This window comes from Rouxiella badensis (genome assembly GCF_002093665.1).
GTDB classification, from domain to species: Bacteria; Pseudomonadota; Gammaproteobacteria; order Enterobacterales; family Enterobacteriaceae; genus Rouxiella; species Rouxiella badensis.
The window spans coordinates 1-56,924 of record NZ_MRWE01000026.1 but is presented as its reverse complement, the minus strand read 5'-3'; the positions used below and the strand labels follow the sequence as shown (position 1 = coordinate 56,924).

The following is a 56,924-nucleotide window of genomic DNA, read 5'->3' as shown; positions in this document are numbered from 1 at the left end:
CTAAACGGCACTAGCGCAGAACGGCTAATTTGAGGCATATCATTTTCCAAGTGTCATAAAACATACAGATCATATCATTTATCGCTCTTCGGGCAAAAAACTCGAGGCAGATAAAGCACAAGCTGTGAAAAAGCAGCCTCCGCAAACCCGCAGGGGATTTCATTCGGCAAGGCTTACAGTATAATAAGTGTCACTATGACAAAGAAAAAAGCACATAAACCCGGTTCCGCAACCATTGCAATGAACAAACGCGCTCGCCATGAATATTTCATCGAAGATGAAATTGAGGCAGGTATTTCTTTGCAAGGATGGGAAGTAAAATCACTGCGCGCTGGCAAAGCCAACATTGCTGATAGTTATGTGACCTTCAGAGACGGGGAAGCCTTCCTGTTTGGTGCGACCATTACACCACTGACCGTTGCTTCAAGTCACGTTGTTTGCGAGCCAATGCGTACCCGTAAACTCTTAATGAACAGGCGCGAGCTCGACAAGCTGTTCGGTAAGGTAAACCGCGATGGCTATACGGTAGTTGCTCTCTCAATGTATTGGAAAAATGCCTGGACCAAGGTCAAAATCGGCCTCGCGAAAGGTAAACAAGATCACGACAAGCGCGACACGGCTAAAAATCGCGAGTGGGCAGTTGATAAAGCACGTATTATGAAAAGCGCCAAACGTTAAGTCTCTGGCTTATCGGGGTAAAGTTCTGATATACTGCTGACAGTTCTTTGGGGCTGATTCTGGATTCGACGGGATTTGCGAAACCCAAGGTGCATGCCGAGGTGCGGAGGCCTCGTAAAAAACCGCAAAAAAAATAATTGCAAACGACTCGCAATTCGAATCTGCTGCTTTAGCAGCTTAATCAGTCTAATACACTGAAGGTTCCCTTTCTCCCTAGCCTCCGCTCTTAGGACGGGGATCAAGAAAGGTCAAACCCAAAAGAGCTCGCGTGGACATCCTGCCTGGGGTGAAAGCGTTAAAACCAATCAGGCTAGTTTGTTAGTGGCGTGTCCGTCCGCAGTTAACAGGCGAATGTAATGACAGGACTAAGCATGTAGTGCCAACGGCGTAGTAATTTCGGACGGGGGTTCAAATCCCCCCAGCTCCACCAAATAAGTTTTCGGCTATTACCAGATAAGGCCTTAAACGCAGAGAAAGCCCGCATCCCAAAAGGTTGCGGGCTTTTTCGTCTCTGGAATAATTCACTACTGTAGTCGTGTAAACAACGTCTAATGGTCGCCTACCTAACAGCGTATTCTTATCGGCTCAGAAAATTATTTATAGATCTCTGCTGAGCCTGATAAGTTATTTTCACCAACGGAAGTGATGATTCGGTATGAACGTGCGCCGTCTTGAGTTGCTTTAGCCGCTAATTTTGCGTTTAGCGCATCCACGTTACCACTGTCTACCGACGTACTAATCGTACCAGCGCTGTATTCACCCGCTGGAGCGGAGTTCACTTCGGTAGCGGCAAAGGTTGCAAACGAAGCGGTAGTCAGTGCAATAACGGAAAATACTTTAGTCAGGGTTTTCATAGTAGTTCCTTCAAATCTGGTTAATTTGTTATCACTAGTCCAGGCGTGGATTAGTTATCATTCGTTAATTAAATATTATACCCATCTGGAACTCGTGCAATTAAATTATGTAACGACCGTTAACTAAATGTACTGATCTTTGTCGGGAAGAGAGAGCGTAACCTGTGGGTCGAAAATAAATCCGCCACATTCAAGGTGTACACGAAAGGATGCGGGTTCAAAAAAGCATCAATATATAAGTTAGTTAGCTCTGTAAAAAAGAAATGACGATTCTCGTCCGTCGCGAACATCAATCGGTACTCAACTCGTCTATCTATTGTTTATTGGTATAATTTTTAGGCCCAGGCTGAGAGCTAGTCTGAAAACAAAGGCATTTATGGAAGGGTTTCTTGATACAGGGAATACACATCCGCTTACTTCTCTCGCGATAAGGTGTGACAGATGTGCAAGGAAGAGAAGACGGGCCATACTTCGATTAAACCCTCTCATCGAGTCGTGATGGCTCTGTGGGTAAAGCAACACCGTCAAAACTTATCATCACCACTAATACTTAAATTCAAACAGCTCTCGATGTCTCGAAAGGTAAGGCAGATTTTCTGGCTTTAAAGCAGAAATTTGTGAGTGCTTCGAGATACCTAGCTTATTGAGAACCTCATCGGTGATCGAGGTGCCTAGTAAAAGTTTTCCCTCATCGGTAAAACTAATTAGCCCCTTATCGAACAACTTATCCAGGTTAGGCGATAGCAGCAAACCGTTGTAAGGATCAATGCGTTCAAAGGATTCACATAGCGACCAAGGAACGATATGAGAGGCAACGAGGAGTTCTGAAACGTCAGCAACGGAATGGTCCTGCTCAGTGATCTGGCGGACAGATTCTTCCTTAAATTCAGGGATAAAACGTGGTGTGCTCATAGACTCCTCCTATGCTCAAAATATAGGCCAGATTTGTCTTTGGGCGCGGGGTCATTTCAGACACTCCTAACTCTCTGATGCTTTGCAATCCAGTGAGTGAACCTATGGAGGCAGAAGCGTTCAGAAAGTTTGACCGGTAGTGAGAAAAGCGGCGAAAAGGAATCAAAAATGACAATTTAGTCATTAAGCGGTCACCTTATTGGACTGGTTAACACGCTATTCTTAAAGGGTAAAAAGAGAAAAACCTTACCCCTATTCCGATCGAGAAAATGACATGCTAATCCTAATCCTTGCTTATCTTGGTGGCGTGCTGACTATCGCGAGCCCCTGTATCTTGCCGGTGCTGCCGTTCGTATTTGCACGCTCCGACCAATCCTTTGCCCGTACGGGGCTTCCTCTGCTGGCCGGTATGGCGCTGACCTTTACGCTGGTCGCTACCCTCGCGGCCGTTGGCGGAGGTTGGGTCGTTCAGGCGAATCAGTATGGCCGCTGGTTAGCCCTGATTTTAATGGCAATTTTTGGTATCACGCTGCTATTTCCTCGTATCGGTGAGCGTCTGATGCATCCGTTAGTCTCGGCGGGGAACCGCATGACGGATGCGCTAAGCGTGGGTAGAAAACCGAAGATCGGGACCTCCTTTTTACTCGGTATCGCCACCGGTCTCCTATGGGCACCCTGCGCAGGCCCGATTCTAGGACTGGTTCTCACCGGCGCCGCGCTGCAAGGTGCCAACGTAGGTTCGACGCTGCTGCTTTTAGCCTATGCGGCAGGCGCGGTGACCTCATTGACGCTAGCGCTCCTGATTGGCGGCAAGGTCTTCACGGCGATGAAAAAATCCCTCGGCGCAGGAGAATGGATCCGTCGCGGCATCGGTGCGGCAATGCTGCTTGGCGTAGTGGCTATCTCCCTTGGCCTGGATACCGGGATATTAGCCAGAATATCAACGGCATCAACTGGCGGCATCGAGCAAACGCTGCTTAAAAAGTTTGGCGTAAACGATCCTGCAAATCCTGAAACGACGGCCGCCGCAGACAACGGTGCCTTGCCTACTCTTGCCGATCTGGGGCCGATGCCCTCACTGGACGGAGCTGTGCAGTGGCTAAATTCCCCGCCGCTTACCGCAGCCTCACTGCGCGGCAAGGTTGTACTGGTCGATTTTTGGACTTACTCCTGCATCAACTGCCTGCGCGCGCTGCCTTACGTGAAGGCCTGGGCGGATAAATATCGCAGTCAGGGACTGGTAGTCATTGGGGTACATGCTCCTGAGTTCGCCTTTGAACGCGACATCGACAACGTCACTAAAGAGTCAAAAAAACTGGGCATCGATTATCCAATAGCCATCGATAACGACTATAAAATCTGGCGCGCCTTCAACAATCAGTATTGGCCCGCACATTATTTTATTGATGCAAAAGGTGAGATCCGCCACACCCACTTTGGTGAAGGGGAATACGCTCAGTCTGAGCGTGTCATTCAAGAATTGCTGCGCGAAGCAGGTGCTAAAAATGTCGATACATCAATAAGTCAGGTGCAGGGCAAGGGCGTGGAACAAGCACCGGGGCTTGAGGGCTCAATTTCTCCCGAGACTTATCTGGGCTATATGCGCACCGAGAATTTTGCCTCCGATAATGCCGCGTCTGACGTTGCCGTTAACTATAAAGCCCCTGCTACGCTGGACCTAAACGCTTGGGCGCTTGATGGCAACTGGACAATCAATGACGAGAAAATTCAGCTCAACAGCGCACCGGGACGAATCCTTTATCAGTTCCACGCTCGCGATCTGCATCTGGTGTTGGGCCCCGGCAAAGACGGCAAAGCGGTACGATTTAAAGTCTTGCTCGACGGTAAAGTCCCTGGCGCGATGCACGGCAGCGACACCAACGCAGACGGTGAAGGCGTTGTCACCGACCAACGTCTTTACCAACTGATTCGTCAGAAGGACAACAGCGGCAATCACACCTTCAGCATCGAGTTCCTCAACGGCGGCGTGAATGCTTACGCCTTTACCTTTGGATAATTAGCCGAACAATTCAGTATACCGGGGGAGCATTTGCTCCCCCTTTGTCTATCTACACAATAGTTTAACTTGACCATTTCTCACGCCCTCCCCCATCATCGGTTCAGTATTTAATCGTGATTTACTGACAGAGGCATTGATGGAAAAGTATCGGCTGCAAATGACGGATGTCATTGATGATGAAGCAAAAGCGATAATCGGCGACGGTCTCGACGATTTCAATACCGAAATGGCAGGCATCAAGGATAGACAACCGCTGGCGGTTTTGGTGAAAGATCCACAGACCGGTAAAGTGCTGGGCGGTATGCTCGGGCGTACCTCTCTCGGGCTGATGTTTATCGAGCTGTTCTATCTACCTCTCACGCTGCGCGGTTCGGGTCTCGGCTCGGAGATTCTGCGACAGTTTGAACAGGAAGGGGCGAGACGCGGATGCACTTCAGGCGTGCTCTACACCCTCAGTTTTCAGGCACCGAATTTCTACGCCAAATATGGCTGGCAGCGCTTTGGCGAGATCCCTTGCTCACCTGAGGGCTCGAGCCGAATATTTATGAGCAAAGCCTTAACGCCTCAGTAATCCTCATGTTTTCCTCATTCTTTTAAGACAATATCAGTTGAGTCAATTTAAAAAGGAAGCCACATGTCGGTTAAGTCTCTCCCTCTTGTCGTTTCTGCGCTGCTGGCAGGCCTGAGTTTTCCGCTACTCTCTTTTGCCGATGACGCCCCGGCGACGCAAAATCTCCAGCTACAGCAGGCAGTCATTTTAAGCCGTCACGGCGTTCGTGCGCCGACCAAACAGACAAAAAAAATGGAACAGGTTGCCGCGAAAGACTGGCCAGTGTGGCCGGTAAAATTCGGTTATCTGACCCCGCGAGGTGAACATCTTGTCACATTGATGGGCGGCTATTACGGTGAGTATTTTCGTAAAGAAGGGCTAATATCCGACAAGTCTTGCCCTGCCAACGGTGCGATATTTGGCTGGGGAGACGTGGACCAACGCACGCGACTGACCACCCAAGCTTTGTTAAATGGCATTGCGCCGGGTTGCCACCTCGATGCCCATTTCCAAAACGATCTCAAAAAAGCCGATCCTCTTTTCCATGCCTTGAAGGCAAAAGTATGCAAACTCGATGAGAAAACGGCGCAGCAGGCTATCGAGCAACAGGCAGGAGGCTCTCTTTCGGCACTCGACAAAACCTATGCGCCACAGCTGCAGCTGATGAGCAACGTGCTGGATTATCCGCATTCCGCCTATTGTCAGAAGATGCAGAAAAAAGGCCAGCAGTGCGAACTGGGCATCAATATGCCGTCATCGGTCAAGGTGAAGGTGAAGGTGAAGGAAAATGGTACCGACGCATCGCTTAAGGGCGCAATTGGCCTTTCTTCTACGCTGGCTGAAATCTTCCTGTTACAGGATGCACAGGGTATGACCGACCCCGCGTGGGGAAATATCAAAGACCAAAAAACCTGGCAAGGCTTGATGGCGCTGCACAATCTGCAATTTAGTCTGATGTCAGGAACGCCTTATTTGGCGAAGTCCAACGGCACGCCAATCCTGCAAGCGATTGATAGCGCACTGGGAGCACCAGAGAAACCGGCTTCCGGCTATACGCTCCCGACGGGCAATAAGCTGTTGATTCTCGGCGGACATGATACCAATATCGAAAACGTCGCGGGCGCGTTGGGCCTGAACTGGTCACTGGACGGGCAGCCGGACAACACGCCACCGGCTGGCGCATTAGTGTTTGAGCGCTGGCAGAGCCGCACCTCGCACCAGCAGTATATTTCGCTGAAAATGGTCTATCAGACACGGGATCAGATGCGATCACAGCAGGTTCTGACGCTAAACAACCCACCGAGCAGCATAGCAATCACCCTCCCCGGCTGTGAAAATATCGGCCCCAACAAGCTTTGTGCCATCAAGACCTTCCATCAGGTCATGACCAAGGCACAGCTGCCGCAGTGTAAGATTTAAGTCTCACTCGGCTGGGTAACGCATCCTAGGCGTTATCCAGCCAAATCATCTCGACGCAGTCGAGGTAGGTACCCGTCGAGTGAGAAAAATACTTGCCTTTGGCGACCACGCTAAACCCTTGTCGCAAATAAAACCCCACCGCGTTTGGCGTAGAAGAGAGCGTAAGCTGGCGAATGTTTAGGCTTCTGGCCTGCTGCTTGATTTGTTCAATGATGGCCGCCGCTAGCCCTTTACCTTGATACTCGGGCTGGGTGAAAACAGCCTCCACGTGACCCGTGACCAGATCGAGGTAACCGCAGGCAACAGGATTTTTTCCATCTGAAGAATCTATGATAAAAACCTGATTTTCGGCGATTGTCTTGTTCATGCCTTCCGGCATGATATCGGGCGTAAACGCCTTCAGGGTGGGTTCATCATAAACCTGGACGCATCCGTACCTAAGCGCCGCGTTGCGCAGCCGCCATAATCCTTGAGCATCCCCTTTATTCGCGACTCTGATCTTCATTTTTCCCCCTCTGCCGTCAGATAAACCCGCCCTGCATTTTGGTGTAAACCCTATATTTACCCAGTTCTATCACCTTGAGATGGTGCAATAAACTGTTTTTATTCCCTGTGTTCTGTTACCTGGGTTACTCAGGTATTCTCGTTAATAATTTATAAAGATGGTACGCATCTTGCTGTAACTTGCTGAGAAAGGCCGTCAATCTACCCTGAGGAAACTATGATGAAGAAAAGCGCGTTGTTCACCCTACTGGCTCTGGCCTCGTTTAGCTCTCTGGCGAATGCCGACTCAGTCCTGCGCTTCGGTGTAGATCCTACGTTTGCGCCTTTTGAAACTAAAGCGCCCAACGGCAGCCTGGTCGGTTTCGACGTTGACCTTGGTAACGCCATTTGCCAGCAACTGAAGGTGAAATGCCAGTGGGTCGAAACCGGCTTTGACAGCATTATTCCGGCCCTAAACGCCAAAAAATTCGATGCCGTTCTCTCTGCCATGTCGGTGACACCAAAGCGTCAGGCACAGGTTGATTTTTCCGACATGCTCTACCACATTCCGAGCGTGCTGGTAGCCAGGAAAGGCAGCGGACTAATGCCTACCCCGGAATCGCTAAAAGGTAAAAGTATCGGCGTCGCGCAGGGCACCATTCAGGAAGCCTATGCGCAGGCGCTGTGGCAGAGCAAAGGCGTGAACGTCGTGTCTTATCAAAATCAGGATTTGGTGAATCAGGATCTTGAATCCGGCCGTGTCGATGCCACGCTGACCAACGCCGCCGCGGCGCAGTCGGGCTTCCTCGATACTGCCGCCGGTAAAGATTTCGCCTTCAGCGGTGAGATGCTGAATGACCCACGTTATCTGGGGGCCGGTACGGCAATCGGCCTGCGTAAAGGCGATAAAGAACATCAGGAGATGATCAACAAGGCGCTGGCGGCTATCCATAAAGACGGCACCTTCGATAAGATCTCAAAAAAATACTTCAGCTTTGAAGTCTATAATAAACAGCCATAATCATCGCTGGCCGTCGTAATACGGCCGGTTCGCACAGTCTTAAACAAGGAGATAAGGATGCTGCAGGGTTACTCTCAATTGCCTGATTTTACGGTGCAGCGTGAGCGCTTCCTCGCCGCTGCCAGACAAGCAGGCGCTAAACTCACGCAGTATCCTCATCCCCTGAAAGGCCCCAAGGGAGAAGCGTTAGCTACCGACGTGGCGGTGCTTGGCAACCCACAGTCTTCGCGACTGTTCGTGGTGGTATCAGGCACGCACGGCGTGGAAGGTTACTACGGATCCGAATGTCAGATTGACTGGCTGGCCGTGAATCACGCTAATACGTTGCCCGCCGATACCGCCGTGGTCATGATCCACCTGCTCAATCCGTGGGGCACTGCGCACCTGAGGCGGGTCAATGAAGACAACATGGATCTTAACCGCAACTTTATCGACTTTAGTAAGCCGCTGCCGGTGAATGCCCGCTATGAAGATCTGCATGATATTTATCTGAGTAAAGACTTAAACGGCCCTGAGCGCGCCGCCGCCGACGACCTGATGGACAAGTACTCGCAGGAGTCAGGCTGGAGTGAGATCAAAAAAATCGTCGAGGCGGGTCAATACACCCATGCTGAAGGGATCTTTTTCGGCGGCCAGCAGCCGAGCTGGTCTAACCGCACGCTGCTTACCATCATTCAAACACATTTGGCACATGCCAAAGCGATAGTCAGTTTTGATCTGCATACCGGCGCGGGAGCCTATGGTCACCCGATGTTGATGGCGATTGCCGAAAAAGCTTATCCTTCGCTGCAACCGGCGCGTGAGGTGTTTGGCCCCTGGCTGTATGTGCTGATAACCGGCAAGAATATTGGCAGTAATACCGGCGTAACGGCGACGGCAACCGGCTACCTGTCTCAGTTTATGCTCGACAACTTACCCGATACTCAGCTGATTCAACTGGTGGTCGAGTGCGGCACCTATGACGGTGAAACCATGCATCATCTGGTCCGCGACGACCACTGGCTGCATCTGTATGGCGATCCGCAGAGTCCGCAGGGCAAGAAAATCAAGGGTGAGCTGTTTGAAGGATTTTATCCGCAGGATAAAGACTGGCAGCAGTTGGTACATCTGCGCACCCAGCAAATCTTTAATCGCGCCTTTAGCGCGTTGGCATCTCTTTAATACTTTGCGCATTGCCCAGACTGAGAGCAGCTTGGGCAATGCGTTTATACGCGTCCGTAGAAGGTCATACGCGCCGTTTCAGAAAGTGAAATATCGGGCTGTGAATTATAGGCCAGCACCGCCAGCATTCGGGTTACCTCGCCTTCGGTCGGCGTCACGCGGTGAATCGCATTACGCCCGCGAAACAGCACTAAATCTCCCGCTTCGATGCCCAGTTTTTTCGGCTCGATAGCTTTACCCAGCAGCTGTTCCACGGCGGAATAGTTCATATCGCCGCCGTCTGCATCGCGTAAATTCTCAACGTATTCAAACACTCCGCCCGCCTGCGGTTTCTGTACCAGCAGCGTAATAGCAAACGAGGAGTTATCAAAATGCCAGCCCAACTCCTGACCGGCGCTGGCATAGTGCAGATTAATGGATGAGAGCGTGTCGGCATACGGATACAGTCGTTCTTCGCCCAGCACGGCGCACAGAAAAGCACGGAATTCCGGCGCATCGTAAAGCGCACGCAGCGCCGATGCCTGAGGAATTTCCTCGTCAGTAATGCAGCCTTTAGATGAGACAATCTGGCGGTTCCTTGGATGCGTCGCCGGCAGGCTGTCGTCAGGTTTCAGCAGATAGACGTTATGATTGCTGCGGGTGTAATACGCCAAATGCCGATTTTCATCCCCTTCCTGTTTAATCGCGGCAAGTGCCGCAGGGGTGAGGAACTGGTTCAAAACCAGCGCCCCCTTTTCATCCAGCGTTTGCTTGCACTGCGCCAGAAAATTAGCGTCCAGAATGGGATTTGCAGCGAGGTTTACAATCTTGTCGAGTGGTTGCATTGGAGCCCTCAGGAATTAATCAGGAAAAAATCAGTTGCTTCCACTTTAACCAACCCGCTCGCGGTTAGGAAACGAAATAGCGTGATGATTAACCTTTTTGTTAATCGGTTGCGACAAATGAAAACTTCTGATTTTATGAGGGTTAGTTCACAATCCCTTCAGGCACTACGGAAAATAAGATGACAACATTAAATCATTTTGGACAACCGATCGGTGACGAGATCCCCGGCTGGCAAACGCGCCCTCTTCCAGAGCCTATTACGCTGCAAGGAAGCTATTGTCATCTTGAGCCACTGGACGTTGGCAAGCACAGCAAATCTCTGTTTAACGCCTGGCACAGCATTGATGATGACCGAGACTGGACCTATTTCTCGATCAATCGCCCTGCTAGCCAGAAAGAGTGCGACACCTACATTACCAAGATCTCCAGCCTGAAGGATCCGCTCTATTTCGCGGTGATTGATAACGCCACCGGCGACGCGATCGGCGGTGTGTCATTAATGCGTATTGATGCGGTAAACGGCGTGGCGGAAATTGGCTGGGTCAACTGGTCCCCGCTGATGAAACGCTCGCGTTTCGGCACCGAGGCTATCTACCTGCTGCTGAGCTATCTGTTTGATACGCTGGGGTATCGCCGCTGTGAGTGGAAATGCAACAGCCTGAACGATGCCTCTAACGCCTCGGCCAAACGTTTTGGCTTCACGTTCGAAGGGACGTTTCGTCAGGCGCTTATCACCAAAGGCAACAACCGCGATACCTGCTGGTATTCAATCATTGACGGCGAATGGCCGCCTATCGGTGCGGCGTTCAGGCAGTGGCTAAGCGCAGATAACTTCACGACTGAAGGCCTGCAAAAGCAAAAGCTTGAAGCCTTCATGCCTAAACCTAAAGCTGAGTAAATCTGAAAAATAACTGAGTCAATTTAGAACAATGCGCCTCGCTAACGAGTCTTGAGCCGCTCAGGCCGTTGCTCTTTCTCCAGCAGGCGTTTTTTTCGCTCTACGCCCCAGCGATATCCGGAAATATTGCCGTTGTTCTTCACGACCCGATGACAAGGAATGGCGACCGCTAAAAGATTGGCGGCACAGGCGCCGGCCACCGCTCGTACGGCACGAGGCGAACCGATTTTTTCCGCCACCTCGGAATAGCTGAGCGTTTCACCTACCGGGATAGCCCTCAGCGCATGCCACACCCGCTGTTGAAAAGCGGTACCGCGAATATCCAGCGGCAGCGCCAGTTCGCTTTGCGGACTGTCAACAAACCCCACCACGGTTGCGATACGTTTTTCGAAATCCTCATCATTGCCGAGCAACGTGGCGTGTGGAAAATTATCCTGTAGGCTTTCTACCAGCCTTTGCGGGTTATCGCCAAGCAGGATTGCGCAGATCCCGCGCGGACTTTCGGCAACCAGGATGTCGCCCAGCGAGCAACGCCCGACGGCAAACCAGACCGCAGTGCCTTTACCCCCGGCGCGATAAGCGCTTGGCGTCATGCCCAGACTTGCGCCCGAGCTAGCGTAGAAGTTACCGTTCGAGGCATATCCGGCCTCAAGAATAGCCGAGGTGACCGACTGAGTTTCAACCAATTTTTCCCGTACCCGCTGCTGCCTTTTCGCCACTGCATAGGCGCGCGGCGTCAGGCCGGTGTGGGACTTAAACACGCGATGAAAATGGTAGGCGCTCAGCCCAACCTCTCGGGCCAGAGCCTCGAGAGTGGGCGTTTTTTCACTGGACTCAAGCAGGCGGCAGGCCTGCTCAACCTGCTGAATATGCTGTTGGCGCAGGGAAATACGCCCCTGACGGCAACGCTTGCAGGGGCGATAACCGGCGGCCTCCGCCTGCTTGGCCGCGGCAAAAAACTCGACATTTTCACGATTAGGCTGGCGCGACGGACAGGACGGCGCACAGTAAATTCCCGTAGTCCTGACGGCATAAACAAACTGCCCATCGGCCGCAGCGTCACGGCCGACAATCGCCTGCCAGCAGGCGTCAGCATCGGCTAAGCGAATATTTTTATCATCACGTTTCATGGTCAGTCTCACTCATCGGATAGAATAACCCAACCTTACCCCCCTTAACGACGCTGAACACTCTGCGGCTTGCTTTTTCATTCCGCCAGCGGATGCGCCGGTGTCGCCAGAATAAGCTGGTAGAAGGCTAAATCCAACCAGTTATCGAACTTGTAGGCCGCCTGTCTGATGATGCCTGCCTCGACGAATCCGGCCTTGGTATGCAGGGCAATACTGGCCTGATTGGTGGCATCAATCCCACCAATTAGCGTGTGCACCTCACGGCGTTTCGCCTCGCCGATAATGGCATTGAGCAATATTTTGCCCAGCCCTTGCCCGCGATGTTCTGGGTGAATATAAATAGAGTGCTCGACGGAATATTTGTAGGCCGGCCATGCGCGGAAGGTCCCATAGCTGGCAAAACCGAGCAGCTTGCCGTCAGTGTCCTCCAGGCCGATGACCGGAAAATTACCGTTGCGCTTCGCGGCGAACCACGGCCACATGCTTTCCAGCGCCCGGGGTTTGTAGTCGTATAGCGCGGTTGAGTTAAGGATTGCCTCATTGAAAATCTCTAGTATTGCGACGGCGTGCTGCTGTTCGGTGCATTCGATCAAATTCATGATTGTCCCCTTGTGGCTTTCAATTCCAATATAGTAGAATTAATTCTACAAAAGTAAACACAGAGAAACATAAAATGTCAATCGATGAAATAATTGCCGGCCGTCTGCAGGCGTTACGCAAAGGAAAAGGCCTGAGTCTCGAACAGCTGGCCGCGCTTTCTGAGGTCAGCAAGGCGATGATTTCCAAGATTGAGCGTCAGGAAAGTAGTCCGAGTGCGACGGTTCTCGGCAGGCTGGCGGCCGGTCTGGGAATTTCCGTCACCCAACTGCTGTCAGAGGAAAACGCCGAAGCTAAAAATCTGCGTCGCCTCAAGCAGCAGGAAATCTGGCGCGACCCGGACATCGGCTATCTTCGCCGCCAGGTTTTGCCGCCCGAACCGTCGAGCGGGCTTGAGTTGATTGAAATCACGCTGCCCGCCGGGGCCAGAGTCAGTTATCCAAGCTGGGGAAACCGCGCCTATCGGCAGCGGCTGTGGCTGATTGAGGGGCAGTTGGCCATTGACTACGGCGAGAGTCGCTATGAATTAGCGACCGGAGACGTGCTGACGTTTGGCGTTGATTTAGCCGTCACTTTTGATAACGTGGGGTCTGAAGCCTGCCGCTATTTATTGGTGATTAATCAAGGATAAGGAAATGCCAGTATCCATTATCAGTCTTACTACGGTGCTTGATGCCCGTTTTATCGCCTTGGTCAGCCAGCTTGATGCCTATCAGAGCGTGCTTTATCCGGCGGAAAGCGACTACAGTATGCCACTCGATCAGATGGCCGCCTTTGAGCACTATCCGTTTATCGCCGAAATTGACGGTGTCGCCGTCGGCTGTGCCTGTTTGTTTATTTGTGCCAACGGTCTGGCGGAAGTGAAACGCGTCTACGTCAATCCTGACTATCGCGGGCAACGCATCGCTGAGCGACTGATGGATGCCGTTGAATCTCAGGCCCGACAGCTTGAACTGCCAAGCCTGTATCTTGAAACCGGCGTCGATCACCATGCCGCCATCGGCCTTTATCAGAAATGCGGCTTCACCCTGACCGAATGTTTCGGTGACTATCAGTACGATCCGCTGAGCGTTTACATGGTCAAGGTGCTGGCCTATCGGCAGGTCGTCTGAGTCATGGGTCTATTTCAGCCAGCGCCTGGTGGACCTTTCGCAGCAGCCACATCGCACGGTCACGCTGGCGACGATACTGAGTCATCATCATGAGTCCGCTTTCAGGCGTAGTTTGCGATAAATCCGCCGCCAGTTCCTGGAAGCCGGGAAATGCGCCGCCGCGATAGCTGAGATCATAGTGAAAATCATCGGTCGAGCTGTAGCGCAGACGATGTAAATCACCCACGACGCGGCTCAGCAACGGCTGCCAGCGCGTCGGTTCTTCGCTTGCCCGCTGCGTAAGTCTTGCGACAGGTTCGCTCAGCGCCAGCAAACTCTTTTCGATTTCCCCCAAGGCAAAGCGAGCATCCACCCGCTGGCTAAGCGCATTGAGCGCCAACGCCATTTTGGCGAGATAGTCGGTCACGTCTAGAGGCAATATCGCCTCATGAAGTAATACCTCCAGCCAACGCACGTGGATCAGGCAGTCGCGCCAAAGAAGGGTTAAATCGACCTTATCATAGCCGTCGTGCTCGGTGTGCCACCACCAGCCGCCGCCGCTGCCGGGTGAATGGCTGGTTTTTTCGAGTGGCACTTCGCGCAGCGCGAAATGCAGCGGTACACCGCTGCCCCAGAATGACTGGTCACCGCCTTTGCCCAATGGCGCAATCCATCGCGCAGGCCTGTCGGTAACCGCCTCGACCGCCTGATTTAGAAAGGCTTGCGACTCCGCGCCGCTGGCATTGATGACCACCTGAACCGCGTCTTTACAGCCCGGTGAATCTACGTTGATGTGTGCCACGCAGTGCTGGCCGAGCTGTTGTCGATAGTTATCGGCATACCAGGTTGAGCCGCCGTAGCGGGCGTTAGAATGCCCCGGCCACCACGCGATGCGCAGGCCGCGCCGCAGCATTGCCGCTTGCGGTTTAAAATGCAGCGCCATCGCCAAACAGAGCGCATTACCGGTGGCATTGTCGGTGACCCCCTCATGCCACGAGTCATAATGTGAAGAGAGCAGCACAAATTCCGGACTCTGCCCGGCAATCTCGACCAGCGGCAGACTGCATGTTTTCACCTGCCGTTGTACCTCGGTGCTTAAAACGGCGTGAACCGGTGTGGTCACCAGATTGCATAGGCCGAGCAGGTTCTGACCGTCGTGATAATTAATCGAAATCACCGGCAGGCGCGGATAGCGCTGCTGGTCATCCGGGGTCGGTGTGCCCCAGATAGGCCCCACCGTCTCTTCGTGCAACGCGTTTTCGGTCGATCCCCAGATATGCACCAACCCAACGGCCTGCGCCGCATCCAGGCGCTGAACGTAATCCTCAAACCCCTGATCGGCAATGACAATCTTGCCCCTGACCTGTTCGGCCCACCGCTGCCACTCCCTGTCGGAACGCGCACGGGTTGAGTCGGCATCGTAAAATAGCGCCGCACTCACTCCCTGCGGGCAGTGTGCGGAAAAAGAACGCGTCTTGGCCCGGCAATGCCATTCCGGGAATTCGGGCAGCGCCAGCCGACCGGACAGCGGATCGCTCAGCAACAGTGGAATGTGTTCAATACGCGCATTCAGGCCGTGCGACTGAAGTTGATCCACCAACAGCGTGGCAGAACGCTCAGCATCTTCGCTGCCGGACAGACGATGCAGCTGCGAAAAAGCCAGCAGCAGGTCATCCATCACCGGCATCAGTTGGTCATATTCCGGGGGCGTAAAGGCCATTATTTCGCGCCTGATGCCTGATGCACCGCAATATCCAGGTCACCAAAGTACTTCACGCGGATCTTGTCCCAGGTGCCGTCGGCAACGATCTTCGCCAGCCCCTGATCGAGCAGCGCTTTCGTTTTGTCATCGCCTTTGCGGACGCCGAAGGACGATCCTACGCTAAACAACTTATCGTCCCGCACCTCAGGCCCGGTCAGGGTAAAATCTTTACCCTGCGGCTTATTGAGGAAACCGTAGGTAACCGCCACCGCCGGGCTCAGCGCCGCGTCGAGACGACCCGCCGTCAGATCCTGATAGATAGTATCCTGATCCGCATAGGGCACCACGTCGACGCCCTTCGGCAGCCAGTAGGCGTTGGCATACATTTCCTGAATCGAACCTTGCTGCACCGCCACGCGTTTACCTTTAAGCGACTCGGCGGTCGGCAACAGCGGACTGCCTTTCTGTACCACGAGCTTGGTGGGAATGTGATAAACAAAATCGCTGAAATCAATAACTTTACGGCGTTTATCCGTCGCCCCCTGCGGCGAAATGAAATCGACTTTTTTGGCGATCAGCGAAGGAATTTCGGCGTCAAAACTGGTCACCACATAGTCGCATTTCACCTGCATCTCTTTGCAAATGGCGTTGGTGACATCAATTTCGTAGCCGCTCGGCGTCCCTTTTGCATCGCGGAACTGGAAAGGCGGATAGCTCAGGTCGGCCGCAACGCGCAGCGTCTCCTCGGCGTGGGCAGCACCGGCGGAAAGCGTCAGCCCCATCAGGGCCAGCGTCAGCATGCTTTTCGTCATCTTGTTCATTGATTCACTTCCTGTCTATTGTGATGTCTTGTTGTTATTTGTTTATTCAGGCATTGGGTGATGCAAAAGCGTCTAGATTCAGTTCTGCGCCTTCCAGCTCAGGAACTCCTCCCTGACCGCGCGCAGCATTTCTGGGCTCTCGATCAGGTCAACTGCCGTCATCGCCAGCGCCTTGGCTGCGTTGAGCATCGCCGCCAGACCCGCCTCGGAACCGGCGGCCTCGGCAAACTCCGGCGTATGCGGCATGACGTCACCGATGCGCAGATAAGGGTGGATAGCCGCCGTTATCTGGCTCACGTTGCCGATATCCGACGAGCCTATACCGCCGCTGCGCGGAGGCGGAACCACCTCAATGCCCAGCGCGTCAAGGTTCTGCCTGAAAAACTCGGCCAACGTGAGGTTGTTGTTACGTTCGGCATAGGTCAGCCCCTCTTCGATTTCGAGGCGCGCACCGCTCATATCGGCCGCGCCCTGCGCCGCCGCAAAGACTTTGTCACGTACAGTGCTTAGGCCTTTTACCGTATTGGCGCGCAGCAGGAATTTGGCTTCGGCATAGGCGGGAACGATATTGGTGGCGCTGCCGCCGTGGGTAATAATGCCGTGCACGCGCACGTCGTCGGTAAACAGCTGGCGCAGGGCGTTAATGCCGACAAAGGTGTGGATCACCGCATCAAGCGCACTAATGCCGTTTTGTGGCGCTGACGCCGCGTGCGCCGCCTTGCCGTAAAATTTGAACACCGCATCGACGCAGGCCAGTCCTCCACGTACTACCATGGTCTTGTCGCGTGGATGGAACATCATCGCCGCGTCGTGGTGGTCGAAAAACCCCTTCTCGGCCAGGATAATTTTACCGCCGCCCTCTTCCTCGGCCGGGGTACCTATGACCTCGATACGCCCGCTAAGCTCAGGAAAACCGGTCTTTAGCGCCAGCGCAGCGGCTATCGATGCGGTCCCGATCAGATTATGACCACATGCGTGGCCGAGGTCTGCCAGCGCGTCATACTCCGCCAGTAGTGCAATAGTCGGGCCGGGTTTGCCGCTGTCGAAGGTGGCGCGAAAGGCAGTAGGCAGCCCCCCCAGCCCTTCCTCAATCTCAAACCCCGCCTCGCGCAGCGGGGCAATAAGCGCTGCCGCAGAAGCGACCTCCTCAAAACTCAGTTCAGGATTGGCATGAATATGCAGAGCGAGCTGCTTTAACCGGGGAGCAAGGTTATCGAGGGTATAAATAATTTTATTCTTTTGTTCTATTTTGGTGCATTCCGACATGATATTTCCCTGAGCTGGTGCAGAGTAATTCCTGATATAGGCTTAATCTGGCGGCCTTTGTGGCGTGATTAGCGGTAAACATCAGAAATAGGGGATTTTCTGCCTGCCGTCCAATTAAGTGTTTTTATCTCACGCCCCTTTCATGCAAAAATTCTTTTATGGCTTGAATAAACGGTGGTATCAATCGTGAATGAAAAAGACTGGCTCATTATTCACAGCGTCTATCAGCACAAAAATATTACCCGCGCCGCAGAGCAGCTTTACACCTCGCAACCGGCCCTGAGTTATCGGCTTAAACAGATCGAGCGCAAGCTTGAGATTCGGCTGTTTGAAGAGGGCCATAAAGGTCTGGTGTTCAGCGCACAGGGTGAATATCTGGCGCAGCACGCACAGAAGGTGTTACGCGACCTACAGCAGCTCAAGGAGAATCTGCACAGTCTGGAGATGGCGCAACAGGGTGAAATAGCCATTGGCGTGTCGAGCAACTACGCCGCTTATCGCCTGCCGCCGCTGTTGAGCCGTTTTCGGCAGTCGCATCCCGGGATTCGTATCAATCTGATGAGCGGCCTGAGCGAGGAGATTTTCACGCTGTTGCAGCGCGGCGAGATTGATATCGCCATCGTTAAAGATGACTACCACTGGAAAGAAGGCAAGGAACTGATTGATGAGGACGACTATCTGCTGATCGGCCAGCAAGACTTTGATTTTGCACTATTGCCCCACCTGCCGCAGATTCGCATTGTTCACGGCCAGCACGTCACACAGTTGCTCGAACGCTGGTGGAACGCCAATTTTTCTCACGCACCGAATATTGCGATGACCGTTGATAAAATTGAGGTTTGTCTCGGTATGGTCACTCATGGACTGGGCTACGCGATTATTTCAAGCTATCTCCCATTACCTGACAGCCTGTATCGTCGCCCCATTACCCTCGGGGGCCAACCGGTGAAAAACCGCACCTGGCTGCTGTATCGCTATAATCTTCAATCTTCGCCGATGATGCAGTCATTTATTAATATTCTAAAAAGTAACCAACCATAGCGCGCGGGGCAAAAAGCCGATTTCTATCGTCTATGATTAATAGACCTTAATCAGCGAGCAACGGATATGACTCTTGATCTTATTGGGGTCGGTATTGGCCCTTTCAATCTCAGTCTGGCAGCGATGGCAAAGGACAGTGGCCTGATACGTAGCGCTTTTTTCGATGCCAATAGCGAATTTGGCTGGCATCCCGGCATGCTGCTGCCCACGGCCACGATGCAGACTTATGTTTTGCAGGATTTAGTCACCACGGTCTCTCCGCGCAGTGAATTCTCGTTCATCAACTATCTGGTCGAGCGCAAAAAAATTTATCGTTTTCTGGCAACAGAGCAGTTAATCATTAGCCGCGACGAGTTTTCAGATTATCTGCGATGGGCATGCGATAAGATGCCAAATCTGCACTTCTCACACCCGGTAGAGCAGATTGATTTTAACGACAGCGAGGGGTGTTTTGAGGTACAGACTTCGCAAGGAAAATTCCAGTCACAGCATATCTGTTTAGGCACCGGTCACGCCCCCTGGGTGCCGAAAGCGGCGCAGTCGGCGCTGGGGAAAAATTGCTTTCACGCGGCAGAAATCGCCCTGCTGGAGCCGGACTTTACCGGCAAAAGGGTGATCATCGTCGGCGGCGGCCAAAGCGGCGCTGACGTAATGCTCAACACGCTCGACGGCCACTGGGGAGAACCGGCAAACCTGAGCTGGCTGTCGCGTCGCCCCAATTTTCAGCCGCTGGACGAATCAATCTTTACCAATGAGTACTTCACCCCGGAATACGTAAACTATTTTTATACTCTGCCGGAAGAGGTTCGCCAACAGGAGATAAGGACGCAGAAACTGCCGTCGGACGGCATCAGCTACCATACGCTGGAGAAAATCTATCAGCATCTTTATCACAAGTTTGATGTGCTGCAACAACCGCGCAACGTCTCCCTGTTGCCGCATCGTGCCTTGAAAAGCGTCATCCGCCGCGCCGAGGATCGCTTTGAGTTGAAGGCTGAGCATGGGCTGAGCCAATGCGATGAGCATTTTGAGGCTGACATCGTGATTTTAGCCACCGGCTATCGTCCTGGACTGCCCGAGTATCTCAAACCGCTATTGGAGAGAATCCCTTACGATGGGGAGCAGCATCTGCCGCTGGAGGCGAATTTTAATCTTCGCTGGAACGGACCGGATACTCACCGTATTTATGCGGTCAATGCCGGGATCCACAGCCACGGCAGCGCCGAGGGCCAGTTGACGCTCACCGCCTGGCGCTCGGCAAAAATCATCAATCACCTGTTGGGCAAGGCGCATTACGACATAAGCCCCAGCCAGTCATTGGTGCAGTGGTGGCCGGGGAAATAGCGTTTTACAGCCTGATACTGCCGTCGATGAGGGTGACTGTTTCACCGCCAATCCACGGTTGCTGCTGCCCATAGCGCACAAAAACTCGACCATCGCGGTGACGCTGCGTGCCCTGACGAACGCGGTAATGCTGCGAGGTCTCGCCGCCGTCCGGGAAGTTAAGCTGCTGAAGTACGCGCGCAAGACAGGCATTGGCGCTGCCAGTAACCGGGTCTTCCACCAGCTGGTTTTGCTCAACCAGCAAAGCTCTTACTTCATAGTCTACCGCTGCCCCTGGCGGATGCGGACCATAAATTGCCAGGCCATTCACGCCAGCCTGCTTTTGCAGTGCGGCAAGTGCGTCGATGTCGGCCTCAACCCGCAAACAGGCTTCGGCGTCAGGCATTCTGACCACCAACCAGCTGATGCCCATCGTGACGACCCAGGCGTCAACGTTAGTCTGGCGACCGCCATGCTGCATGGCGTCATCAAGCAGCGAATAGAGCGACGCGGGCAATACTGAAATCTCGGCGCTCGGCGCGGCAAACGCCAGCCCGCCCTCAGGAAGAAGCTTAACGGAAACCAGGCCGACGCCGCACTCCTGAATCAGCGTACCCGGCGTTTTAGGGACCAAACCAGACTCCAGCAGCGCGTGCGCCGTCCCCAGCGTCGGGTGGCCGGCGAACGGGAACTCGGTATCGGGGGTGAAAATACGCACGCGGTAATCGGCGCGTGGGTCGGTAGGCGGCAAGGCGAAGGTCGTCTCCGACAAATTTGTCCAGCGGGCAAAGGCCTGCAACTGCGCGTCGCTCAAGCCCTCGGCATCAAGAACAACGGCCAGCGGATTACCCTTCAGGGGCTCGGCGGTAAAAACATCGACCTGCTTAAAACGGCGTTTAACGGACATAAAATAGGCTCTTAAGAAAATATTTAGAAAGTAAACGGCTTGATTAAGACGACTCAGCGCGGGTGTTGCTGTTTGCGGAGCAAATCGACGTAGGCTTGATCTACCAGCTCCTGACGCTGGATATCGAGTCGTTCGAGTAAATCTTCGGCGATGGCAATCCCCTGCTCTTCGGTCTCATGGTCTTCGAGTACGACTTCAAACTCGAGATAGTCGCCGAGATGCTTGACGCGATCCAGATGCAGCCGGGTCTGCCCGACCATGAACAGCGTACGCTGTTTTATCACCCGACCGGCGCTGCCGTAGGCTAGCGTCAACGTTTCACGAAGCCCGTCAGGGTCCTGTGTTTCAGAAAGCGAATAGAAACTGGTTTTCGGACCCGCACGATCGGCGCGCTTGTAAAAAATCAGCTCACCGCTGTCGGGCCCCAGCTTGCGCAGCTTGAGGCGGCCGTGCGGACAAACAAAGAAAGTGTCATCCTGGTCGATAAGCTCTGGCACACCGTCGGCCAGCAGCGCTATCTTGGCGTACAGCGCAGAAAAATCATCAATCCGTGCTTTGATTTCAACATTACGAGCCATGGCAAACTCCATAAACAGCGGGGAATAACTCAGTCTATCACTGCAATATGAAGCTATCAGTTTCAACCACTTTTTGCAGTTGATAATGTGCAGTAACCCTATAAACTCATTGGCATTACGCACTAAGGCCGGAGGCCCAAGTCAAGAATGATATGGATTATGATTGCTGCACTGGTTGTCGTTTTTGTGGTGGGATACTGGTTCATGACCGCGGATACGCGAAAGGCCAATGACTCGCTGGCCAGCCTGTTAAAAATCAAGCCGGTATATATTGATTCCATGCTGCTGGAGATGGGTAAACGTCAGAGTGCGATGTTTATTCGCTCGATTAGCGGGGGCTACGCGGAAGAAATTCGTAAGGCGGCGTATATTGTTTTTATCTATCACACGTTTATCAAAGATGCCTCGGACGAAAACATTGCCCACTGGCGTAACGTGCTGGTGCGCGCGCATCTCGATCCGGTGCTAACCAGCGAACACGCGGAGCTGGCGCTGTTTTACTTCTCGGAGCTTGATATCGAGCCTTTCGAGCTGGCACAGTTTCGCCGCAGCTACAATGAGACCTTCAACCAACTGCATCTGGTGTAGCAAGACGGCCTGGTCTGCTTCCCCCAAGACGTTGGGGGAAGGGACAAAACCGATTATCTGAAAACGTTGTCCAGATAATTGGCGAGCAACTGGCGTGAGCTAAAGCCGTGGCAGATGCCGTAGTACGCGGTCACTTCGCTCTCAAGATCGAGAGGAAACTGGGTGTAGACACCGCTGCTGCGAAACGACGCGGTCGGTTCGGCAAAGCGTTCGCTGCGCTCCTTCATCGCCGGATGAATCACCAGCGCCGTGCGACCAAAACGTGCTTCGCGGTTTACGTAAACGTAATGATCCCCACGGCGATAGCCATAGGCTTTATCGTCGACAAAATCCCGTTCAAATCCTGATGTTTCTAAAACTTTTGCCACTTCGTCGGGCCGTAAATACATGGTTTATCCTCGCTCTCAAAACTGCAAAGCGACCTTACCGCAATAAACCTGCCAAACAATGCATTTACGTCTTAATGAGGGGAATTTAGGATTTATCTAAGCTTTTCCCGGCAGGATCTCACCTTCCTGCCGGGAATGTTTAACAAATTACCGTCTTTTTAGATTTAACTTATTGACCGTCATTTTGCATTTGCGCATCACGCATCATCTTCAGCGTAATAAGCATCGCCAGCAGGACCATAAAGGCGGCAGCGAGATAGATAGACGGGGTACCGAAATGTGAAATAACCAGTCCGGCAACCGGGCCGGTAATGCCCAGCCCGAGATCCAGAAACGCTGAGTAGGTTCCTAACGCCGTGCCCTGATTCTGCTGAGGTACCTGTTTCACCGCCTCGACGCCGAGCGCAGGAAACACTAGCGAGAAGCCAGAACCGGTCAGGAACGCGCCAATTTCAACGCTGAACGGGCTGTGCCCGTGCCAAATCATCAGCAGGCCAATGATTTCAATCACAAACGACACCACGGAGACTTTCAGGCCGCCGAAACGAGCAATATTGCTCCCGAAGATCAAGCGCATACCCACGAATCCAAGACTGAAGACGGTCAGCGTAAACGCCGCGCCCGACCAGCCTTTGTCGGCATAATAGAGGGTGATAAAGGTCGCGATTACCCCGAAGCCGATGGTGCCGAAGCCTAATCCCAGGCCGTGCATCCAAATTTTGCCGACCACGGTACGAAACGCCAGACGTTTACCGGTGACGACAGTAATGGCCGGCTTGGTGCTCGCCAGCGCAATCGCCAACGCGGCAATAATCAGGATAGTGACGGCGACCCCCACCAGGCCCCAGTGCGCGTTAAGGAAGACGCCTAAGGGCGCGCCCGCCGCCATCGCGCCGTAGGTGGCCACGCCGTTCCACGAAATCACGCGTCCGGTATGAATCGGATTGGTTGCGCCGATGCCCCATAGGATAGTGCCGGTGGCGGCAAAGCTCTCCCCTACGCCCAGAAATACGCGGCCCACGCAGAGCAGAATCAGGCTCAGCATCGGTGTAGCGGTGGTTAACGAGGCGAATACGTACATTAAGCCACTTATTCCGCAGCAGGAAAGGCCAAAAATAACCACTTTCTTGGGACCAATGTGGTCAGCGTAACGCCCTGCATGAGGTCGGCTGGCCAGGGTCGCGAAATATTGCACGCTGATAATCAGGCCCGCGAGAACCGAATTAAAGCCAAGTTTGCCGTGTACGAATCCGGGCAATACCGCGAGCGGTAAACCGATACTCAAATAGCAAACGAAAGTAAAAATAACTATCGACAGTATGCGTTTATTCAACTGTAAATTAGTTTGGAACTTAGTGGGTGACATTGACTGGCCTGGATGGTGATCACAGTTTTGAGGAATTCACAGCATAAACAGGTTTTTCCGCCCTGCAAATGAAAATACGTTTTAAAAATGTCATCAATTGTCACACCGGCCGCTTTTTTGCAGATAAATCTGAGCCATAGGCTGCAATCCCGCGCCAGCCCTGAAGAAAATCACACTGCGCAAGGTACAAAAAAGCTGATTTTCATCTTCAGATTGCGCATTAAACACTCAGATACACGTGATATCGGTCACAGGGCATTATATTGGGCTATGCTTAATTCAAGTCTTAAAACCAGGCTTCAAAATAAAAGAGTTCATAACAAGGAGAGCTTAATGTTTAAGAAAACAGAGAAATTTGAACGTAATGCCGATGAAGATATTACTTTGCTGGCTGACACCTTGGATGAAGTATTGAAATCCGGTAATTCAAAAACCAAGGAAGAGCTGGAGAAAATTCGCGGCAAGGCAGAAGGCGTATTACGCGATGCCCGTTCCCGCTTTAACGGCAACACAAATTTGACCCAGCACGCTCGAGACGCTGCCAGCCAGGCCACCGATTATGTGAAAGAGAATCCATGGCACGGTGTCGGAGTCGGTGCCGCCGTGGGTATCGTCTTAGGGGTTTTACTGGGCCGTAAATAAGGCCTTTCGACCACGCCAAAATAATCTTTCGCGTTAAAACGCCCCAATGCAGGTGATGCCGCATTGGGGCGTTTTTTTATTGCGGCAAAGACAATCAGCTTAATATGTGAGCGATTTCACCTTTACAAAAATTCTTTAAAAAATCGAAAAAAAGCTAAGCCTGATTCCACGCGGCCTGTCGGCCTTTTCCGTATGTTCGGTAATCAATCATGCAAAAAGCCTATATCTAGGCGGGTTGATAAATACAGCCACTACATCTAGTATTCTTTTCATCGAATACGGATAACCCTTCGATACTCATCTTACGGCTTATCTCCTGCAAGATACGCGGAATATAAGCCGTAAACGTTTCAGTCATCTTACCCTAAAGGTAAATGCGAATCATGAGCATAATCATTTACAGCAAGCCAGACTGCGTGCAATGCAACGCCACTTACCGTGCTATGGATAAACATGGCATTGATTACCAAGTTGTCGATTTAACGCAGGACGCTCAGGCATTAGGTCAGGTTCGTGCGCTGGGTTATCAGCAAGTTCCCGTCATTGTCGCCGGTGATGACCACTGGTCAGGTTTCCGTCCTGATAAAATCACCGCGCTGCGCCAACTGCAAGAAACACACTGAGGCAGGCCATGAGCTGTCTGGTGTATTTTTCGAGCAAGTCGGAAAACACCCACCGCTTTGTCGGCAAACTGGGTTTGCCCGCAGTCAGAATACCGATTGCACCTCAAGGCGAAAAACTGCGAATGGATTGCCCCTACATTTTGCTGGTCCCCAGCTATGGCGGCGGAACAGCGGTCGGGGCAGTCCCCAGACAGGTGATCCACTTCCTCAACGACGAACACAATCGTTCACTCATTCGCGGCGTTATTGCCGCGGGTAACACTAATTTCGGCGCAGCGTACTGCATTGCCGGTGAAATCGTCTCGCAGAAGTGTAAGGTCCCCTACCTTTATCGCTTTGAACTGCTGGGCACACCGGACGACGTTGCAAAGGTCAAGCAGGGAGTAACTGAATTTTGGCAGCGACAGAACTAGCAATCACCGATCCGGGCGTCGGCACACCGGACTATCACGCGCTTAACGCGATGTTAAATCTGTTCGATGCCGAAGGTAAAATTCAGTTCGACAAAGACAGACTGGCCGCACGTCAGTATTTTCTTCAGCATGTGAATCAGAACACGGTGTTCTTCCACAATCTGGCGGAGAAGCTGCGTTATCTGGTCGAAGAAGGCTATTACGACGCTGAAGTCCTCGATCAATACGACTTTGAATCGACCAAGCGTCTGTTTAAACAGGCTTACGCTAAAAAATTCCGCTTCCAGACTTTCCTGGGCGCATTCAAGTATTACACCAGCTACACGCTGAAAACCTTTGACGGCAAGCGCTACCTTGAACGCTACGAAGACCGCGTTTGTCTGGTCGCCATGACGCTGGCGCAGGGTGATATCAAGCTTGCCAGCCATCTGGTCGACGAAATCATCAGCGGCCGTTTCCAGCCTGCGACACCGACCTTCCTTAACTGCGGCAAGAAACAGCGCGGTGAACTGGTCTCGTGCTTCCTGCTGCGTATCGAAGACAACATGGAGTCGATTGGCCGCTCGGTAAACTCTGCCCTGCAGCTGTCAAAACGCGGCGGTGGCGTGGCCTTTATGCTGACCAACATCCGTGAGGTCGGTGCGCCTATCAAGCGTATCGAAAATCAGTCATCGGGGGTGATCCCGATTATGAAGATGCTGGAAGACGCCTTCTCCTATGCAAATCAGCTGGGTGCACGTCAGGGGGCCGGCGCGGTCTATCTCAACGCGCACCACCCGGACATTCTGCGTTTCCTCGACACCAAGCGCGAAAACGCCGACGAGAAGATCCGCATAAAAACGCTGTCTCTCGGCGTGGTTATTCCGGATATCACCTTCGAGCTGGCGAAAAACAACGAAGACATGTATCTGTTCTCGCCGTATCACGTCGAGAAGGTTTACGGTGTGCCGATGTCTGAAATCAGCATCAGCGAGAAGTATCGCGAAATGGTCAACGACAAGCGCATCCATAAAACCAAAATCAACGCCCGCGAGTTCTTCCAGGTGTTGGCTGAGATTCAGTTTGAATCCGGCTACCCTTATATGATGTTCGAGGATACGGTGAACCGCGCCAACCCTATCAAGGGCCGCATCAACATGAGCAACCTGTGCTCGGAAATCTTGCAGGTCAACTCGGCGACGGTGTACGGCGAAGACTTGTCCTACGAGAAAATCGGCAAGGACATCTCCTGCAACCTCGGCTCACTGAATATCGCCGCCGCGATGGACTCACCGGATCTGGGCCAAACGGTTGAAATGTCGATTCGCGCGCTGACTGCCGTGTCCGATATGAGCAACATCCGTTCGGTGCCGTCGGTAGAACAAGGCAACAATGACTCTCACGCCATCGGTCTCGGCCAGATGAACCTGCACGGCTATCTGGCGCGTGAACGCATCTATTATGGTTCGCCAGAAGCGCTGGACTTCACCAACCTCTATTTCTATACCGTAGCCTATCACGCGGTGCGGGCATCAAACCTCTTGGCCATCGAACGCGGCCAGACGTTTAAAGGCTTTGAAGACTCCACCTACGCCAGCGGCGGCTATTTTGACAAGTATTTGCAGGACATCTGGCATCCGAAAACCGAACGCGTACGCCAGCTGTTTGACGACGCAGGCATTGCCGTGCCGGGCGTTGCCGAGTGGACGGCGCTGAAAGAATCAGTGATGGCGCATGGCCTGTACAACCAGAACCTGCAGGCGGTGCCGCCGACCGGTTCTATCTCTTACATTAATAACTCGACCTCAAGTATTCACCCGATTGTCTCACGGGTAGAAATCCGTAAAGAGGGCAAAATCGGCCGCGTTTACTATCCAGCCGCGTTTATGACCAATGACAATCTGGAATACTATCAGGACGCCTACGAGATTGGTCCCGAGAAGATTATCGATACCTACGCCGAAGCCACGCAGCACGTGGATCAGGGCCTGTCGCTGACACTGTTCTTCCGCGATACCGCCACCACGCGCGACATCAACAAGGCGCAAATCTACGCCTGGCGTAAGGGCATCAAGACTATCTATTACATCCGTCTGCGCCAGATGGCGCTGGAAGGTACCGAAGTTCAGGGCTGTGTGTCTTGCACGCTTTAACGGGAACAAATTTAAGGAAATCGCATGAGCTCGGTTAAACAACTGCTGCCGGCACAGCCAATCAGCAAAGCCATTAACTGGAACAAGATCCAGGACGACAAAGATCTCGAGGTGTGGAACCGTCTGACCTCCAATTTCTGGCTGCCGGAAAAGGTCCCATTATCCAACGACATTCCTTCCTGGGCGACGCTGAGCGCCAAAGAGAAGCAGCTGACAATTCGCGTGTTCACCGGCCTGACGCTGCTCGATACGGTGCAGAACATTGTCGGCGCGCCCACGCTGATGAAAGACGCCGTCACCCCGCATGAGGAGGCGGTTTACTCGAATATCTGCTTCATGGAGGCGGTGCACGCACGCTCCTACAGTTCGATTTTCTCGACGCTGTGCATGACTTCGGACGTTGACGACGCTTATCGCTGGAGTGAGGAAAACGTTGCGCTGCAAAACAAGGCCGCGATTATCCTCTCTTACTACAACGGCGAAGATCCGTTGATGAAGAAAGTCGCCAGCGTGTTCCTGGAGTCATTCCTGTTCTATTCAGGCTTCTATCTGCCAATGTACTGGTCGAGCCGCGCCAAGCTGACCAACACCGCCGACCTGATTCGTCTGATCATTCGTGACGAAGCGGTGCACGGTTACTACATTGGCTACAAATTCCAACAGGCGTTGAAACTTGAGAGCGAGGAGCGTCAAAGGCAGGTTAAGGATCAGGCGTTTGACCTGATTCAGGACCTGTATGACAACGAAATTCGCTATACCGAAGAGCTGTATGACGGTGTGGGTTGGAGCGAGGACGTTAAGAAATTCCTGCATTACAACGCTAATAAAGCGCTGATGAACTTGGGTTACGAGGCGCTGTTCCCAGCCAGCATGGCGGAAGTTAACCCGGCAATTCTGTCGGCATTATCGCCAAACGCCGATGAAAACCACGACTTCTTCTCAGGTTCCGGCTCTTCTTACGTTATTGGTAAAGCGGTCAATACCGAAGACGAGGACTGGGATTTCTAATTCTCGTCTTCTCAGTTAGCCTCATAAAAAAGCCTCCTCGGGTCCAGTACGCGGCCCGATAGGCCTTACCGCGGTAGGTTACCTGATTGCCCTTTTCGTCGATCAGATGATTACCGGTACGCCCGGGCACCACGCAGTTATGCGACATATCTTTAGGCGGCGTTATTCCTTCCCGCTTTGGTGATGAAATATTTGAAATTGGTGGTGGCATGAGGCGCGGTCCACGTCCGACAACAATCGGAGATGGACCGTTAAGGGTCAGGAGAAGAACTTGGCCAGCACCAGCAGACCCACGGAGACGTTGATGGCACCGCCGATACGGGTCGCAATCTGCGCGAACGGCATCAGCGTCATACGGTTGCCCGAGGTCAGGATCGCCACGTCGCCGGTGCCGCCCTGCCCGCTCTGGCAGCAGGAGACGATAGCCACGTCGATAGGATGCATGCCAATCTTTTTACCGACGATGAAACCGGTGCCCACCAGCGCGCACACCGTCGAGATGATAACCACCAGATTCTGAATCGTGAAGGCATCCATCAGTTCCTGCCAAGGGGTAATCGCCACGCCTACGGCAAACAGAATCGGATAGGTCACCGCCGTGCGGAAGAATTTATAGACCGCCATCGAGCCGTGCTGAATGGTCGGTGACACCCCGTGCATCAGCTTGACTGCCACCGCCGCAAACAGCATGCCGACCGGCGCAGGCAGGCCAATCAGACGCTGACCGAGCATCCCCACCATGTACAGCAGAATCGCCAACAGCGCACCGCAGGCCAGCGCGTTGATGCCCGGCGTTCCCTCAAACTCGTCGTTACCGTTGGCAATCGCGCCTTTTTTGGCTGGCATCAGAGAACCTTCACCGGTCAGATGCGGAAAACGTTTACCCAGCTGGTTGAGGATCCCGGCGAGCACGATGGCCGTCAGGCCGCCGAGCATCACTATCGGCAGGATCTTGCCGAGCGCGACACCCTGCTCCATGTGCAGCAGCGCCGCATAACCCATCGACAGTGGGATCGCCCCCTCACCCACGCCCCCGGCCATGATAGGCAGGATCAGGAAGAAGAAGATCTGGAACGGCGGCAACCCCATCGCCATACCCACGCCCATTCCCACCAGCATGCCGACGATTTCACCGCACAGCATCGGCACAAAGATCCGCAAGAAGCCCTGGATCAGCGCCTGGCGGTTCATGCTCATGATGCTACCCACGATAATGCAGCAGATATAAAGGTAGAGGATATTGGTTGATTTATAGAACTTGGTGGTTGATTCGACGACAACGTCGGGCAGCAGGCCGTAGTGCACCATCGCGGAAGGGATAAAGGTGGCGCAAATCGCGGCTGCACCGAGTTTACCGAGTAGCGGCAGACGTTTGCCAAATTCTCCGCAGGCAAAGCCGAAGAACGCCAGCGTCGCGACCATTACCACGATGTCGCTCGGCAGTTTACCGCTCAGGCAGTCGAGCAGAATGAGTACGCCGGCAAGAAGAAAGAACGGCAGTGGGATGATACCGACCTTGTAGTTGTCCAGCACGCGCCACCATTTGTCGCGCAGGGCGGTTTGACTCACCAATTGGCGGGCAGCGGCGAGCTCCTTTGCCACGGGATCTTTTTCCTTTACGACAATGTAGGAATCGTCTGTTGTGCTCATAACAAGGTCCTCTTTCTTCATTCTTGTTGGTCTTAGAAAGAGAGGATAGAAATCGGCGACCTGCGGAGCTGTGACAGTATTCAAATTAAAACCGCAGTGTTAAAGGTTCTTATGGTTTTTATGGAGTTAATGTTAATAATCGTATAATCATTCCTGTTTTTTTAGTAAAAAGACCCGTTCCCCTAAAATATCGAGTCAGGCAGATGCGCGCGAAGTTCAGTTTTCAAATAAAATTATTCCTCTGCCTGGTGGCCTTTTCCTGCGTGCTCCTGATGGTGCTCGGTGCATTTCTGTTTCACATTGTTGACCGACAGATGCACCGCGACTTAGGCAATCGAGCCAAGGTTCAGGCCAGCGAGATTGCGCTGATCCCCAACCTGCCAGCGCTGGTCGAGGCAAAGGATACGGCTGGCATCTCGCGTCTTATTACCCCGCTGAGCCAGCACAGCGACGCCAGCTATATCGTAATTGGCGACAGCCACGAGATTCATCTCTACCACTCGAGTCAGCCGCAGAGCGTCAATCATCCGATGGTTGGGGGCGACAACGCCGAAGTGCTGGCGGGCAAAACCATTATCTCGATTAGACAGGGTGGAATCGGCGTGTCGCTGCGCAGCAAAGCGCCGATTATTAATGCAAAAAATCAGGTGGTTGGCATCGTCTCGGTGGGCTATCTCACCTCCTACATCAACGACATCACCCTGCGTCAGCTGGCGCAGGCGCTGCTGTTTGGCCTGCTGCTGCTGTTGGCGCTGTTCCTGTTCTCATGGTTGTTTAGCAAAAACCTGAAAAAGCAGATGTTCTGGCTTGAGCCACGTGATATCTCTTTGCTGGTACGCCAGCAAAAGGCGCTGATGGAAGCCATCTATGAGGGCGTAGTCGCCATCGACGATCGGCTGAATATTCTGACCATCAACCGTGCCGCACGCGAGTTGCTGGGGCTCGAGCAGCCGGAAGCGCAGCTCATTGGCCAACCGATTACTGATGCCATTGCCACCGCGCCAGATTTCTTCACCGCGCAGGCTGCAACGGGAGAACGCCACGATGAGATGGCGCTGTTCAACCAGCGTCCGGTGATTGTTAACCGCGTACCGCTCGAATTGCCCCCTCCGGCGCTGCACGGCTGGGTGTTTAGCTTCCGTGATAAAAATGACATTAATACCCTGAGCAGCCAGCTGAGTCAGGTGACACGCTACGCCGATAACCTTCGCATCATGCGCCACGAGCAGCTCAACTGGACCGCCACCCTCGCCGGCCTGCTGCAAATGCAGCGTTATGATGAAGCGCTGCGCTACGTGCAGGCGCAGTCAGAGGGTGCCCAAGCGGTGCTGGACTTCGTCTCGCAGCGCTTCAAATCGCCCGCGCTGTGCGGTCTGCTGCTCGGCAAATACGTCAGCGCCAAGGAAAAGGGCATCGAGCTGGACTTTGATCCCGGCTGTCAGCTCGCACACCTCCCCGCCGCGCTTGGCGAAAACGAGCTGATGTCGATAGTCGGCAATCTTATTGATAACGCGGTGGAAGCCAGCTTAAAAGTTGATGCGCCGCACGCGCCGGTTGAACTTTATTTGACCGATAGCAATGACCAGCTGATTATTGAGGTCGCGGACAGCGGTGGCGGAATCGACGCCGACATCCGCGCCCGCCTGTTCGAACAAGGCGTCAGCAGCAAGCCTGTAAGCCATTCTGAGCACACCGGCAGCGAACATGGCATCGGGCTTTATGTGGTAGCGAGTTATGTCCGTCAGGCGCAGGGGATGATTGAAATCTCCGATAATCGGCCACAGGGCACCGTGTTTACGGTCTTCATCCCTTTCATAAACGATGACCAGCCACCTACTTTCAAGAAAGCACTATGAACAATAACTATAGCGTCATGGATGTATTAATTGTTGAGGACGAAAGCCACCTCGGCCTGCTGCACCGTGAGTTTATCGAGCAAAACTTCAACCTGCGGGTGGTGGGCATTGCCCCGACGCTGGCACAGGCCAGAAGGCTACTGGAGCTATACCGGCCAAGGCTGGTGTTGCTGGACAATTTCTTGCCCGACGGTCAGGGCATCGAGCTTATCAACTCATCGTTGCTTAAGAGCATTGACTGCTCGGTGATTTTCATCACCGCCGCCAGCGACATGACGACCTGTAGCCAGGCGATGCGCGCGGGGGCGTTCGACTACATTATCAAGCCGGTTTCGTTTCACCGCTTGCAGAGTTCGCTCACCCGTTTTATGCAGCTGGCGCAGACGCTGCGCAACGTGACCACGCTCGACCAGCAGAGTCTCGACAAGCTCTTTAATCTGCCGGGCAGTGAACAGCCAGAAGCCCCGTTGGCCAAGGGCATCGAGCCTAATACCCTCGAACTGATCAAGCAGGTTTTCATTCGCCAGCCGGAGCGTAACTGGTCGGTCGATCAGGTGGTTGAACAGGTCGGGATCAGCAAAACTACGGGCCGCCGATATCTCGAATATTGTGTCGAAACGGCGTTCATTATGGTCGAGATGCAGTATGGAAATATCGGCCATCCAAGACGCCTGTATCGCAAAGCTAATCACGCCGAAAACGCCGCCGAATAGCGGCGTATTTTCACCGAGATCGCACCGAGTTTTCCGCGTATTTTTGCCTCTCAAGCAGCCTAATTCCCCTCGGTCAACCCGCCATAAAATGGCCTATTTCCCCGTTAATTTCTGAAAATCATAAAAAGGATGAAATAGGGGGAATCACTTTTATTTACACTGTAAAAATCTCTGGCCAAATTTTAAAAATAAAAACAACAAAATCAATAATTTAAATTGTTAATAACAATTAAAATCCGCAACGTAAATTAATAGCGCCAACTCAATTCACACTATAAATATGACAAATAATAATTAACCAACGCCCCACGCAAATATCCCTTAACCGACAAGGCCTCAGCGCGAAAATGCGGGGAATAATCAGACCTTTCCTAATTACCCAGCTGGAAACCATGAGACTTGTCTCAGATTCTAAGTGTGTTAGGGTATAAGCCGCACCATATTCCGTTAACAGGAAATTTCTATCACACTCATTCAAATAACAGTATTTAAAATACGACCAAGGAAACGAAAAATTGCATGGCAATTAAAATCGAAGTTAAGAACTTATATAAAGTCTTCGGCGAGCAACCTGAGCGAGCCTTTAAGCTGATTGATGCGGGTAAGGGAAAAGAAGAAATATTTGCAAAAACGGGTCTGTCACTTGGTGTGAAAAACGCCAGTCTGGCCATTGAAGAAGGCGAGATTTTTGTCATCATGGGGCTTTCCGGCTCCGGAAAATCCACCATGGTACGCCTTCTCAATCGTCTGATAGAACCAACCCGTGGCGAAGTGCTGATTGACGGCGAAGATATTGCCAAAATTTCCGACGCCAAGCTGCGCCAGGTGCGCAGAAGCAAAATCAGCATGGTCTTCCAGTCCTTTGCCCTGATGCCTCACCTCACCGTGCTCAACAATACCGCCTTCGGGATGGAGCTTGCCGGGATTCCGGTCAGCGAGCGCAACGAGAAGGCGCTTGATGCGCTACGTCAGGTCGGTCTCGAAAGCTATGCCCACTCCTATCCCGACGAACTTTCCGGCGGTATGCGTCAGCGTGTCGGCCTTGCCCGTGCGATGGCTAACAATCCCGACATTCTGCTGATGGATGAGGCGTTCTCTGCCCTCGACCCGCTCATCCGCACCGAGATGCAAGATGAGCTGGTCAAACTACAGTCAAAACATCAACGTACGATCGTGTTTATTTCCCACGATCTCGACGAAGCCATGCGTATCGGCGACCGTATCGCCATTATGCAGGGCGGCGAAGTGGTGCAGGTCGGCACGCCGGAGGAAATCCTCAACAATCCGGCCAACGACTATGTGCGCACCTTCTTCCGCGGTGTAGATATCAGTCAGGTATTCAGCGCCAAAGACATCGCCCGTCGTCGTCCGGTGACGCTCATCCGTAAGACCCCTGGTTTTGGCCCTCGTGCTGCCCTCAAGCTGCTCGAAGATGAAGACCGTGAATATGGTTATGTCCTTGAACGCGGACAGAAATTTATCGGCGTTGTGTCGGCAGATTCTCTGAAACGTGCACTAAAGGAAAATCAGCCGCTGGAAAGTGCCCTGCTGGAATTACCGGCGCCGGTACCGGCAGACATGCCGCTCAGCGAGCTTATCTCACAGGTTGCCGCTGCACCGTGTGCGGTGCCTGTGGTCTGCGAGGAGAATAACTATATCGGAATTATTTCCAAGGCCATGCTGCTTCAGGCGTTGGATAAAGAGGGGGCAACAGAATGACACAGCAAATTATTAATTCATTGAATAACAGTACGATAGTTCAACATGCGCAGGCGGCACAGGCCGCAGACGCCGCCAGCGATCCTTGGGCTGCTGGCAGCAGCGATGCGGCAACCCAGAGCGCTGCGCCGGCCGACTCCGCGGCGACTGACCCCTGGGACGCCGACAACAGCGGTGCTACCACCAGCACGCCGGACGCAGGCCATCACGCCGCGGCTCAGAGCAGCGACAGCTGGCTGAACGTCGCGCCAGAGCAGCATCAGCACTTTAATATTTTGGATCCTTTCCACAACACGCTTATCCCGCTCGACCGCTGGGTAACCGACGGGATCGACTGGCTTGTTGCGCACTTCCGCCCGCTCTTCCAGGGGATACGTGTCCCGGTCGATTTTGTATTGAGTGGCTTTCAGCACGGCCTCGAGTCGCTGCCCGCCCCGATCGCGATCGTCATCTTTGCGCTGATCGCCTGGCAGATGGCCGGTTTTGGCATGGGTGCGACCACGCTGGTTTCTCTGGTGTTGATAGGCGCGATCGGTGCCTGGTCTCAGGCCATGGTCACGCTGGCGCTGGTGCTAACCTCACTGTTCTTCTGCGTATTGATAGGTCTGCCGCTCGGAATATGGCTGGCGCGCAGCAAAGGTGCGGCCAAGATTATCCGCCCACTGCTCGACGCCATGCAGACGACACCGGCGTTCGTGTATCTGGTGCCGATAGTCATGCTGTTTGGTATCGGTAACGTGCCGGGCGTGGTCGTCACCATTATCTTTGCGCTGCCGCCTATCGTGCGTCTGACAATTCTGGGCATCAATCAGGTGCCCGAAGATCTGATTGAAGCGGCAGAATCCTTCGGTTCAAGCCCGAGCCAGATGCTGTTCAAGGTTCAGCTGCCGCTGGCAATGCCGACCATTATGGCTGGGATCAATCAGACGCTGATGCTGGCGCTGTCGATGGTAGTTATCGCTTCGATGATCGCCGTAGGCGGTCTGGGTCAGATGGTGCTGCGCGGTATCGGTCGTCTGGATATGGGCCTTGCGTCTATCGGCGGTGTCGGGATCGTTATTCTGGCGATTATTCTGGACCGCCTGACTCAGGCATTAGGCCGTGACCGTCGCAGTAAAGGCGGCCATCGCTGGTTCACTCATGGCCCAATCGGTCTGGTCACCAAACCTTTCACTAAAAAAGCCTGAGGATCGTAGCGATGAATCATTCAAAAAAATTACGCCACGGCGGCCTGCTGGCCCTGACGTTAACCGCCCTTCTCGGCAGCCAGGCCATGGCGGCCGACCTGCCGGGCAAAGGCGTAGTAGTGAAACCGCTGCAAAGCACCATTGCCGAAGAATCTTTCCAAACTGAACTGGTGAATCGTGCGCTGAAAGCGCTGGGTTACGACGTGCAGCCCACCAGCGAGGTGGATTACAACGTTGCCTACACCACCATCGCCAGCGGTGACTCGACCTACATGGCCGTTAACTGGGATCCGCTACAGACCGACATGTTTAACGCAGCCGGTGGCAACCAGAAGTTCTACCGTGAAGGCACTTACATCAGCGGCGCGGCGCAGGGGTATTTGATCGACAAGAAAACCGCCGAAAAGTACCACATCCACGACCTGTCGCAGCTGAAAGATCCTAAGCTCGCCAAGCTGTTCGACGACAACGGCGACGGCAAAGCGGACCTGACCGGCTGTGAGCCGGGATGGGGCTGCGGCGAGGTTATCGATGCACAGCTCAAAGCCTACGGCCTGAGCAATACCGTGCAGCAAAACTCCGGCAACTACGCGGCAATCATGGCCGATACCCTGACCCGCTATCGTCAGGGCAAGCCGGTGCTGTATTACACCTGGACGCCTTACTGGGTCAGCAACGTGCTGAAACCGGGCAAGGATGTGCTCTGGCTGACGGTGCCGTTCTCGGCCAATACGGGTTCACAAAAAAATCTCGATACCACGCTGCCTAACGGCAAGAACTACGGTTTCCCGGTTAATAACGAGCATATTGTGGCCAACAAACAGTGGGCCGCCGCCAATCCGGCCGCCGCGAAGCTGTTTGCGGTGATGAAGCTGCCGCTGGCGGACGTTAATGCCCAGAACCTGAGCATGCACAACGGCGAATCTTCCGCCCAAGATATTCAAGACCAGGTAAGTGGCTGGATTACAGCGCATCAGGCGACCTACAACGGCTGGCTCGACGAAGCCAAAGCCGCGGCGAATAAATAATCAGGGATAACAATAATGATGAAGATAAAGACTCTTTGGGCGATAGCCGCTCTGAGCACTCTGGGTTCTGCGTCCGCTTTTGCGGCTGACCTTCCGGGCAAAGGCGTCACCGTGACGCCTATCCAAAGCACCATCAGCGAAGAGACTTTCCAGACTCTGCTGGTCGATAAAGCGTTGGAAAAACTCGGTTATACCGTTCAGCCTATCCGTGAAGTGGATTATAACGTCGGTTACACCACCATTGCAGAAGGCGACGGCACCTTTATGGCCGCCAACTGGGCACCGCTGCATGACAACATGTTTAACGCGGCCGGTGGCAAGCAGAAGTTCTACCGCGAAGGCACTTACGTGACCGGCGCGGCACAGGGCTATCTAATAGATAAAAAAACCGCCCAGAAATATCACATTACCAACATCAGCCAGTTTAAAGATCCCAAAATCGCCAAGCTGTTCGACACCAACGGTGATGGCAAGGCCGACCTGACCGGTTGTACGCCGGGCTGGGGCTGTGAGGCGGCGCTGAACGAGCAGATTAAAGACTACGGCCTGACCGACACCGTGCAGCACAATCAGGGTAACTACTCAGCGATGATTGCTGACACCATTACCCGCTATAAAGAAGGTAAGCCTATCTTCTACTACACCTGGACGCCGTACTGGGTCAGCAACGTACTGGTGCCAGGCAAAGATACCGTTTGGTTACAGGTGCCGTTCTCGGTTATTCCGGGCGACAAAAATGCCGATACCAAACTGCCTGACGGCCGCAACTATGGCTTCCCGGTGAGTACCATGCACATCGTGGCTAACCTCAAGTGGGCGCAGGCTAACCCGGCTGCCGCGAAGCTGTTCGCCATCATGAAGCTGCCACTGGCCGATATTAATGCGCAGAATGCGGCAATGCACAACGGTCAAAGCTCAGAGGCTGACATCGAGGCGCAGACCAACGGCTGGATCAAGGCTCACCAGGCTATTTTCGACGGTTGGATTCAAGAGGCCGCTGCCGCAGCAAAATAACGCTTAACGGCATCTGATGGTGGGGAAAAAGGGGCAACGAAATTTTCTGTTGCCCCTTTTTATTGGGCTCTACCAGGCAAAGCTAGGGGCTGACTCTGAACTCCTCCTCGGAGAAAGCCATAAACCGCTCGGCGACGGCCGACAAACTTTGTTGCCAGACGCAAAATACCTGGCGTCGGATAGCGCTGTCTATCGGGATCGAGACCAATCCCCTGGCGTGTTCCGCCGTCGACAGCGGCACTATCCCCGCAGCCAGCGATTTACGGACGATATTTTCCAGCCACTCAATGTGATCGATTTCAAAACTGACGTGCCGCGTTATGCCCTCGGAAAAAAAAGCCTTGTCGGTTTGTCGTCTGGCACCGGAACCCTGATAAAAATCGACTAAAGGTACCTGGGACAATTCAGACAGGCGCAGACGTTCACGACCGGCAAACGGGTGATCGCGACTCACCATGGCCACCAACGGCTCGTCGGTCAACAGCTTATGCGGCATTGCCAGCGCCTCCTTATCGCCGGGCCATAGCCCAACAAACGCCACATCGGTTCGCGCTTGCTGAACATCCTCCAGCAGTTTTTCGCTCATCGCGACGTATAAACGAATATTCACCAAGGGATAGCGCTGATTAAAACGCGCAAGCTGCCCAATGAGGTCAATCGTATTCAGCGTAGATATCGTTCCTACCGTTAGGGTGCCACCTATCTCACCTTTCAACGCTTCCATGGTATCCAGCAAATGATTATGCGCGGCCAGCCACTGCTCGGCCGGCGCCAAAAAGGCTCGCCCTGCGGCGGTAAGCTCGACCTGTCTGGAGGTGCGTTCGAATAACGGGCTGCCTAACTCCTCTTCGAGCTTGGCTATTTGGTGACTCAATGCGGATTGTACGGTGTGACAGCGCTTTGCGGCTCGGGTGAAGTTCTGTTCCTGAGCAACGGCCAAGGCAAAGCGGATCTGCTTTAAATTCATTTATTCATCTCAAAACGAGATAGTTGAGATGATAATTATACATTGGTTTATTATTTTTAATTAACAGATACTCCTCGCGTAATCCTTAAAATCTTCCCCATAAAAGAAATGAATTCTATGACAACTTCAACCCATTCTTCTGCTCAGCAGCAAGCGGTATTGAGTCCGGGTCTTATCCTGCTTATGGCTGTTGCCACCGGGCTTGCGGCAGCAAGCAACTATTATGCCCAGCCTCTGCTGGAAACCATCGCCCGAGCCTTTCATCTTTCGGTCAATCAGGCCGGATTTATCGTGACTACCGCCCAGCTCGGTTACGCCTTCGGGCTACTGTTCCTGGTGCCACTCGGCGATATGTTTGAGCGTCGCAGCATGATTGTCGTTATGACCCTGCTCTCGGCGGCCGGACTGCTGATTACCGCCAACTCGACGTCAATCTCCATGATGCTGGTCGGTACAGCCCTGACCGGACTGTTTTCTGTCGTTGCGCAGGTACTGGTTCCGCTTGCCGCCACGCTGGCCGAACCCGCGCGGCGCGGTAAGATTGTCGGCATGATCATGTCCGGCCTGCTGCTGGGTATTCTTCTGGCCCGCACCGTCTCCGGCCTTCTAGCGGCACTTGGCGGTTGGCGCACCGTATACTGGGTCGCCAGCGTGCTGATGGTGATTATGTCCGCAGTCCTGTGGCGCGTACTGCCGCAGCACAAGCAGAATACTCACCTCAACTACCTCCAGTTAATGAAGTCTATCTTTACCCTGTTCTTCTTCACGCCGGTGCTGCGTACCCGCGCGCTTATCGGCATGTTTATCTTCGCCAACTTCAGCGCACTGTGGACCTCGATGGCGTTTCTACTGGCTGGGCCGAGCTACGGCTATTCCGAGGGTGTGATTGGGCTGTTTGGTCTGGTCGGGGCGGCGGGTGCGCTGGCCGCCACCCGTGCTGGGCATCTTGCCGATAAAGGCAAAGCTCAGCTGACGACCACCTGTGGCCTGGTCCTGCTGCTGCTCTCGTGGTCTGCCGTGGCTTACGGCCAGCACTCCATCATCTCGCTGATACTGGGCATTATCGTGCTCGACCTCTGCGTGCAGGGAGTGCATATCACCAATCAAAGCGTCATTTATAAACTGATGCCCGAGGCGCGTAATCGCCTGACGGCGGGTTATATGACCAGCTATTTCATTGGCGGTGCGGCAGGTTCGGTCGTCTCAGCGGCGGCGTTTCAGGCGGCAGGATGGTACGGCGTCTGTACAGCCGGTGCCATTTTTTGCGTCATCAATCTGGTCGTCTGGCTGTTTGGACACAAGCACAGATTCGGCTGAGAAAGTGTTTCGGGCGTGATGATCACGCCCCTGATTAGCATGCGAATAGTTATTAGTGAAATTTTTTTTGAACCAAAGGGTATAAAGAGTACTAACAGTCTGATATTATTTTTTCAATAAATTATACGCTAACGAAACATCCTGCTTTTATTTAGCAATAAAATTCTTATGCACAGCAACACAGACCCAGAAATGGCTTCGGCACCCGAAGAGTCAACGTTTGTTCAAGGTGTCTTTGATAGCTTGCCGATAGTCATTGGCTATCTCCCCGTCGCTTTTGCCTTTGGGCTAAGTGCGGTAAAACATGGTTTTACCCCGCTCGAAAGTTTGCTTTTTTCCATCCTGATTTATGCCGGTGCCAGCCAGTTTGTGATTACTGCGCTGCTGAGCGCTGGAATGTCCCTGTGGGTTTCTGCCCTCACCGTGATGGCCATGGACGTCAGACACGTCCTTTATGGCCCATCTTTGCGCAATCGTTTGGGCTCGCGGATTCAAGGTTCCAAGACCAAAGTCTGGGCCTTTGGCTTGACCGATGAAGTTTTTGCCGCGGCGACAACTAAGCTCATCCGCAACAAGCGGAGCTGGAGCGCAAACTGGATGTGCGGCCTCGCACTGACCTCATGGATTTCCTGGGTGTTCGGCACCGGCGTGGGCACGCTGTTTGCCGACGGCCCGCTTGAGGCTTATCCGGCCATTGAGGCGTCACTGTCCTTTATGCTGCCGGCGCTCTTTCTGAGCTTCCTTCTGGCGGCTTTCAGACGTCAGCATAGCCTGGTGTTTATTGCCTCGATGGTCGGTGCGCTGGGCGGTCTCCTGTTTTATTCCATCCCGGTCGCTATCCTCTGCGGCATAGGTGGGGGCTGTCTGGCATCGTTGAAAAAACCAGCCCATGTCCACGCGGTCAGGAACCTCAACAATGAAAGCTGAAGTCATTCTCGTTTGTTTGGTGGTGGGGACGGCGAATTACCTGTTCCGCTACCTCCCGCTGCGCCTGGGCGGCGTGCGAAAAAAAGACACGTCGCATCGTCCAGCCTGGATTAATCGAATGCTGGACAGTATTGGGATCGCCTCTATCTGTGCGCTGCTCGTGGTATCAAGCACGCCGGAGATCCTGCGCGACAGCCAGAAACTGCTGCCGACGCTGGCAGGATTTGTGGTGCTGGCGCTGACCTTCTGGCGCAGCAAAAGCATCATCTTTGCCACGCTCACCGGCGCCGTCATTTACGGGTTGGTTTTCAAGGTGATGCTTATTTCCGGATAAAGATTGTGTCAAAAAGGCGGGCAAATTCACCCTGTTCGCCGGAAAAAAAAAGTTTTACTTTCAACCGTTACAAGACCACACGAATAGCTAACTATTTAATGGCTTATAACATTTACATTATTAATTACACTGGTTACTATCTCAATTGTAACTAATGAGGTTTCTCACGATGGAAAGTTCATTCGCACCTATCGAACACATGTTAAATTTCCGCGCTAAAAAGCAAAAAGATTTCCCGTATCAGGAAATTCTGCTGACCAGACTGTGTATGCACATGCACAGCAAGCTGCTGGAAAATAGAAACAAGATGCTGAAAGCGCAAGGAATTAACGAAACGCTGTTCATGGCGTTGATCACGCTGGATGCACGGGAATCACACAGTATCCAGCCTTCGGAGCTGAGTGCTGCGCTGGGGTCTTCTCGTACCAATGCGACCCGTATTGCCGATGAGTTGGAAAAGCGCGGATGGATTGAAAGACGTGAGAGCGATAACGACCGTCGCTGCCTGCATTTGCATCTGACTGCAGACGGTGAAGCCTTTATTCAGAAACTGTTGCCGCCTCAGCATAAAAGTTTGCATTTTCTCTGGTCAACTCTTGATATTGAAGAGCAGAAACAGCTGGAAGAGCTCACGCGCAAGCTGTTGACCCGTCTCGACCAGATGGATGCAACCTCAACATTATAATCGACTTTTTGTTCAGGTAATTAATCCATGTCTCTTCCAGTCAGCTGGAGATTTACGCCGCTGTTTGCTGTTTTATTGCTGGCGGGTTGCGCCTCCAGCAATAATATTGCTCCGCAGTCCACGCTGCTGAGCAATCAGCAGCTTAAGCTGGCGCAGCCGAAGGTCAGCTCGCTGGCGATAAGCCCACAGTGGTGGCGTAGCCTGCAAGACCCGCAGCTCGATAGTTTAATGACCCAGACTCTGCAAAATTCACCGTCTTTACGTCAGGCTGCTGCGCGCGTGCGCGAAGCACAGAGCGTGATGGGTGAAACTAACGCGGCCAACGGGCCTTATGTCGACCTTAACGCCTCGAGCAATCGACAGAAGATATCGCAGAATACCTATCAGCCGTTCCTCAACGGGTATCCGGGGAGTCCGGTCTATGAAACCACCAATAATCTTGGGCTTAATCTGAGCTACGAGTTTGACTGGTGGGGGAAATACCGCAATCAGGTAAATGCCGCCAAGGCACAGGTCGATTCCGCTCGCGCGGAGCAGGCTGAGGCAGCGCTCTCGCTGTCGAGCTCGGTGGCGTCTACCTACTATCAATTGCAGGCCAACTATGCGGTACAAAAAGTTCTGCAACAGGAAGTGGACAACAACCAGCGTTTAGCCGACCTGCGTAAAGCCCAATATCAGGCGGGCGTTTACGGTATCGACATTCCGCAACAGACGCAGGCTCAGGCCGATAGCGCCAAGCAGCAGATTATTAAGCTGCAATCACAGATAGACCAACTTAAGCACCAGTTGGCCGCGCTGGCAGGACAAGGCCCGGACGCGATGAACAATCTGCATCCTGTTGCCCTGCCCGGCGATGACCTGCTGGCACCGAAAGGCGACCTGACCATTGATTTACTGGGCAAACGTCCGGACATCGTGGCACAGCGCGAACTGGTCGAGTCCTATTCACAGCGTATTGCCGCCGCGAAAAAAGACTTTTACCCGAGCCTGTCGATCAGCGCCTTTGCCGGTTTAAGCACCACCAACTACGGCGCCACCAGCCCGAACCTGTTTGAAGCAGCGAGTCAGGCCTGGAACCTCGCGCCAGCGATTTCACTGCCTATTTTCCACGCGGGCGCTCTACGCAGCAAATTGGGTGAAGAGTCAGCGCTCTATGACGAGTCCGTTGAGTCCTACAACCAGACGCTGCTGAATGCCATTCAGCAAACTGCCGACGCGCTGACCGTTCAGAATAGCTCTGCCCTGCAGCTGCAACAGTCGCTTTCTGCCGAGAAATCGTTGCAGGAGGTTTATCGCGTTGCCAGCGCACGTTATTCCGCAGGCACCATCGGACGCGATCAGCTGCTGACCAGCCAAGCTTCTCTCCTGCAACAGCAGCAGGCCGCCTTGACTGCGGCAAGCAACGTTTTGCAGGCGAAAATTAGTTTAATCCGTGCATTAGGCGGCGGCTATCAGGCCCCGGCTGCGGACAACAAAGCATAATAACGAGACTCAGCGTGGAGAAAAACATGAGCGAAAACGCGGAAGTTCAACAGCCGACCCCGCCACCAGTAAACAATAAAAAGAGATCGCGCAAAGTCGCCCTGCTTATTTTGACTGGTGTTTTTTTGATCCTTGCCATTGCCTATCTGATCTACTGGTTTTTGGTATTGCGTCATTATCAAGATACCGATGATGCCTACGTTTCCGGTAACCAGGTGCAGATTATGGCGCAGGTATCGGGCAGCGTAACCGACGTTAACTTTGACAGCACCGACTTCGTCAAGAAAGGCGATACGCTGGTGGTTCTGGATCCGACCGACGCCGAACAGGCCTTCGAGCGCTCCAAGACTGCGCTGGCCAACAGCGTGCGTCAGGTTCATCAGCTGGTTATCAATAGCAAACAGTATCAGGCTAACGTGGCACTGCGCCAGACCCAGCTGAACCAGGCCGTAGCCGACCTGAAACGTCGCGTGATTCTGGGTAAAGTGGATGCTATCGGTCGCGAGGACTTGCAACACGCCCATGACGCCGTAGACACCGCTAAAGCCCAGCTCGACGTGGCCGTTCAGCAGTTAAACGCCAATCAGGCGATGGTCCTCAACACACCGGTTGCTCAGCAGCCGCAGGTGTTGCAGGCCGCCGCGCAGGTGCGTGATGCCTGGTTATCGCTACAGCGTACCAAAATTGTCAGCCCGGTCGATGGTTACGTCTCTCGTCGTACCGTACAGGTAGGCCAGCGAATTAGCCCCTCGACGGCGCTAATGGCGGTGGTCCCGGCCGATAACGTCTGGGTCGATGCTAACTTTAAGGAAACCCAGCTCTCCAACATGCGTATCGGCCAGTCGGCGACTGTCGTCAGCGATATCTACGGTGACGACGTGGTTTATCACGGCAAAGTGGTGGGGATGGACATGGGTACCGGCGGTGCGTTCTCCCTGCTGCCTGCCCAGAACGCGACGGGGAACTGGATCAAAGTGGTTCAGCGCCTGCCGGTACGTATTGAGCTGGATGCTAACGAAGTGAAGAAACATCCGCTGCGCATCGGTTTGTCTACGCTGGTCACGGTGGATACGCAGAACCTCGACGGACTGGTCCTTGCCGATAAAGTACGTTCAACGCCGCTGTATCAGACATCGGCCCTGACGTTAAATCTGGCACCGGTTAACGCCATTATCAATGACGTTATCAATGCTAATGCGGGCTGAGTTCTTCGGAGGTCATCGTGGCTGCTAGAAAACCGCTAGAAGGCGCGCCCTTAGCCTGGATGACGGTAGCGCTCGCTATGGCTACCTTCATGCAGGTATTGGACTCGACCATCGCCAACGTGGCTATTCCGACCATCGCCGGTAATCTGGGAGCCTCAAACTCCCAGGGCACGTGGGTCATTACCTCGTTCGGCGTGGCGAACGCCATCTCGATTCCTATCACCGGCTGGCTCGCGAAGCGTATCGGTGAGGTCAGGCTGTTCCTGTGGGCGACGGGGCTGTTTGCCCTCGCCTCATGGCTGTGTGGGATCTCCAACAGCCTGGAAATGCTGATCTTCTTCCGCGTAATTCAGGGGCTGGTTGCTGGCCCGCTTATCCCGCTGTCGCAGAGTCTGCTGCTTAACAACTATCCTCCCGCCAAGCGAAGTACCGCGTTGGCGCTGTGGTCGATGACCGTCATCGTTGCGCCCATCTGTGGCCCGATCCTCGGCGGATATATCAGTGATAACTATCACTGGGGCTGGATCTTCTTCATCAACATCCCGATTGGAATCGCGGTGGTCCTGCTGACGTTGAACACCCTCAAAGGGCGCGAAACCGAAACGCAGATCAGACCGATCGACTCCGTGGGGCTGGTGCTGCTGGTGTTGGGGATTGGGTGTTTGCAGGTGATGCTCGACCGCGGCAAGGAGCTGGACTGGTTCAACTCGCCGGAGATAATCACCCTAACCATTGTCGCCGTGGTGGCGCTGTCGTTCCTGATAGTCTGGGAGCTGACGGACGAGAATCCGATAGTCGATCTCTCGCTATTCAAGTCGCGCAACTTCACGATCGGTACGCTGTGTATCAGTCTGGCCTACATGCTCTACTTCGGCTCTATCGTTCTGTTGCCGCAGCTGTTGCAGGAGGTATTTGGCTACACGGCAACCTGGGCGGGGCTGGCGTCAGCACCGGTGGGGATTTTGCCGGTTCTGATGTCGCCGATCATCGGCCGTTTTGCCCATAAACTGGATATGCGCTGGCTGGTCACATTCAGCTTCATCATGTATGCCTTTTGCTTCTACTGGCGAGCGTACACGTTTGAACCGGGGATGGACTTTGGCGCCTCGGCCTGGCCGCAGTTTATTCAGGGCTTTGCGGTGGGTTGCTTCTTTATGCCACTGATAACCATCATATTATCAGGACTACCGCCTTCACGAATGGCGGCAGCATCGAGCCTGTCGAACTTTACCCGTACGCTGGCCGGCTCGATAGGGACCTCGATCACCACCACCATGTGGACGGACCGAGAATCGCTGCACCATACCCACATGACGGAAAGCATTACGCCATTTGACCCCGCAACACAGCAGACCTATGCACAGCTACAAGGCATGGGCATGAGCCACCAGCAGGCGTCGGGCTGGATAGCACAACAGATTACTAATCAGGGGCTTATTATTTCGGCCAATGAGGTCTTCTGGGCAGCGGGCGGTGTTTTCCTGCTGCTGCTGATTCTGGTGTGGTTCGCGCGAGCCCCCTTCACCGCGGGCGGTGACGGCGGCGGCGCACACTGATTCGCAGCCTGAAGACAGACACCAAAACGGACGCATAAAGCGTCCGTTTTTTTATGCAGCCTCGCTTAGTTAATCGAAATAACGACCTTACCGGTCTGCTGGCGGTTGTCGAAATAGCGCCAGGCTTCTACGGCCTCTTCGAAGCTAAATGCCTTGTCCACCACCGGCTGAAGCTGGCTCAGGGCCAAGGCATGATTCATGGCGATAAAGTCTTCGCGACTGCCGACGCTGAACGGGCGAACCGTTGCACCGCTTTTGAACAGCGTCATAAAATCAATCGCCGGGCTGCCCTTGGCCACGAATCCTAATAGCGCTATCTCACCGCCCGGCGCGCTCGACAGAAGCGACTGCGTTAAAGTGCCCGGCCCACCAACTTCCACCACCCGCGTCACACCTTGTCCCTGAGTAATTTCCTGCACTTTGGTCGACCATTCGGGGTGCTCACGATAGTTTATGACGTAATCGGCACCCAACTCGCGCAGCACGGCCGCCTTTTCGCCCGTCGAGGTAAGCGCAATAACCCGTACGCCCATCAATTTCGCAAACTGTACGGCGAACAGGGCAACACCGCCGGTGCCCTGCGTCAATACGGTTTCCCCCGGCTGCAGCGGACGTGATTTTTGCAGACTGTTCCACGCGGTGACCGCTGCACAAGGCAAGGTCGCTGCCTGTTCCCAACTGAGATAGTCGGGAAGAGAAACCAGCGTCTCTTCATCCACCGCTTTGTACTGCGTCAACCAGCCGTCGGCCTGAGTGCCATAAGCGCCGCGACCGGCACTGGCACTAAGCTGGCCCGCATACCAGTAAGGGAAAAAGCTTCCTGCAACGCGATCGCCAACTTTAAACAGGTTCACCGCCTCACCGACCTTAACCACTTCCCCCACGCCGTCCGACAGCGGGATAAGTCCTGGTTTGGGCGACAGGGTTCCGGTGCCGTGGAGAATAGCCAGATCGCGATAATTAAGGCTACAGGCGCGGACCTTGATGAGTACCTGATTGCGTCCCGGAGTCGGCTTTTCTTCCTCTACCAGACGCAGTCCTTCAAGACTGCCAAAACGTTCAAGACGATAGCTTTGCATCACGATTTCCTTTCATTAAACGGAGAGTATGCCTTTACCCTACGGTTTTTTTCTGGACGTTGAATGACTGAAAAGGTATTTATACCGACCTATCGTCCAAATCTGCGAGCATATAATGGATCCCCTTGACGACGTATTTGCCGCAATGCGGTTGCAAAGCGCCCTGTATTCTCGACTCACGCCGCGTGCGCCCTGGGGCGTCAGCTTTGTTAAGAGCGGCTCGATCCGCTTTGGCTTTATGATGGAGGGCAGCGGATGGCTGGTCGTTGACGGTCTCGTCGAGCCAATCCTGCTGCAACAGGGCGAAGGCTTTATCGTCAAGCCCAATACGTTGTTTTCGCTGCGTGATGTGCCCACCAGCCCAACCCGCTGGTGTGAAGAGGTGTTCGCCGACTGCGCGGGGAAAGACGCCAGTTTTGGCGGTGAGGGGGAGGCGGCGGATATGCTGTGCGGCTATTTCACCTTTGACAGCGCGGGTGCAGAACCTCTGCTGTCGCTGCTGCCCTCGGTGGTCATCATTCCTGCCGATGAGACGCGTTCTCCGCTGCTTGAGGCCACGCTAAAACTGCTGGCGCTTGAAACGCTCGAACAAAATCTGGGGTCGAGGGTGGTGATAAGCAGACTGGCCGACGTACTGTTTGTGCAGGCAATAAGGGCACATTGCCTACGGGAGCAGACCCAGCGAGGCTGGATAGCCGCGCTATCGGATACCCGACTTAGCGGTATTATCCAGAAAATACATCAAGATATTTCAAAACCCTGGAGTCTCAAGACGTTGGCCTCGCAGGCCGGGATGTCGCGTTCTTCTTTCGCGGTACACTTCAAGACGGTGACGGGCGATACGCCGGGTGGCTACCTGACCCAGTGGCGGATGTATCGTACCCGCTGCCTGTTGCGTCACCCCCAGTTAACGCTCACTACCATCGCCGAACGCGTTGGTTATGACTCGGCAATAACGTTGGGCCGTGCCTTCAAACGTTTTTAGGGCGTCACACCCGGTGAGTATCGCCAGCAGATCGGGCTGAAATAATCTTTTATCGAAAACAGAATACAAAAACGGACGCATTACGCGTCCGTTTTAGGGTAAGGCTATTTCTACTTAAGGTAAAAATCAGGCCTGATTCTGACGCCACCATTCTGCCAGCAGGATGCCGGTCGCAACGGAAACGTTAAGGCTCTCAACCTTACCGGTACCGCCGATGGAAACGTTAAGGTCGCCCTGCTGCCATGCGCTGTCCGACAGGCCTTCACTCTCTTCACCCAATACCAGTACCATTCTGGCAGGCAGCTCGGCTTTACCCAGTGCGGTCCCTTTATGGCTAGAGGTGGTCACGATGGTGTAACCGGCTTTACGGAAGCTGGCTAATACATCGATAAAGTTGTCGGCCATGATAGCTTTAACGTGTTCTGCACCGCCTTCTGCGGTACGCACTGCGGCACCCGACTCGAGCTGTGCAGGGTCCTGCACCAACATTCCGTTGATACCAAAGTGCGCACAGGTACGCATGATACCGCCGAGGTTATGCGGGTTACCGACGTTTTCAAGCGCCAGTACACAGTCGGTTGCCGGCGCAGTTTGCAGATAAGTCTCTGCATCCAGGCCCTGACGTTTCTTGATAAGGAAACATACGCCGCCGTGGTGTTCGGTGCCGGATGCCTTCGCCAGTTCCTCGTCCTCTACGACGTGGTAAGCCTTGCGGTTCGCGGCCATCCAGCGCAGCGCTTCGCGGAAACGCGGGGTGACTGACTGCACGAACCATGCACGGACGATAGAGTCCGGACGGCTCGCGAACAGTGCCTGACAGGCGTTCTCACCGTAAACACGGGTCTCTTCCTGACGCTGGCGACGCAGCTGCTCCGGATCGATGAAGCTCTTGCCGCTGATACCACCGTGATCGGGGGCCGATTCGTCGCTGGGTGCACGAGAAACGGTCTTCCACGGGGAGTCCTGCCACGGTGAAGAAGAGCCAGAGCTTTCATTTTCATCGCGAGCGGGACGACGCGGACGCGTGTCGCCACGACGAGCATCCTGACTGCGTGCTTCACCGCGTGAGTCACCTCCGCGTGAATCGCTACCGCGACGCTCGTTGTTACGGCCTTCAAAGGGACGGGAACCCGGGCGAGCTTTATCACCTGGACGTCCTTTATTGTTTGAAGGACGTTTATCTTTATTTCGGTTATCGCCGTCGTCGTCACTGCGGACGTACATCACTTTGACTTTGCCGTTCTTGCCACTGAATGAATCGTTCATTATTTTCTCCACCTACGCGCTGGGCGCGAAGATTACCTGATGTCTGAGTGGTAAGCCACTTGCTTTAAACCAAAAGCTAAAAACTATCGTATTCATTGGGTAAATCGCATTGTTCACGCCGTAACCAAACCGCATAATTATCCGTATATCTTCGTATCTTAGCCACCGGCCAAGGTTTCTGGTGACAGGATGCGGTCTGAATCTCAGAGGCTAACTATGACTATTAATACGATTTGCTCATCATGTCAGGCGACGAACCGCTTGCCTGAAGACCGTATTGACGACGGAGCCAAATGTGGCCGCTGTGGTCATTCCCTATTTGAGGGTGAGGTCGTGCACGCAACGGCGGCAACGCTGGATAAATACTTGCAGGACGACCTGCCGGTAGTGATTGATTTCTGGGCACCGTGGTGCGGTCCCTGCGTCAACTTCGCGCCTATCTTTGAAGATGTGGCGGGCGAACGCGCGGGTAAAGTCCGCTTTATCAAGGTGAATACTGAGGCCGAGCCTGAGCTAGGCGCACGTTTTCGTATCCGCAGCATTCCGACCATCATGGTATTTAACCAAGGTAAGATGGTCGATCAGTTGAGCGGTGCCTTGCCTAAAACCCCGTTCAACCAATGGCTCAATGAATCATTGTAACGCATAACGTGGTGGTCGGCCCAGCCATTGTCGGAGGGGCCGGCTTATTTTCCCACTGCGATTCTAAATCCAGGCTTTACCTTCCCCCGCTTATCGACATTGACTACCGATGTGCCCGATATCCGATTACAATACCCCGCTTCCGAATTACTGTTGCAGGACCTTCAATGCCAGACAACGCCGTACTGCGATTGCGCGCCGAGCGCCTCGCAAAATCAACACGCCCCTATCTGGCACGCGGTTCGCGCGTCATTCGCTGTCAGGGATGCCTGCTGCCTAAACGCAACTGCCTGTGTAGCCATATTGAGCCACAGCAGGCCGACAGCCGTTTTTGTCTGGTCATGTTCGACACCGAACCCTTGAAGCCTAGCAATACCGGGCGTCTGATAGCCGATATCCTGCCGAATACGCAGGCGTTCATGTGGTCACGCACCGAGGTTGACCCTGCGCTGTTGGCGGCCATTGCCGACCCTACGCGTCAACCTTACGTGGTGTTTCCCGCCTCGTTTGTCGAGCCACCGCGCCCAGTCTTTACCGCGCTGCCGCCGGGGGGAAAACCGCCGCTTTTTATCATGCTCGACGGCACCTGGAACGAAGCGCGTAAAATGTTCCGTAAAAGCCCGTATCTGGACGGACTGCCGGTTTTCTCGCTCGATGTGAGCGCAAAATCCAGCTATGTGTTAAGAGAATCACCGCGCGAAGATCAACATTGCACGGTCGAAGTGGCCGCCGCATTATTGGAAAAATCCGGGGATATTCAGGCGTCAGAGAGCATGTCAGGCCTGTTTGGTTTATTCCGCACCCAGTATTTAGCAGGAAAACCTCATCATCCGGTGCATCAACTCACAGCAAACTCCGACGAAAGCCTCTAGAATCCAGTTAACGTGATTAACAGGAGGCAGGATGAGCCAGCGCGGTTTAGAAGCTTTATTACGACCCAAATCAATAGCAGTACTCGGCGCATCGGATAAACCCGGTCGCGCCGGATATCTGATGATGCGTAACTTGTTAGCCGGTGGTTTCAAGGGACCGGTGCTACCGGTCACCCCAGCCTGGCAGGCAGTGTGCGGCGTCATGGCCTATCCCAATGTGGCTAGCCTGCCGATGACGCCAGATTTGGCGATTATCTGCACCCGCGCCGACCGTAACCTCGCTCTGCTCGAGCAGTTGGGTGAACTGGGCTGCAAGACGGTTATCGTCCTGTCCTCTCATCAGCAGCAGTTTGCTGAGCTTAAAAGTACCGCCCTGCGCTACGCAATGCGCCTGCTCGGCCCTAACAGTCTTGGAATTCTGGCCCCCTGGCTGGGGCTGAACGCCAGCTTCTCACCGGTGCCTATCCTGCCGGGCAAACTGGCTTTTATCTCGCAGTCAGCGGCGGTGGCCAATACTATTCTCGACTGGGCACAGCAGCGTTCCGTCGGTTTCTCCTACTTTATCTCTCTCGGCGACAGTCTGGACATCGACGTCGACGACCTGCTCGACTTCCTGGCGCGTGACAGCAAGACCAGCGCTATTCTGCTTTATCTTGAACACGTCAGTGACGCCCGTCGTTTTCTCTCCGCCTCGCGAAGCGCGTCGCGCAATAAACCGATTCTGGTTATCAAAAGTGGCCGCAGTGCACAGGCTCAAACGCTGCTCAACAGCCCGTTAAGTCTGGACGCCGCCTACGATGCCGCGATTCAGCGTGCCGGTCTGCTGCGCGTGCAGGATACTCATGAACTGTTTTCCGCCGTTGAAACGCTCAGCCATATGCGTCCGCTACGGGGTGAGCGCTTGCTTATCGTTAGCAACGGCGCGGCACCGGCAGCAATGGCTCTGGACCAGCTGTTAAGCCATCACGGCAAGCTTGCGTCACTGGATAATGAAACCGCTCAACGTCTGCGTGACATGCTGCCGGCCAGCGTGACGGTGGGGAATCCGCTGGACCTGCGCGATGACGCCAGCCCTCAGCTCTATCAGTCAGTGCTTACTACGCTTCTGGATAGCAAGGAGTATGACGCACTGCTCATTATCCATGCGCCAAGCGCCGCCTCACCGGGCACCATGACATCAGAACGGGTGATTGAGGCCATCGAGCAGCATCCGCGCGGCAAACGCGTGACACTGCTCACTAACTGGTGTGGAGAATTCTCCTCCGTGGAAGCGCGTCGGCTGTTTACCGAGGCCGGACTCCCGACCTATCGAACCCCTGAAGGCGCGGTGACGGCGTTTATGCACATGGTTGAATATCGCCGCAACCAGAAGCAACTTAAGGAGACGCCGTCCCTGCCGCTGGATTTGAACAAGAATACCGACGGCGCGCACCGACTTATTCAGCAAGCATTGGATGAAGGAACCACCCGCCTCGATACTCACGAAGTCAGGGCTATCTTCAGGGACTATGGCATGTCGGTGCTGCCAACCTGGATAGCCAGCGACAGCAGCGAGGCCGTCGAAATCGCCGGGCGTGTGGGCTACCCGGTCGCACTCAAACTTCGTTCGCCGGATATCGACCATAACTCTGAGGTGCAGGGAGTGATGCTTTACCTGCGCACGCCGCATGAGGTCAGCCAAGCCGCCGATGCCATTTTCGATCGTGCAAAACGGGCGTTTCCTCAGGCGCGTATCAATGGTTTGTTAGTACAAACTATGGCTAACAGGCCCGGTGCACAGGAACTACGCATTGTTGTACAGCACGATGCTGTCTTTGGTCCGCTTATCATGCTTGGCGAAGGAGGCATCGAATGGCGCCCTGAGCAGCACGCTGTCGTGGCGCTGCCGCCGCTCAATATGGCGCTGGCTCGTTATCTCGTTCTGCAAGGGCTGAAAAGCGGTAAAATTCGTGAGCGTAATGCGCTTCGCCCGCTGGATATTCCCGCTCTGAGTCATCTGCTGGTGCAGGTATCTAACCTGATTATTGACTGCCCACAAATCACCGAACTGAATATCCATCCGCTATTGGCCTCGGGAAGCGAACTGACGTTGCTTGATGTCTCGCTCCAGCTGAGCCCGGATATTGATGAGCAACAATCGCGGCTGGCTATCCGCCCTTATCCTCAGCGTCTTGAAGAGAGGGTTACCCTCAGAGACGGCTCTCCCTGCCTGTTCCGCCCTATCCTGCCCGAAGATGAACCTCTGCTGAAGGCGTTTATTCAGAAAGTGACCAAAGAGGACCTCTATTATCGCTACTTCAGCGAGATCAATGAGTTCACTCATGAGGATTTGGCCAACATGACGCAAATCGACTACGATCGGGAAATGGCTTTCGTGGCGGTACGCGGTCAGACGCATGAAATCGAGATAATCGGCGTGACGCGAGCGATTTCTGACCCCGATAACATCGACGCCGAATTCTCTGTGCTGGTGCGCTCTGATTTGAAAAATTTGGGGCTTGGCGGAAGGCTGCTGTCTAAGATGATTGCGTACACTCGAGAACACGGTATTCAGCGTCTGGCAGGCATCACTATGCCTAACAATAGCGGCATGCTGGCGCTGGCGCGTAAGCTCGGTTTTGAGGTCGACGTTCACCTTTCTGAGGGAATAGTCAGTCTTTCTTTGGCCTTACAGGCGGAACAGTCCCAAGCAGAAACGGTGAAATAGCCCCATTTTAGCCGACTTTATTTACCGCTTGATGACGCGGCTTAACGGATTTAAGGCAGCCTTTAAGGCAAAACTTGCGCACATCGGAGGTGACAATGGTATTATCGACCGATTGTGCGGTCTATTTTGTCCTGATATGCCGCAATTGCCATTCATTAAAGAGAGAAGAAGCACACTGTGATGTTGTCTAAATTTAAGCGTAATAAACATCAACAACATCTTGCTCAACTGCCCAAACTCCCCCAACCGGTTGACGCTGTACAGACTCTGTACAGCGCCACAGATTTCCGTACGACGCTGCTTGAGGTCATCGCCAATGCTACCCAACGGATTTATCTGGTTGCGCTGTATCTGGAGAACGATGACGGCGGGCGAGATGTGTTATCAGCCCTGTATGCCGCAAAACGCCAGCGTCCCGAATTAGAAGTCTGCGTGTTGGTTGACTGGCACCGCGCACAGCGCGGGCGTATTGGCGCCGCCGCGACGAACACTAACGCAGACTGGTATTGCAGGATGGCGCAGGATAATCCTGACGTTATCGTCCCTGTCTACGGCGTACCGGTAAATACGCGTGAAGCGCTGGGCGTACTGCACCTTAAAGGGTATATCGTCGATGACCGCGTGATTTACAGCGGCGCGAGCCTGAATGATGTTTACCTGCACCGTCACGAAAAATACCGCTATGACCGCTATCACTTGCTGACCAACCCGACGCTTGCTGACACGATGGTCAATTACATTCAGAAGTCGTTGCTGAGCGCCAGCGCGGTGCAGCGGCTCGATCGTGAAGATCGCCCGAAGAGCCCGGAGATCAAAAACGAAACGCGTCAGTTCCGTCAGGCACTGCGTGATTGCAGCTATCAGTTTGCAGATGCGGCTTCAGAGAATGAGCTTGCGGTAACGCCAATGGTCGGTCTGGGCAAACAGAACGAACTGAACCGCACCATCTACCATCTGATGGCAAGCACCAATGAAAAGCTGACGCTCTGCACGCCTTATTTCAACATGCCTGCCCTGCTGGCAAGAAATATTATGGGTTTGCTGCGTCGCGGCAAGCAGGTAGAAATTATCGTTGGTGATAAAACGGCAAATGATTTCTATATTCCTCAGGATCAGCCGTTCAAAATTATTGGTGCTTTGCCTTATCTCTATGAAATAAATCTACGTCGCTTCCTTAGCCGTCTACAGCGTTTCATCGACAGCGGGCAACTGATTGTTCGACTGTGGAAAGATGGCGATAACAGCTATCATCTTAAAGGGATGTGGGTCGACGATCGCTGGCAGTTGATCACCGGTAATAACTTGAATCCGCGTGCATGGCGACTCGATCTCGAGAATGCAATCCTGATTCACGATCCGAATAAAGAGATGACAATCCAACGCCAGAAAGAGCTCGATAATATTCGTGAGCATACGAACGTTATCTCACATTATATGGAGCTCGAGAGCATCCCTAATTATCCGGTAAAAGTACGTAAGCTAATTCGTCGGTTACGACGTATTCGTATCGACAGGCTCATTAGCCGTATTCTGTAATTCGCTCTGAGTAAAAAGCCCGGAACGTTGCCCGGGCTTTTTATTATCAACGTCCATTCAACTCATTGAATAAAATCTCATTACCTTAAAGCTGAATCTCTTTGCCTTTCGCATTCAAACGAATAGAAACAATAAAGGCGATCAGACACATCCCTGATACATACCAGAAGAATACCTCTTCGATATTCCATGATTTAAAGCTCAGCGCCACGTATTCAGCCGAACCGCCAAATACGGCGTTAGCAACCGCATAGGATAACCCCACGCCTAATGCCCTGACTTCAGCCGGAAACATTTCTGCCTTTAATAAGCCACTAATCGAGGTATAGAAGGTCACAATGGCTAATGCAATAACGATCAGTGTAAAAGCCCAATAAGGATTAGTAACACTCTGGAGTGCATAAAGAATAGGGATTGTCATTAGTGTTGCCAGGCCAGAAAATATCAACATTGAGTTTCTGCGGCCTATTTTATCGGATAAAGCGCCCACAATAGGCTGGAGCAACATAAAGACAAACAGGGCCAGAGTCATTAGTCCACTGGCGGTTTTGGCGTCCATACCGGCTGTATTAACCAGATACTTTTGCATATAGGTGGTGAAAGTATAGAAACTCAGTGAACCTCCGGCGGTGAAACCTAATACCATCAGAAAAGCTTTTTTATGTTTCCACAATCCTGCCAGGCTACCGGCATCTTTATGCCCGCGCGTTTTCTCGTCGGAGGTTTCATTCAGTGAGCGACGCAGGAATAATGCCACGACGGCTAATGCAGCGCCCAATGCGAAAGGAATACGCCATCCCCAGGCTCTAAGTTCGTCGCCGGAAAGGATTTGTTGCAGGCCGACCAGCACGACCAGTGCAAGAAGCTGTCCGCCGATCAGGGTGACATACTGGAATGAAGCAAAGAAGCCGCGACGTCCCTCGATAGCCACTTCACTCATGTAAGTTGCGCTAGTGCCATATTCCCCGCCCACGGAAAGTCCCTGGAAGAGCCTCGCCAGCAGAAGCAGTGCCGGAGCCCAGCTGCCGATGCTGTCATAGGTTGGCAGACAGGCAATGACCAGAGATCCGGCACACATCATGCAAACGGAGATAAGCATTGAGCTTTTACGACCATGCTTATCAGCAATATAACCGAATAACCATCCTCCAATAGGTCTCATGAAGAAGCCAGCGGCAAATACGCCTGCGGTTTGCAGTAGCTGAGTGGTGCTATTCCCACTTGGGAAGAAGGACGAAGCAAAATAGATTGAGCAGAATGAATAGACGTAGAAGTCAAACCACTCCACCAGGTTACCCGATGATGCGCCAACGATGGCAAATATCCTGCTTTTTTTATCTTTGTCTGTAATTTCCTGCGATGTAGATCGCGTGACTTCAGCCATTTTTTATTCTCCTGCTTTATGCAGCCCAAAGGAATTAATATGATTTTTTATGCAATATAATCCTCTAGTTAAGCAGAATGTTGGGGGCTGTGGCGAGTGTTAATGACTCAACATTGAAGTGAATGGCTGTTTTGTGAGCGGAGTCTTGCCTTATTTGATGCTTCAGAGGCAATAAAAAAGCCCCTGTCGTCAGACAGGGGCCTTCTTTTTCGCGTTCTTGACCGGCTTTTGACCTGCCCCGACGCTTTTTTTCTTAAATACCACATAGCAAAAAACCCCAGCTTTCGCTGAGGTTTCTTACTTTATTTGATGCCTGGCAGTTCCCTACTCTCGCATGGGGAGACCCCACACTACCATCGGCGCTACGGCGTTTCA

At 53.4% G+C, this 56,924-nt stretch carries 54 protein-coding genes and 1 other RNA gene (1 of these 55 running past the window's edge); 36 read left to right on the top strand and 19 right to left on the bottom strand.

The genetic code is table 11. The features are described 5' to 3' along the window. Positions 1-38 carry the beginning of a type II toxin-antitoxin system RatA family toxin gene (locus BS640_RS15305; protein WP_017489905.1) on the bottom strand. Its footprint begins 397 nt before the window's first position, so only the first 38 of its 435 coding nucleotides appear in the window; it begins with the start codon at positions 36-38; its stop codon lies beyond the left edge, outside the window. Between the two features lie 157 nt (positions 39-195). On the opposite strand from BS640_RS15305, the gene smpB reads away from it, so the two are divergent. After that, positions 196-678, top strand: coding sequence for an SsrA-binding protein SmpB (gene smpB / locus BS640_RS15300; protein WP_017489906.1), 483 nt, complete (start codon positions 196-198; stop codon positions 676-678). A gap of 49 nt (positions 679-727) precedes the next feature. Then, positions 728-1,108, top strand: a transfer-messenger RNA (tmRNA) gene (gene ssrA, locus BS640_RS15295). Positions 1,109-1,271: 163 nt separating this feature from the next. Here the strand turns inward: ssrA and bhsA are convergent. Together bhsA and BS640_RS22165 are read right to left on the bottom strand one after the other, a co-directional pair. Continuing rightward, the gene (gene bhsA, locus BS640_RS15290; RefSeq protein ID WP_084912873.1) at positions 1,272-1,532 is read right to left on the bottom strand and encodes a multiple stress resistance protein BhsA; all 261 of its coding nucleotides are present in this window, start codon (positions 1,530-1,532) and stop codon (positions 1,272-1,274) included. A 543-nt stretch (positions 1,533-2,075) separates the two neighbouring features. After that, entirely contained in the window at positions 2,076-2,444 is a 369-nt protein-coding gene (locus tag BS640_RS22165) for an HNH endonuclease signature motif containing protein (RefSeq protein ID WP_017493977.1), read from the bottom strand. A 274-nt stretch (positions 2,445-2,718) separates the two neighbouring features. On the opposite strand from BS640_RS22165, the gene BS640_RS15280 reads away from it, so the two are divergent. The 3 genes from BS640_RS15280 (at position 2,719) to BS640_RS15270 (ending at position 6,433) form a co-directional block, all read left to right on the top strand. Further along, positions 2,719-4,461 carry a cytochrome c biogenesis protein DipZ gene (locus BS640_RS15280; RefSeq protein ID WP_084912872.1) on the top strand — a complete coding sequence of 581 codons (1,743 nt, stop codon included), beginning with the start codon at positions 2,719-2,721 and terminating at the stop codon, positions 4,459-4,461. A 139-nt stretch (positions 4,462-4,600) separates the two neighbouring features. Next, complete coding sequence (locus BS640_RS15275) at positions 4,601-5,035, top strand: GNAT family N-acetyltransferase (RefSeq protein WP_017491401.1); 435 nt, start codon at positions 4,601-4,603, stop codon at positions 5,033-5,035. Between the two features lie 63 nt (positions 5,036-5,098). Continuing rightward, positions 5,099-6,433, top strand: coding sequence for a histidine-type phosphatase (locus BS640_RS15270; RefSeq protein WP_084912871.1), 1,335 nt, complete (start codon positions 5,099-5,101; stop codon positions 6,431-6,433). Positions 6,434-6,458: 25 nt separating this feature from the next. Here BS640_RS15270 and BS640_RS15265 read toward each other — a convergent pair whose 3' ends face one another. Continuing rightward, positions 6,459-6,938 carry a GNAT family N-acetyltransferase gene (locus BS640_RS15265; protein ID WP_084912870.1) on the bottom strand — a complete coding sequence of 160 codons (480 nt, stop codon included), beginning with the start codon at positions 6,936-6,938 and terminating at the stop codon, positions 6,459-6,461. Positions 6,939-7,157: 219 nt separating this feature from the next. Here BS640_RS15265 and BS640_RS15260 point away from each other — a divergent pair, with 219 nt between their 5' ends. Together BS640_RS15260 and BS640_RS15255 are read left to right on the top strand one after the other, a co-directional pair. Beyond that, complete coding sequence (locus tag BS640_RS15260; protein ID WP_017491404.1) at positions 7,158-7,937, top strand: ABC transporter substrate-binding protein; 780 nt, start codon at positions 7,158-7,160, stop codon at positions 7,935-7,937. Between the two features lie 57 nt (positions 7,938-7,994). Continuing rightward, entirely contained in the window at positions 7,995-9,098 is a 1,104-nt protein-coding gene (locus BS640_RS15255; RefSeq protein ID WP_084912869.1) for a M14 family metallopeptidase, read from the top strand. A gap of 44 nt (positions 9,099-9,142) precedes the next feature. Here the strand turns inward: BS640_RS15255 and BS640_RS15250 are convergent, their stop codons facing one another. Then, entirely contained in the window at positions 9,143-9,922 is a 780-nt protein-coding gene (locus tag BS640_RS15250; RefSeq protein ID WP_084912868.1) for a HalD/BesD family halogenase, read from the bottom strand. A 179-nt stretch (positions 9,923-10,101) separates the two neighbouring features. Between BS640_RS15250 and BS640_RS15245 the strand changes: the two genes are divergently transcribed. After that, positions 10,102-10,821, top strand: a complete 720-nt coding sequence (locus BS640_RS15245) for a GNAT family N-acetyltransferase (protein ID WP_017491407.1) — start codon at positions 10,102-10,104, stop codon at positions 10,819-10,821. Between the two features lie 41 nt (positions 10,822-10,862). On the opposite strand, the gene ada is transcribed toward BS640_RS15245, so the two are convergent. Both ada and BS640_RS15235 read right to left on the bottom strand, forming a co-directional pair. Then, positions 10,863-11,951 (bottom strand): bifunctional DNA-binding transcriptional regulator/O6-methylguanine-DNA methyltransferase Ada, encoded by a 1,089-nt coding sequence (gene ada / locus BS640_RS15240; RefSeq protein WP_084912867.1) that lies wholly within the window; start codon positions 11,949-11,951, stop codon positions 10,863-10,865. Positions 11,952-12,028: 77 nt separating this feature from the next. Further along, positions 12,029-12,550, bottom strand: coding sequence for a GNAT family N-acetyltransferase (locus BS640_RS15235; RefSeq protein WP_017491409.1), 522 nt, complete (start codon positions 12,548-12,550; stop codon positions 12,029-12,031). A gap of 74 nt (positions 12,551-12,624) precedes the next feature. Between BS640_RS15235 and BS640_RS15230 the strand changes: the two genes are divergently transcribed. Then, entirely contained in the window at positions 12,625-13,179 is a 555-nt protein-coding gene (locus tag BS640_RS15230; protein WP_017491410.1) for a helix-turn-helix domain-containing protein, read from the top strand. A gap of 4 nt (positions 13,180-13,183) precedes the next feature. Further along, positions 13,184-13,660 carry a GNAT family N-acetyltransferase gene (locus BS640_RS15225; RefSeq protein ID WP_017491411.1) on the top strand — a complete coding sequence of 159 codons (477 nt, stop codon included), beginning with the start codon at positions 13,184-13,186 and terminating at the stop codon, positions 13,658-13,660. A gap of 1 nt (position 13,661) precedes the next feature. Here BS640_RS15225 and BS640_RS15220 read toward each other — a convergent pair whose 3' ends face one another. The 3 genes from BS640_RS15220 to BS640_RS15210 all read right to left on the bottom strand — a co-directional run bounded on the left by BS640_RS15220 (position 13,662) and on the right by BS640_RS15210 (position 17,428). Further along, a complete protein-coding gene (locus BS640_RS15220; protein WP_084912866.1) occupies positions 13,662-15,359 on the bottom strand; it encodes a M28 family peptidase in 1,698 nt (565 codons plus the stop codon). Then, positions 15,359-16,162 (bottom strand): transporter substrate-binding domain-containing protein, encoded by an 804-nt coding sequence (locus tag BS640_RS15215; RefSeq protein WP_017491413.1) that lies wholly within the window; start codon positions 16,160-16,162, stop codon positions 15,359-15,361. The genes BS640_RS15220 and BS640_RS15215 overlap by 1 nt, the downstream gene beginning before the upstream one ends. A 78-nt stretch (positions 16,163-16,240) precedes the next feature. Then, positions 16,241-17,428: a M20 family metallopeptidase gene (locus tag BS640_RS15210; RefSeq protein WP_084912865.1), complete on the bottom strand. Its 1,188-nt coding sequence runs from the start codon at positions 17,426-17,428 to the stop codon at positions 16,241-16,243. Positions 17,429-17,614: 186 nt separating this feature from the next. Between BS640_RS15210 and BS640_RS15205 the strand changes: the two genes are divergently transcribed. Both BS640_RS15205 and BS640_RS15200 read left to right on the top strand, forming a co-directional pair. Continuing rightward, positions 17,615-18,469 carry a LysR family transcriptional regulator gene (locus BS640_RS15205; protein WP_084912877.1) on the top strand — a complete coding sequence of 285 codons (855 nt, stop codon included), beginning with the start codon at positions 17,615-17,617 and terminating at the stop codon, positions 18,467-18,469. A gap of 66 nt (positions 18,470-18,535) precedes the next feature. Then, a complete protein-coding gene (locus tag BS640_RS15200; RefSeq protein ID WP_017491416.1) occupies positions 18,536-19,813 on the top strand; it encodes a lysine N(6)-hydroxylase/L-ornithine N(5)-oxygenase family protein in 1,278 nt (425 codons plus the stop codon). 4 nt (positions 19,814-19,817) lie between these two features. On the opposite strand, the gene BS640_RS15195 is transcribed toward BS640_RS15200, so the two are convergent. Together BS640_RS15195 and BS640_RS15190 are read right to left on the bottom strand one after the other, a co-directional pair. Beyond that, on the bottom strand, positions 19,818-20,699 hold the full coding sequence (locus BS640_RS15195) for a PhzF family phenazine biosynthesis protein (protein WP_084912864.1): 882 nt from the start codon (positions 20,697-20,699) through the stop codon (positions 19,818-19,820). A gap of 53 nt (positions 20,700-20,752) precedes the next feature. Next, on the bottom strand, positions 20,753-21,277 hold the full coding sequence (locus BS640_RS15190; protein ID WP_017491418.1) for a class IV adenylate cyclase: 525 nt from the start codon (positions 21,275-21,277) through the stop codon (positions 20,753-20,755). A 147-nt stretch (positions 21,278-21,424) separates the two neighbouring features. Here BS640_RS15190 and BS640_RS15185 point away from each other — a divergent pair, with 147 nt between their 5' ends. After that, on the top strand, positions 21,425-21,865 hold the full coding sequence (locus tag BS640_RS15185) for a DUF1198 domain-containing protein (RefSeq protein WP_026110465.1): 441 nt from the start codon (positions 21,425-21,427) through the stop codon (positions 21,863-21,865). A gap of 53 nt (positions 21,866-21,918) precedes the next feature. On the opposite strand, the gene BS640_RS15180 is transcribed toward BS640_RS15185, so the two are convergent. Then, positions 21,919-22,254, bottom strand: coding sequence for a DUF2002 family protein (locus BS640_RS15180; protein WP_017491420.1), 336 nt, complete (start codon positions 22,252-22,254; stop codon positions 21,919-21,921). A 169-nt stretch (positions 22,255-22,423) separates the two neighbouring features. Further along, positions 22,424-23,620, bottom strand: a complete 1,197-nt coding sequence (locus BS640_RS15175) for an MFS transporter (RefSeq protein WP_017491421.1) — start codon at positions 23,618-23,620, stop codon at positions 22,424-22,426. A gap of 333 nt (positions 23,621-23,953) precedes the next feature. On the opposite strand from BS640_RS15175, the gene BS640_RS15170 reads away from it, so the two are divergent. From BS640_RS15170 to nrdF, 5 genes are all read left to right on the top strand, one after another. Next, positions 23,954-24,262, top strand: coding sequence for a DUF883 family protein (locus tag BS640_RS15170; RefSeq protein ID WP_017491422.1), 309 nt, complete (start codon positions 23,954-23,956; stop codon positions 24,260-24,262). 383 nt (positions 24,263-24,645) lie between these two features. Then, a complete protein-coding gene (nrdH, locus tag BS640_RS15165) occupies positions 24,646-24,885 on the top strand; it encodes a glutaredoxin-like protein NrdH (protein WP_017491423.1) in 240 nt (79 codons plus the stop codon). Positions 24,886-24,893: 8 nt separating this feature from the next. Beyond that, entirely contained in the window at positions 24,894-25,298 is a 405-nt protein-coding gene (gene nrdI, locus BS640_RS15160) for a class Ib ribonucleoside-diphosphate reductase assembly flavoprotein NrdI (RefSeq protein WP_017491424.1), read from the top strand. Further along, on the top strand, positions 25,280-27,430 hold the full coding sequence (gene nrdE / locus BS640_RS15155; protein WP_017491425.1) for a class 1b ribonucleoside-diphosphate reductase subunit alpha: 2,151 nt from the start codon (positions 25,280-25,282) through the stop codon (positions 27,428-27,430). The genes nrdI and nrdE overlap by 19 nt, the downstream gene beginning before the upstream one ends. 24 nt (positions 27,431-27,454) lie before the next feature. Continuing rightward, entirely contained in the window at positions 27,455-28,438 is a 984-nt protein-coding gene (nrdF, locus tag BS640_RS15150) for a class 1b ribonucleoside-diphosphate reductase subunit beta (protein ID WP_017491426.1), read from the top strand. A 258-nt stretch (positions 28,439-28,696) separates the two neighbouring features. On the opposite strand, the gene BS640_RS15145 is transcribed toward nrdF, so the two are convergent. Next, complete coding sequence (locus BS640_RS15145) at positions 28,697-30,088, bottom strand: 2-hydroxycarboxylate transporter family protein (RefSeq protein WP_017491427.1); 1,392 nt, start codon at positions 30,086-30,088, stop codon at positions 28,697-28,699. Between the two features lie 203 nt (positions 30,089-30,291). Here BS640_RS15145 and BS640_RS15140 point away from each other — a divergent pair, with 203 nt between their 5' ends. From BS640_RS15140 to proX (BS640_RS15115), 6 genes are all read left to right on the top strand, one after another. Further along, the gene (locus BS640_RS15140; RefSeq protein ID WP_084912863.1) at positions 30,292-31,944 is read left to right on the top strand and encodes an ATP-binding protein; all 1,653 of its coding nucleotides are present in this window, start codon (positions 30,292-30,294) and stop codon (positions 31,942-31,944) included. Then, complete coding sequence (locus BS640_RS15135; protein ID WP_017491430.1) at positions 31,941-32,657, top strand: response regulator; 717 nt, start codon at positions 31,941-31,943, stop codon at positions 32,655-32,657. The genes BS640_RS15140 and BS640_RS15135 overlap by 4 nt, the downstream gene beginning before the upstream one ends. Positions 32,658-33,176: 519 nt before the next feature. Next, entirely contained in the window at positions 33,177-34,376 is a 1,200-nt protein-coding gene (gene proV, locus BS640_RS15130) for a glycine betaine/L-proline ABC transporter ATP-binding protein ProV (RefSeq protein WP_017491431.1), read from the top strand. Beyond that, positions 34,373-35,563, top strand: coding sequence for a glycine betaine/L-proline ABC transporter permease ProW (gene proW, locus BS640_RS15125; RefSeq protein ID WP_017491432.1), 1,191 nt, complete (start codon positions 34,373-34,375; stop codon positions 35,561-35,563). Before proV ends, proW begins: the two co-directional genes overlap by 4 nt. A gap of 11 nt (positions 35,564-35,574) precedes the next feature. Further along, positions 35,575-36,591, top strand: coding sequence for a glycine betaine/L-proline ABC transporter substrate-binding protein ProX (gene proX, locus BS640_RS15120; RefSeq protein ID WP_017491433.1), 1,017 nt, complete (start codon positions 35,575-35,577; stop codon positions 36,589-36,591). An 18-nt stretch (positions 36,592-36,609) separates the two neighbouring features. Then, positions 36,610-37,605 (top strand): glycine betaine/L-proline ABC transporter substrate-binding protein ProX, encoded by a 996-nt coding sequence (proX, locus tag BS640_RS15115; protein ID WP_084912876.1) that lies wholly within the window; start codon positions 36,610-36,612, stop codon positions 37,603-37,605. An 82-nt stretch (positions 37,606-37,687) separates the two neighbouring features. On the opposite strand, the gene BS640_RS15110 is transcribed toward proX (BS640_RS15115), so the two are convergent. Continuing rightward, positions 37,688-38,572, bottom strand: coding sequence for a LysR family transcriptional regulator (locus BS640_RS15110; RefSeq protein WP_084912862.1), 885 nt, complete (start codon positions 38,570-38,572; stop codon positions 37,688-37,690). A gap of 117 nt (positions 38,573-38,689) precedes the next feature. On the opposite strand from BS640_RS15110, the gene BS640_RS15105 reads away from it, so the two are divergent. The 7 genes from BS640_RS15105 (at position 38,690) to emrB (ending at position 46,078) form a co-directional block, all read left to right on the top strand. Continuing rightward, positions 38,690-39,889: an MFS transporter gene (locus BS640_RS15105; protein WP_017491436.1), complete on the top strand. Its 1,200-nt coding sequence runs from the start codon at positions 38,690-38,692 to the stop codon at positions 39,887-39,889. Between the two features lie 168 nt (positions 39,890-40,057). Beyond that, entirely contained in the window at positions 40,058-40,816 is a 759-nt protein-coding gene (locus BS640_RS15100) for an AzlC family ABC transporter permease (RefSeq protein ID WP_084912861.1), read from the top strand. Then, entirely contained in the window at positions 40,806-41,150 is a 345-nt protein-coding gene (gene ygaH / locus BS640_RS15095) for an L-valine transporter subunit YgaH (RefSeq protein ID WP_017491438.1), read from the top strand. The genes BS640_RS15100 and ygaH overlap by 11 nt, the downstream gene beginning before the upstream one ends. 169 nt (positions 41,151-41,319) lie before the next feature. Continuing rightward, the gene (gene mprA, locus BS640_RS15090; RefSeq protein WP_017491439.1) at positions 41,320-41,835 is read left to right on the top strand and encodes a transcriptional repressor MprA; all 516 of its coding nucleotides are present in this window, start codon (positions 41,320-41,322) and stop codon (positions 41,833-41,835) included. Between the two features lie 27 nt (positions 41,836-41,862). Further along, on the top strand, positions 41,863-43,317 hold the full coding sequence (locus tag BS640_RS15085; RefSeq protein WP_017491440.1) for an efflux transporter outer membrane subunit: 1,455 nt from the start codon (positions 41,863-41,865) through the stop codon (positions 43,315-43,317). A gap of 26 nt (positions 43,318-43,343) precedes the next feature. Beyond that, positions 43,344-44,522 (top strand): multidrug efflux MFS transporter periplasmic adaptor subunit EmrA, encoded by a 1,179-nt coding sequence (gene emrA, locus BS640_RS15080; protein ID WP_017491441.1) that lies wholly within the window; start codon positions 43,344-43,346, stop codon positions 44,520-44,522. A gap of 17 nt (positions 44,523-44,539) precedes the next feature. Next, positions 44,540-46,078, top strand: a complete 1,539-nt coding sequence (gene emrB / locus BS640_RS15075; RefSeq protein ID WP_026110470.1) for a multidrug efflux MFS transporter permease subunit EmrB — start codon at positions 44,540-44,542, stop codon at positions 46,076-46,078. 65 nt (positions 46,079-46,143) lie between these two features. On the opposite strand, the gene BS640_RS15070 is transcribed toward emrB, so the two are convergent. After that, on the bottom strand, positions 46,144-47,157 hold the full coding sequence (locus BS640_RS15070; RefSeq protein ID WP_084912860.1) for a zinc-dependent alcohol dehydrogenase family protein: 1,014 nt from the start codon (positions 47,155-47,157) through the stop codon (positions 46,144-46,146). 115 nt (positions 47,158-47,272) lie between these two features. Between BS640_RS15070 and BS640_RS15065 the strand changes: the two genes are divergently transcribed. Next, on the top strand, positions 47,273-48,142 hold the full coding sequence (locus tag BS640_RS15065) for an AraC family transcriptional regulator (RefSeq protein WP_084912859.1): 870 nt from the start codon (positions 47,273-47,275) through the stop codon (positions 48,140-48,142). A 126-nt stretch (positions 48,143-48,268) separates the two neighbouring features. On the opposite strand, the gene BS640_RS15060 is transcribed toward BS640_RS15065, so the two are convergent. Further along, on the bottom strand, positions 48,269-49,408 hold the full coding sequence (locus BS640_RS15060) for a tRNA/rRNA methyltransferase (RefSeq protein ID WP_017491445.1): 1,140 nt from the start codon (positions 49,406-49,408) through the stop codon (positions 48,269-48,271). 222 nt (positions 49,409-49,630) lie between these two features. On the opposite strand from BS640_RS15060, the gene trxC reads away from it, so the two are divergent. The 4 genes from trxC to pssA all read left to right on the top strand — a co-directional run bounded on the left by trxC (position 49,631) and on the right by pssA (position 55,165). Beyond that, positions 49,631-50,050, top strand: a complete 420-nt coding sequence (gene trxC, locus BS640_RS15055) for a thioredoxin TrxC (RefSeq protein ID WP_026110471.1) — start codon at positions 49,631-49,633, stop codon at positions 50,048-50,050. 167 nt (positions 50,051-50,217) lie between these two features. Further along, positions 50,218-50,922 carry a tRNA-uridine aminocarboxypropyltransferase gene (locus tag BS640_RS15050; protein WP_017491447.1) on the top strand — a complete coding sequence of 235 codons (705 nt, stop codon included), beginning with the start codon at positions 50,218-50,220 and terminating at the stop codon, positions 50,920-50,922. Positions 50,923-50,953: 31 nt separating this feature from the next. Further along, positions 50,954-53,629, top strand: coding sequence for a bifunctional acetate--CoA ligase family protein/GNAT family N-acetyltransferase (locus tag BS640_RS15045; RefSeq protein WP_017491448.1), 2,676 nt, complete (start codon positions 50,954-50,956; stop codon positions 53,627-53,629). Positions 53,630-53,809: 180 nt separating this feature from the next. After that, positions 53,810-55,165: a CDP-diacylglycerol--serine O-phosphatidyltransferase gene (gene pssA, locus BS640_RS15040; RefSeq protein ID WP_084912858.1), complete on the top strand. Its 1,356-nt coding sequence runs from the start codon at positions 53,810-53,812 to the stop codon at positions 55,163-55,165. Between the two features lie 85 nt (positions 55,166-55,250). Here pssA and BS640_RS15035 read toward each other — a convergent pair whose 3' ends face one another. Further along, entirely contained in the window at positions 55,251-56,549 is a 1,299-nt protein-coding gene (locus BS640_RS15035) for an MFS family transporter (RefSeq protein ID WP_017491450.1), read from the bottom strand. Positions 56,550-56,924: the final 375 nt, after the last annotated feature.

What these genes read in the sequence shown, in the direction of transcription:
- smpB (WP_017489906.1), top strand. Translation starts at nt 196, where the DNA reads ATGACAAAGAAAAAAGCACATAAACCCGGTTCCGCAACCATTGCAATG.
- bhsA (WP_084912873.1), bottom strand. Translation starts at nt 1,532, where the DNA reads ATGAAAACCCTGACTAAAGTATTTTCCGTTATTGCACTGACTACCGCT.
- BS640_RS22165 (WP_017493977.1), bottom strand. Translation starts at nt 2,444, where the DNA reads ATGAGCACACCACGTTTTATCCCTGAATTTAAGGAAGAATCTGTCCGC.
- BS640_RS15280 (WP_084912872.1), top strand. Translation starts at nt 2,719, where the DNA reads ATGCTAATCCTAATCCTTGCTTATCTTGGTGGCGTGCTGACTATCGCG.
- BS640_RS15275 (WP_017491401.1), top strand. Translation starts at nt 4,601, where the DNA reads ATGGAAAAGTATCGGCTGCAAATGACGGATGTCATTGATGATGAAGCA.
- BS640_RS15270 (WP_084912871.1), top strand. Translation starts at nt 5,099, where the DNA reads ATGTCGGTTAAGTCTCTCCCTCTTGTCGTTTCTGCGCTGCTGGCAGGC.
- BS640_RS15265 (WP_084912870.1), bottom strand. Translation starts at nt 6,938, where the DNA reads ATGAAGATCAGAGTCGCGAATAAAGGGGATGCTCAAGGATTATGGCGG.
- BS640_RS15260 (WP_017491404.1), top strand. Translation starts at nt 7,158, where the DNA reads ATGAAGAAAAGCGCGTTGTTCACCCTACTGGCTCTGGCCTCGTTTAGC.
- BS640_RS15255 (WP_084912869.1), top strand. Translation starts at nt 7,995, where the DNA reads ATGCTGCAGGGTTACTCTCAATTGCCTGATTTTACGGTGCAGCGTGAG.
- BS640_RS15250 (WP_084912868.1), bottom strand. Translation starts at nt 9,922, where the DNA reads ATGCAACCACTCGACAAGATTGTAAACCTCGCTGCAAATCCCATTCTG.
- BS640_RS15245 (WP_017491407.1), top strand. Translation starts at nt 10,102, where the DNA reads ATGACAACATTAAATCATTTTGGACAACCGATCGGTGACGAGATCCCC.
- ada (WP_084912867.1), bottom strand. Translation starts at nt 11,951, where the DNA reads ATGAAACGTGATGATAAAAATATTCGCTTAGCCGATGCTGACGCCTGC.
- BS640_RS15235 (WP_017491409.1), bottom strand. Translation starts at nt 12,550, where the DNA reads ATGAATTTGATCGAATGCACCGAACAGCAGCACGCCGTCGCAATACTA.
- BS640_RS15230 (WP_017491410.1), top strand. Translation starts at nt 12,625, where the DNA reads ATGTCAATCGATGAAATAATTGCCGGCCGTCTGCAGGCGTTACGCAAA.
- BS640_RS15225 (WP_017491411.1), top strand. Translation starts at nt 13,184, where the DNA reads ATGCCAGTATCCATTATCAGTCTTACTACGGTGCTTGATGCCCGTTTT.
- BS640_RS15220 (WP_084912866.1), bottom strand. Translation starts at nt 15,359, where the DNA reads ATGGCCTTTACGCCCCCGGAATATGACCAACTGATGCCGGTGATGGAT.
- BS640_RS15215 (WP_017491413.1), bottom strand. Translation starts at nt 16,162, where the DNA reads ATGAACAAGATGACGAAAAGCATGCTGACGCTGGCCCTGATGGGGCTG.
- BS640_RS15210 (WP_084912865.1), bottom strand. Translation starts at nt 17,428, where the DNA reads ATGTCGGAATGCACCAAAATAGAACAAAAGAATAAAATTATTTATACC.
- BS640_RS15200 (WP_017491416.1), top strand. Translation starts at nt 18,536, where the DNA reads ATGACTCTTGATCTTATTGGGGTCGGTATTGGCCCTTTCAATCTCAGT.
- BS640_RS15195 (WP_084912864.1), bottom strand. Translation starts at nt 20,699, where the DNA reads ATGTCCGTTAAACGCCGTTTTAAGCAGGTCGATGTTTTTACCGCCGAG.
- BS640_RS15190 (WP_017491418.1), bottom strand. Translation starts at nt 21,277, where the DNA reads ATGGCTCGTAATGTTGAAATCAAAGCACGGATTGATGATTTTTCTGCG.
- BS640_RS15185 (WP_026110465.1), top strand. Translation starts at nt 21,425, where the DNA reads ATGATATGGATTATGATTGCTGCACTGGTTGTCGTTTTTGTGGTGGGA.
- BS640_RS15180 (WP_017491420.1), bottom strand. Translation starts at nt 22,254, where the DNA reads ATGTATTTACGGCCCGACGAAGTGGCAAAAGTTTTAGAAACATCAGGA.
- BS640_RS15175 (WP_017491421.1), bottom strand. Translation starts at nt 23,620, where the DNA reads ATGTCACCCACTAAGTTCCAAACTAATTTACAGTTGAATAAACGCATA.
- BS640_RS15170 (WP_017491422.1), top strand. Translation starts at nt 23,954, where the DNA reads ATGTTTAAGAAAACAGAGAAATTTGAACGTAATGCCGATGAAGATATT.
- nrdH (WP_017491423.1), top strand. Translation starts at nt 24,646, where the DNA reads ATGAGCATAATCATTTACAGCAAGCCAGACTGCGTGCAATGCAACGCC.
- nrdI (WP_017491424.1), top strand. Translation starts at nt 24,894, where the DNA reads ATGAGCTGTCTGGTGTATTTTTCGAGCAAGTCGGAAAACACCCACCGC.
- nrdF (WP_017491426.1), top strand. Translation starts at nt 27,455, where the DNA reads ATGAGCTCGGTTAAACAACTGCTGCCGGCACAGCCAATCAGCAAAGCC.
- BS640_RS15145 (WP_017491427.1), bottom strand. Translation starts at nt 30,088, where the DNA reads ATGAGCACAACAGACGATTCCTACATTGTCGTAAAGGAAAAAGATCCC.
- BS640_RS15140 (WP_084912863.1), top strand. Translation starts at nt 30,292, where the DNA reads ATGCGCGCGAAGTTCAGTTTTCAAATAAAATTATTCCTCTGCCTGGTG.
- BS640_RS15135 (WP_017491430.1), top strand. Translation starts at nt 31,941, where the DNA reads ATGAACAATAACTATAGCGTCATGGATGTATTAATTGTTGAGGACGAA.
- proV (WP_017491431.1), top strand. Translation starts at nt 33,177, where the DNA reads ATGGCAATTAAAATCGAAGTTAAGAACTTATATAAAGTCTTCGGCGAG.
- proW (WP_017491432.1), top strand. Translation starts at nt 34,373, where the DNA reads ATGACACAGCAAATTATTAATTCATTGAATAACAGTACGATAGTTCAA.
- proX (WP_017491433.1), top strand. Translation starts at nt 35,575, where the DNA reads ATGAATCATTCAAAAAAATTACGCCACGGCGGCCTGCTGGCCCTGACG.
- proX (WP_084912876.1), top strand. Translation starts at nt 36,610, where the DNA reads ATGAAGATAAAGACTCTTTGGGCGATAGCCGCTCTGAGCACTCTGGGT.
- BS640_RS15110 (WP_084912862.1), bottom strand. Translation starts at nt 38,572, where the DNA reads ATGAATTTAAAGCAGATCCGCTTTGCCTTGGCCGTTGCTCAGGAACAG.
- BS640_RS15105 (WP_017491436.1), top strand. Translation starts at nt 38,690, where the DNA reads ATGACAACTTCAACCCATTCTTCTGCTCAGCAGCAAGCGGTATTGAGT.
- BS640_RS15100 (WP_084912861.1), top strand. Translation starts at nt 40,058, where the DNA reads ATGCACAGCAACACAGACCCAGAAATGGCTTCGGCACCCGAAGAGTCA.
- ygaH (WP_017491438.1), top strand. Translation starts at nt 40,806, where the DNA reads ATGAAAGCTGAAGTCATTCTCGTTTGTTTGGTGGTGGGGACGGCGAAT.
- mprA (WP_017491439.1), top strand. Translation starts at nt 41,320, where the DNA reads ATGGAAAGTTCATTCGCACCTATCGAACACATGTTAAATTTCCGCGCT.
- BS640_RS15085 (WP_017491440.1), top strand. Translation starts at nt 41,863, where the DNA reads ATGTCTCTTCCAGTCAGCTGGAGATTTACGCCGCTGTTTGCTGTTTTA.
- emrA (WP_017491441.1), top strand. Translation starts at nt 43,344, where the DNA reads ATGAGCGAAAACGCGGAAGTTCAACAGCCGACCCCGCCACCAGTAAAC.
- BS640_RS15070 (WP_084912860.1), bottom strand. Translation starts at nt 47,157, where the DNA reads ATGCAAAGCTATCGTCTTGAACGTTTTGGCAGTCTTGAAGGACTGCGT.
- BS640_RS15065 (WP_084912859.1), top strand. Translation starts at nt 47,273, where the DNA reads ATGGATCCCCTTGACGACGTATTTGCCGCAATGCGGTTGCAAAGCGCC.
- BS640_RS15060 (WP_017491445.1), bottom strand. Translation starts at nt 49,408, where the DNA reads ATGAACGATTCATTCAGTGGCAAGAACGGCAAAGTCAAAGTGATGTAC.
- BS640_RS15050 (WP_017491447.1), top strand. Translation starts at nt 50,218, where the DNA reads ATGCCAGACAACGCCGTACTGCGATTGCGCGCCGAGCGCCTCGCAAAA.
- BS640_RS15045 (WP_017491448.1), top strand. Translation starts at nt 50,954, where the DNA reads ATGAGCCAGCGCGGTTTAGAAGCTTTATTACGACCCAAATCAATAGCA.
- pssA (WP_084912858.1), top strand. Translation starts at nt 53,810, where the DNA reads ATGTTGTCTAAATTTAAGCGTAATAAACATCAACAACATCTTGCTCAA.
- BS640_RS15035 (WP_017491450.1), bottom strand. Translation starts at nt 56,549, where the DNA reads ATGGCTGAAGTCACGCGATCTACATCGCAGGAAATTACAGACAAAGAT.